We start from the raw sequence: 56,506 nt of genomic DNA, 5'->3' as shown, positions 1-56,506 counted from the left end.
TTAAAACATAAAGAAGTGCAACCCAGTCATCAAATCCCATATCCGTATCAACAATGATGGGGGTCTTACTAAAGCAGGTAGTGCAGAACCAAAACAAGATAAGAAAGTACCACTTACCCTTCATAATTTTTACTATTTAAAAAGAATGAAACATTCTCGCAGGTAACTTTTATCTTGTCATCAAAAGGTTAAAATTATCACCAATGATGAGAATCATAAAAATTAGGATTTCTATTGATAATAGCCCCTGTCTTCGCCGCGGCGAAGACAGGGGGCTCCAATGAAATAGTGGGATAACGATGGTTTTACTTTTATCATTCAATAAAAAAATGTATCTTAGAACACTTATAATTATTGGACATAGACAATGGCAATCACAAAAGATGATCTAGAAAATGTAAAACAACTTGCCTACCTGAATGCTGAGTCGAGCGACAATATCAAACTCGCTGAAGAAGTCAGTGCCATCATGGATTTTGTTGAACAACTTAAACAAGTAGATACAACTGGTATTGCCCCGCTTTTTCATCCTTTTCACTTACATCAGCGTCTTAGAACTGACGAAGTGAGCGAAAAAGATTGTACTGAGCAATTGGCTGAAATTGCCCCATTGTTTGGGGATAATTTGTATTGGGTTCCCAAAGTTATAGACTCAGGACAGTAAAGTTATGCATAAATATTCCTTAAAAGAATTATCTCATGGCTTGCGACGCGGTGAATTCTCAAGTACTGAATTAACTAAACATTTTTTAAGTCGCATTGAACAACACAAATCACTTAATGCATTTATTAGCATCAATGAAAAGGACGCTTTAAATTTTGCAGCCACTGCCGATAAGTTGTTACGCGAAGGCCAGATAACGCCATTAACAGGTATTCCTATGGCGCACAAAGATCTCTTTTGTACGCTCAAACTGCCTACAACCTGCGGCTCAAAAATGTTGGCAAATTTTCAATCACCTTATCAGGCAACTATCGTAAAACGATTTGCAGAGCACGGGGTCGTTGTTGTTGGCAAAACCAACATGGATGAATTCGCGATGGGCTCATCCAACGAAAACAGCTATTTTGGACCAGTCAGAAATCCCTGGGATTCGACCAGGGTTCCCGGAGGCTCTTCCGGAGGTTCTGCTGCTGCAGTAGCAGCAGGACTTGTCCCATTTGCCACAGGCTCAGATACCGGTGGCTCGATTAGACAGCCTGCTGCTTTTTGTGGAATTTCCGGGATCAAACCTACTTATGGTTTAGTATCAAGATTTGGTATGGTAGCTTTTGCATCAAGTCTTGACCAAGCAGGCCCCATGGCTCGTAGTGTTGAAGATCTAGCGCTGATTTTACAAGCAATGGCTGGATTTGATAGCCATGATTCTACTTCTGTTAATCAGGCCATTCCTAACTATTCTCTAACATTATCGGATTCCATCAAAGGATTAAAAATTGGCCTACCCTCTTGTTTTTTTCAAAAGGAAGTCGACGCATCCATACAACAAGCTATCCTTGATGCTGTTAAAATTTATCAACAAGAGGGTGCTGAGATTATCGAGCTTGATTTACCTCTGCAACCCCTTTGGGTTCCTTGCTATTATGTCATAGCATGTGCTGAAGCTTCTTCAAATTTATCACGCTATGATGGCATACGCTTTGGCCATCGTAGTAGTAAGGCAGGGACTTTGCATGAATTAATTGTCAACTCACGCAGTGAAGGTTTTGGAGCCGAAGTGAAGCGACGAATCCTGACAGGAACTCATGTATTATCCTCTGGTTATTTCGATGCTTATTACCTGCAAGCGTTAAAAATTAGACGACTGATTCAAGTGGAAATACAAAGTACATTAAACCAAGTGGATGTTATCTTAGGCCCCACTACTCCTACCTGTGCTTTTAAGCTAGGTGAAAAAGTGGATGATCCCATACAAAACTACTTAGCCGATGTCTTTACAGTAGCAGTCAATTTAGCGGGATTACCTGCGCTTTCCATACCAGTGGGTTTTAATGAAGGTTTGCCTATTGGTATGCAATTAATCGGTAATTATTTTAATGAAGCAAAGCTTCTGAATATAGCTCACCATTATCAACAATGTACAAACTGGCACCAAGCCAGACCAACCTATAAAGGGTAATTTATGGCATGGGATACTGTTATTGGTCTTGAGGTTCATGCACAACTAAAGACAAAATCAAAATTATTTTCTGCAACTGCAACCACGTTTGGCGCAAAACCAAACACGCAAACCAGCTTTATTGATGCTGGTTTACCAGGTGTTTTACCTGTCCTTAATCAAGCAGCAGTCCGCATGGCGATACAGTTTGGATTAGCTATTAATGCTAAGATTAATAACAATTCCTATTTCGAACGTAAAAATTACTTTTATCCAGATTTGCCTAAAGGTTATCAGATAAGCCAATATCAAGCTCCCATAGTTTCTCATGGCTACCTGATGATTGAGCTTGACGAAGGTATCGAAAAAAAGATTCCTATTGTAAGAGCTCATTTGGAAGAAGATGCAGGAAAATCATTGCATGAAGCCCATCATATATATAGTGGTATCGATCTGAATCGCGCTGGAACTCCCTTGCTGGAAATAGTAACAGCCCCTTGTCTTTTTTCTGCCGAAGAAGCAGTAACCTATCTAAAAAAACTACATCAACTCGTTCGCTTTTTAGGAATTTGTGATGGGAATATGCAGGAAGGTTCTTTTCGCTGTGATGTCAATATTTCGCTTAAACCTAAAGGAGTCGAACAGTTAGGAGTAAGAACTGAACTTAAAAATCTAAACTCTTTTCGCTTTATTGAAAAGGCAATTGCCTATGAGCAAGCCAGACATCAAGATTTATTAGAAAGTGGGGAAATTATTCAGCAGGAAACAAGACTATATAACCCTGACACCAATACTACTCATGCCTTAAGAAGTAAAGAAAATGAGAATGATTATCGCTATTTCCCTGATCCTGACCTCTTACCTATTCAAATTGAAGCAAGCTATCTTGAAGACATTAGAGAAACTATGCCTATCTTGCCTGAACAGATCATGCAAGAATGTCAAAAAAACTCTTCTTTAAATCGTGAAGATATCAATTTTATCCTCGCCTCTCCTGCAAGCTATTACTTCTTTATGGCAGTCAAAGGAAGTAGTATCGCGGATGAAAAGACCATTATTAATTGGCTTAAGGGGGTTTATGCAGCAGCTCTTAATGAAGCCAACCTTAGTTTCGATAAGCCTCCTGTATCTGCAAGTTCACTAGCAATGCTACTTGATCATCTTGCGAAACAAACAATATCAAACAAAATAGCAAAAGAAATTTTTAACAAACTCTGGGCAGGTGAGACAGACGTTGACGCAATTATAAAAAAGCAAGGTTATACTCAGCTCACCGATGCTAATTTGTTGGAAGAATTAATTCAAACAATTATTCAGCAGTACCCTGAACAAGTTGCTGATTACCGGGCCGGTAAAGAAAAGTTATTTGCCTTTTTTGTTGGTCAAATCATGAAACAAACTAAAGGGCAAGCAAGTCCTGAGCAAATTACTAATCTATTAAAGAAATACCTTAATCCGTAATTTTCTACCGAAGCTTTTAGCAACCGACAAAACAAACTGGCAACCCTCTATATAGCGGGTTGCCAGTTCCTCTTAGTAGGATTTTACAACTACAGTTGTACCAATATCGATGAAGTTTTGGTTCAACCATCTGGCGGCCCCAGGTAGCACTCTTATGCAACCGTGGCTCGCATTCCAGTTAGGTACTTCATAAGCCGCGTGAATAGAGTATCCGCCGCTGAAATGCATACAATAAGGCATTTTAGCACCACCACCTGTTTCAATAGGGTAAATACTTGAAGTACAATCCTCTCCTTTCTTAGAGTAAACTCTGAAAGTACCTGTTACAGTACGGCATCCTCTGCCAATATCTTCACAGAAGTCCTTTCCCCCTGAAGCGCTACCAGTTTTAATGCGATTACCCTGCGCATCATAAGCAGCCCACGCTGTTGCCTTAGGATCAAAAATAAATACTTTCCTACCAGTCGCTTCTCGCTTTTCTGGGAAATAATTTCGGCCTTTAGAATCCGAGTCAAGGCTCATGGTATAATGTGTATAGCCGGCATCATCAACTACCGCTACTCTATCCGTGGATGAACAAGCGACCGTCAACACACACAATGGTCCAATGATTAATTGTTTTTTCATTGGTTAACCCTCCCTCTTTTTTTTATGTTATCGGGAGGATTTTGGATAAATTTAGCTTTTTTTATAAAATTTTTTAACTGTTTGTTTTATTTATGATCTTTGAGGTTATTTTTAAAACTTTTGCCGAGCTCATCAGGTAACATCGCCATAATCGCTAAAATTAACTGCTCGTCCGAACATTCGAAACATCCCCCCCTTGGAGGCATTGCATTAATCCCTTCTGCTGTATGACGCAACAACTGCATTGCTCCGGCCTTGACCCTCAACTCCCAATCCTCCCTTTGACCAATCCGTGGGGCACCAATTTGAATAAGAGGTTTTACGGCATGACAATTTGCACAAAAATGCTGAACGATCTGTTCTCCCTCATCTTTTGTACCTTTAATAGAGCGAAGAAAATCTTGAGGATGATGACTTGCTGCATATGAAAAGGATGCAATGAGCCCACCAAGAATCCCTCCCAATAATTTATAACTAGAATGCATTATTTCTCCGAAAAGTTGGCCTACAATTTGCTTGTGTCGGATGTTTTAATCAACGAGACTACGCCAATGATACGAGTTATTCTAGTTTTTTCATTCTTTCTTGTAAGTCGTATACTACAAGCTGCGGAATCAGCCCAATCATTAGATTTACTAAAAGAGAAAATAGAAAACTACGTATTGGCCGCGTTGACTACACAACAAAATAGCAAAATTCTCGTTACAGCCGATAAAATTGACTCAAGACTCAAATTAAAAGCATGTCAAGAAGAACATCTTGAAGTCTTTAATCCCTATCAGGTTCCCATATTAAGAGTCAACACGATGGGAATAAGATGTCAAGAAACTAACAATCACTGGACCCTTTATGTACCTATAAAAATTAGTGTACAAAAGCCGGTTATTGTAGCAAAACGCCCTTTAACTAAAGGAGCACAAATTAGCGAAGATGACCTTGAAGTTCAGGAAATAGATATTAGCCAATTAAAACAAGGCTATTTTGATAAGCCAGAGCAAGTTATTAATCAAGTTTGCAAAACCAATATAAATCAGGGAAGTCCTATAGCTCCCTCTCTTTTGCAGACAGCAGCCCTGGTACATAAGGGCGAGCAAGTCGCTATCCAGGCTATGAATGAGACATTCATAGTGAGCATGGACGGTATTGCTCTCAATGATGGTGCTGCAGGAGACATGATTCGAGTAAAGAACCTTTCGTCAAAAAAGATAATTGAAGCTCAAGTTAGCGCAGTGCGACAAGTAAGAGTGCCTCTTTAAAATACTGAAACCGGGTAAATTAAATACATTAAATTATTGCTCCCTTCTCGGAAATATGATATTGGTAGATAGTGACCGAGATACCTAAAGATTTATCAACAGGAGCCGATAACAATCATGAGCGCAATTGAGAGCAATGTTATGGTTAATCCGATTAATGATTCCAATACTTTTAAGGTTCTAGATTCAGAGAGTCGGCTACAACGCACCCAATCTCTTGCTCAAGACTCCCATACAGATGAAGATAGTCAAGTTAATATCAGCAATATTTCCAAGCAATTAGCCCATCTAAAAGAATTTATTCTAAACGCACCAGAAGTTGATAATGAAAGAGTAGAATTTTTTAAAGAGGAACTTGCCAAAGGTCGTTATCAAATTAATAGCAGTCAAATTGCGGTTAATATGTTTCGAGATGTTGAGTTAGTATAAATTTACTTACACTTCTCTATTAATCCAAGCCGACTTATTTGCAAGCACATGCATAAGCATGTGGTATAAGAAACTGCAGAAATTAAGCCAGTTGGCCAAAAATAGTAGAAGATGTAAGGTATTAAAAGGACTTAGTCATGACACAATCACAGCCCGTCGTATTGATTCAAATCTTACAGCAGGAAATAAATTTTATTGAGCAACTTATTAATCGTCTGACGGAAGAAAAACAAGCGTTGCTGACCCGTCAGTTTGAGACCCTGGAATCAATAGCCAACCAAAAACAAGAACTTTCCACACAACTTGAGCAAATAACTAGCCAAAGAGTTGATTTATTAGGCCTCAACAAACAGACAAAACAACCTAAACAAGCCTTAGAGGAATTTCTGGCACAATGTTCCCCCCAAGAGGTGGAACAAATTAATGCCTTAAACAACGAGCTTGCAGAGAAGTTAGTTCTTTGTCGCGAGCTAAATGCAGTCAATGGTCAAGTAATTACCAGCAATATCAATACTCGCCAAGAGATAATCAGTACGATAACTGGACAAGCTCCTGAAAATACTAGCAGCGTTTATACGGCGACCGGTAATATAAAATCATCATCTGATTCAAATCGGCATCAAAAGGCTTAATAAAAAATCAAAAAAAGTATAAATTGTAGATTTTAATTAATATTTGCACACAATTATCACTAGAGGTATACTTCTGCCCAATTTTTATCAGAAGGGTTTGTCAATGCCTCAGAATACGCTTTTCAATTTTATCGATTCGCACGTTGTCTCAAACACCCCACCTATTCCTCTGTACGCGAATTTAGCCTTAGACAGAGATAGAGAAGGACATCGTTATTATCGATTTGAACTGGAGCGCAGTAACCCCGTTATTCTAAAGAGTGAAACCCAAGAATATCGCCTGCTTGATCATCATGTTAGTATTTATGAGACAGAATACAGGGATAATCCCAACTTAAGTCAGTATCACTATACTGCATACTTTAAGAATAGAGAGGGAACTAAGTTTCGTCTGCATGTTTACTTTAATGCTAATGATAAATTGACAATGAAAGCCGCTTTTGCAAGAAAAAACGCCGATACTTTCACTGCGATTAATACAGAAAAATTAGAAGATGAGTTTATAGGACTAGCAATCGCCAATGTTAAGCCAGTGATAACTAATCTTAGAAAAAAACACACAGATATCGTTAAAACTTTGGAAAAACAATATAGCCAGCTTGAGCAAGAAGCTCGTATTTTGTTTTCACAAAGAGACGATAAATTTGATGAGTATATTGAAAAATTAGAAGAAATTTGCACTACCTTAAAGGCTTTAATTCCTTTAGTAAGACATAAAACTTATAAAGAAATTTATAAGTTTATTGCACATACTAAGCACTCTATGGAAGCACAAATGATTGCAGAAACATCGTCCACTACTGTTGAAGCGGATACGAAATCTGAAATTATGGAGGCACCCTCTGCTGATGAAATAGCAAACTCATCAAACGTCCATATATTGACTGCTTTGAGTCGAAAAAAGAGGAGAATACCCCAACACAAAAATGAATCTAGCTCCAAACTTGAGACTCAGGTTCTGCAATTAACAGCCTCTTTTAAAGAGTTAGCGACAAGTGATGAAATAGCTCAAGCAAAAAATATTGAACTCCTCTTAACTAAAATATATGGCTTATCACTATTGTTAGAAGAGAGAACGGACGCTCCTTTCGAAGCGATTCAACAATTAGATAATTTACGACGAGACCTCCACCAATTAGGGGAAAAGCTCCTTCCTACTTTATTATTAGCTAAAAAAGAGTTTGTTTTAGCGGGACAACTCACTTCATTCCACCATCTTCTCACTGACAAATATCTTAATTTAGCACTACAAATGCGTAATGTTGAGTTATTGGATTTTGTCTTAACCTACGGTGATTTTAATCTTAATAGCCAACCAGTCACGGTTAGAGACAAAACCTACCAATCTGCTGCTCATGCTTGTGTTAGCTGTAATAGTAGCAGCAATCCCATGAGTACTTGCTTATCAATTCTTCTTAAACATGGTGCTTCACTTTGTATTGCAGGGGATAATGGCTTGCCGTTAGCATACGAGATTATGTCCGTTGATAATCACCCTCTGAGTAAAGCGCTTATTGAAAATCGCAATAAAACTATTGACTCTGTCACGTTTTTTCAAGAATTGCGCAGTATTCTTAAAAATTATCTCAATCACACCAGCGTAAGTATAGAAGAACGAAGCATTATGACACGGGAGATAAAATATTATAACTCTCGGATAGAAGTTCTACTTGCGCCAAAAATGAATGTTCAAAATGAGGGATTACTTAAAAAGCAAATGGACTATTTTGAAGAAAAACATCTTAGCAGCATTGCCGATAAATTACGCAAAGACCCTGAAATCTGTGCACTCAATTCCCAAATACAAAAAGCAAGTCAACAACTGACGAAGTTAGTGCCTAAAGCGGCTCTTCGAAAAGCGACTCAAAACGTAAGATATACTCTAGAGAGCCTTGATAAAATGCTAATTGAATTAGACGTTAAACTCGATGACTTTGCCGAAGTTAAAGCGGCAGCGCTTAATCATCTTCAGGGCTCGCTTTCTCTGATCAATAAAGAAATTGAATTGTTAGAGGTACAAAAACAATTAAAATCCCACCCTACTTATGGTAGAAAGCCCTCCTCAACACAAAAATCTCTTGCGAAAAGGGAACAAACATTACTCGAAGAAATTAAACAACTGAGTAAAGAATATGACGTTACACAAAAAGTACAACCTCTTCAAGAATTATTAGCCATTGTAAAAAAGCTAGAGCCAGAGTTTAAAGCATTAGAAAAGCTTGCAGAGCAACAAGACTCTATGGCAAAACTATTGGAGCAATTCTCTGCCTTGTTCACTGGATCATCGGAGAAAAGCAAGGATGAGTTAAATGAATTGACAACACCCTCCCATGAACTTGTCGCAGAAGAGTTGAATGACTCAACAACTCCAGATGATGAATTTGCTGATCGACCAAATAGAAACCCTGACACTAACCCCATGTAACTACAAACCCAAGCCTCATTGCAAATTGAGGCTTGGAGTTACCCTTAACGCGCTTGCATACGTAATGCCCCATCAAGACGAATTACCTCACCATTTATCATTGTATTCTCAATAATATGCAACGCTAAAGAAGCAAACTCATCCGGTCGTCCTAAACGCTTCGGAAAAGTAACCGTTGCAGCCAAACTATCTTGTACTTCCTTCGGCATGTTTAATAATAGAGGGGTGGCAATTAAGCCAGGTGCAATAGTATTCACCCTAATGGCATACTGCGCTAACTCACGGGCTGCAGGTAAAGTCATAGCAACCACGCCGCCTTTTGAAGCACTATAAGCCATCTGACCAATCTGCCCTTCGTATGCGGCAATAGAAGCTGTATTAATAATAACCCCTCGTTCCTGTGACTGAGGCTCAAGCTCTGAACGTGCCATAGCTTCGGCAACAACACGCATTACATTAAAAGTACCTACCAAATTAATATCAATAACCTGTTTAAAAGCTTCCAAAGGCATAGCGCCCTCTTTGCCAACCATGCGTTTGGCGGGGGCAATACCAGCACAATTGATACAAACTCTAGGGATACCTATTTCAGCAACTGTTTTTTTGATAGCTTTTTCAACATCTTCAGCAGAACTCACATCACAAGCAACTGCCAATGCGATATTTTCAAGATGAACATTTTCAATTTGCCGATCCCAAATCACAACTCTTGCACCCAAAGTACCTAATAATTGAGCACATGCTTTCCCTATACCGGATGCCCCACCAGTGATAACAACAATTTGATTATCCAAATTCATTGACGCTCCTTAGAATAAACATCGATTTACCAACACTTAAATCCGCCGCACTAGAATTAGCCAAACTCTATTGTAAATAAGCTTTACTTAAGGCCTTAAATTCAGCAGTACCCGCCTGCCCTACCCACTCAAAAAACACCATCTCAGAAGTGATTAATTGAATACCTGCCTGCTTCATTCGCTTTAAGCCATATTTATAGTCGAGTTCAGAACGGCTGCTAACAGCATCAACCACCACAAACACGTCATAACCTGCTTCCTGAAGATCGATTGCTGTTTGTAAAACACAGACATGAGTTTCTATTCCTATCAACACCAGCTGCTTTTTCTTTAAGTTTTCAAGATTTTGCTTAAAGACAGGTTCACGGAAGCATGAAAAATGTACTTTCCCAATGCATTGATAAGGTGCAACCACAGTTTTTAATGGCTCAATAGTTCCTCCTAAACCTTTGGGATATTGCTCACTTACCAATAAGGGCACCTGTAGCTCAGTTGCTAAACGTATCAGCCAGTGGCAACGATTTAGTAATCTTTCTGAGTCTCTTACATGCGGCGCCAATTTCTCCTGAACATCAATCAGTAATAAGCAAGAGCTAACTTTCTCCAATAACATTCCCTTCTCCCTCATAGAAAAATCATCATCTCAACCTAAACAATACTTGCTGTCAAATTTTATTTGACAGTATATGTCATTATCGCTACAATGAAGTAACGTTATATTACATTAATACATTATCATGAAATCACATGCTCAAAAACAACATTCTATTCATCATCTAATGCATGCAATTAGTTTGCTTAAAGATAAGGACGAAGCACTCTCCTTTTTTACCGATCTATGCACACCAGCTGAAATAGAAGCGATGGCTGATCGTTGGGAAGTCGTACCCTTACTACGCAACAATATTCCTTATCGCACTATTCATGAGCAGACTGGCGTGAGCGTAACGACCATTACTCGAGTGGCTCGCTGTTTAACTCTTGGCAGTGGTGGTTATCAATTAATTGCAGATAGATTGGAGCAGTCGTGAAGAAACGATTACGTTTGGCCTTACAGAAAAAAGGCCGTTTAGCACAAGAATCCCTTAGTTTGTTACAACGTTGTGGCTTAAAATTTAGACTCAAAGAAAATGCCTTACTGACCCATGTTGAAAACTTTCCCATTGATTTGCTTTTTGTTCGTGATGATGATATTCCAACCTTAATTTTTGATGATCTTTGTGATGGCGGAATCGTTGGTGAGAATGTGTTATATGAAGCAGCCTTAGCTGCTTTAGATAAAACTTATGACATTGTTTTACCTTTAGGCAGTTGCCGTTGCCGCTTATCCATTGCCATCCCAGAATCGTTTGACTATCAGGGACCTGGAAGTCTAGAAGGTAAACGTATAGCCACCAGTTATCCTTATTTACTCAATCAATATTTAGAAAAAAATAAAATTTGTGCAGAAAGCCTTGTTCTTTCTGGTTCAGTTGAAGTCGCTCCGAGAATGGGGATGGCCGATGTTATTTGTGATTTAGTTTCCAGCGGCCAAACGCTTGAAGACAACAAGCTTATTGAAGTAGACACTGTTTTAGCCAGTCAAGCGACTTTTGTATGCACAAGTGAACCTCTTGAACAGCCCTTTCAAGACTTGCTTATTAAATTGAAAAGGCGAATTCAAGCAGTACAGCAAGCTCAAGAACGTAAATATATCCTTTTTCATGCCCCTAAATATGCACTTGAGCGCATTTGTGAGCGTCTGCCAGGTGCTGAATCCCCCACTATCCTACCCTTGCCTGCCAACCCTGAGAAAGTAGCAGTCCATGTTGTTTCCAGTGAAGGGATATTCTGGAATACCTTAGAGACAATTCAATCGTTAGGCGCTAGTTCTATTTTAGTGTTGCCTATTGAAAAAATGCTGGAGTGAATTTGATGATACCAATTACTACGTGGCAAAACCTTTCTTCTGCAGAAAAAAAACAAGCCTTAGCAAGACCAAAGCCTAATAATTGTTTCAAAAATCAAGTTGAACGCATTATTTCGGTGGTAAAAATTCAAGGGGACTCAGCACTTTATGCATTTACTCGTGAGTTCGATGGAATTGATATAAAGACGCTGCAGGTATCGCCCGAGCTTATCAGAAAAGCTGAAATCAATTATTCCGCTGTGAATGCGCTGACTAATGCTATAAAAACAATTACCGCATACCATCAAAGTATGATTCCTCAAGCAACCTCTACAGTGACCGCAGAAGGAGTTAGCATTGAGCGCATTTATAGACCTATTAATGCGGTGGGCTTATATGTCCCTGGAGGCAATAAAACTCCCTTAGTGTCGTCTTTACTTATGCAAGCCATACCAGCAAAAGTGGCAGGTTGTCCTATTAAAATCTTGTGTACCCCGCCTAATCAAAAAGGAGATATTGATCCGCACCTCTTAGTAGCCGCTCGTCTTTGCGGGATTGAAACGATTTATCAAATAGGTGGTGCACAGGCCATTGCAGCAATGGCCTATGGTACGGAATCAATACCTAGGGTCGATAAAATATTTGGTCCTGGTAATAGCTTTGTTACTGAAGCTAAAACTCTAGTCGCAGCAGATCCTTTGGGTGCCGCAATTGACATGCCTGCAGGCCCATCAGAGGTCATGATTGCAGCTGATGAACAAGCAAATCCTGCCTTTGTTGCTGCCGACTTGTTGGCACAGGCTGAACACGGAATGGACTCTCAAGTCATTTTACTTTGTGAAAGCGAACAATTTGCCAGTCAGGTACAACTGGCTATTTATCAACAGTTCGTCAATTTATCCAGACAAACTATTATTCGTGAAGCACTCCTGCAAAGCAGAGTTTTAGTCTGTCCAAATCCACTGGAGCAAATAAGCATTATTAATGATTACGCACCAGAGCACTTGATCATTAATCGCATTAATGCCACAGAATGGTTACCAAAAATTATTGCTGCAGGAACCATTTTTTTGGGTCAGTGGGCGGCAGAAACTCTTGGTGATTATGCCACGGGTAGTAATCATGTATTGCCAACTAATGGTTATGCAAGAAGTCATAGTGGACTTGGTACTATGGATTTTTTAAAGACTTTTAGCATTCAAAATATCACCGCTCAAGGAATTCGTACTTTAAGCGACACAGCACAAACTTTAGCTTTGCTCGAAGGATTAGATGCTCATGCAAATGCTGTGAAATTACGCATGGACTTTCTGGAAAATCAGAGCAAGGAACCCGCATAAAAATAAAACGAACTATAAAAGGAGGCTTTCATATGTCAGTTTTAGATTTAATTCGTCCGGATTTACAGGATATTACACCTTACGTTCCAACAGGCGATGAGCTTGGTACTCGCTTACACGCGAATGAATTGCCTTGGTCTCCATCCTCTTTAAATGAGGTCGCTTTAAATCATTACCCTAATGCTCGCAATCAGCAAAAATTACAAGAACGCATGGCTCGCTATTTTCAAGTTAACAATGAGGAGATAGTTTTAACTCGCGGAAGCGACGATGGAATTGATTTACTCATGCGTGTTTTTTTGCAGGCCGGCATTGATAGTATTTTACAGTGTCCCCCTACTTTCCCTATGTATAGCTTTTATGCTCGCTTACAACAAGCAGGGACTCTCAATTGCCCTTTAGATAGTAAGAATAATTTTTCCCTATCTACAAAAAAATTAATGGCGACTTGGCAAACAAATTGTAAACTTATCATGCTTTGCCGACCTAATAATCCTACGGGCAACTTACTTGATTTAGCAGAAATTAAACAACTATGTGATCATTTCACCAATAGAGCAGTCGTTGTTGTAGATGAGGCTTATATTGATTTTGCTAAAGTTCCAAGTGCGGTAACTCTTTTGCGATCTTTCGACAACTTAATAGTCCTTCGTACCTTGTCCAAGGCCTGTGGTTTAGCAGGTTTGCGTCTTGGCGCTGTTATCGCTCAACCACAAGTTATTAAAGCATTGCGAAATGCCATGCCACCTTACACTTTATCAAGTGCTGTCATCGCTTTAGCAAAAGATGCCTTAGAAAATAAAGAGTGGTTTGAAAGTAATATTCAGCGAATCTTACACGCACGTGCGGAGTTAGTGAAACAATTTCAACAATGCAATTGGATAGAAACTATTTATCCAAGTCATGCTAACTTCATTTTGGTATCAAGCCCTCATGCTCCAGCACTGACTCAATGGCTTGCTCAGCATGATATTGCTATTCGCTACTTTGCACATCCTCCCTTACAAAACATGATGCGTATTACCGTCGGTGACGAGATGCAGAACAAGCAATTGTTAACCGTTTTAAACTCCTTTAAGCCGTAATAGGACAGAGCCATGCAAAAAGTTTTATTCATTGACAGAGATGGCACGTTGATTGAAGAGCCCGATGATTTTCAGGTGGATGAGCTTGGAAAAATCAAATTATATCAGGATGTCATCCCTAGCCTGCTTTCCCTAAGTAAGGAGGGCTTTCAATTAGTCATGGTTAGCAATCAGGATGGGTTAGGCTCTGAGAGCTTTCCGCAAACTTCTTTTACAAGTTGTCATGAGTTTATTCTTCATCTTTTTGCATCGCAAGGGATTCACTTTAGCAGAATTTTTATTTGCCCACACAAAGCGGTAGATGATTGTGAGTGTCGTAAGCCCAAAACAGGATTGCTAATTGATTTTTTACAGCGCAATCCTATCGATCGAGCTAACTCATGGGTTATTGGCGATAGAGAAACGGATAGAGAGCTAGCTAATAATATCGGCGTTTTTTTTCTCCCAATAGCGAAAAATCATGGTTGGAAAGAAATTGTCCAAACATTACTCTATCGTGAACGCTCAGGAGTGGTTTCTCGCACTACGAAAGAAACTAGTATCGAAGTCACTGTTACTCTGGATAAAGAGGCTCCTACCCAGATAAATACCCCTATTGGTTTCTTCAATCACATGCTTGAACAAGTGGCAAAACACGGTAGATTTAGTTTACAAATTCAAGCAACAGGAGATTTGGAAGTCGATGAGCATCATCTTATAGAAGACACTGCAATTGCAATGGGTGAAGCATTAAAAAAAGCATTGGGGGATAAAAGGGGAATTGCTCGCTACGGATTTACTCTACCCATGGATGAGTCACTAGCAAGTGTCACGCTTGATCTTTGCGGCCGAAATTATTGCGTCTTTAAGGGGCAATTTACGCGAGAGTTCGTTGGCGGCATGGCCACAGAAATGATCCCCCATTTCTTTCACTCTTTTGCAAGCAGCTTAGGAGCCACTATTCACATCAATGTGGAGGGTAAAAATCATCATCATATGATTGAAGCCTGTTTCAAAGCATTGGGGCGTACATTACGGCAAGCCTGCACACAATGTGATAGTGACTTACCATCGACGAAGGGGATTTTATGATTGCAGTAATTGATGTAACTGGAAATAATTTGACCTCATTAGGCAATGCCATTAAACAGTTAGGCCATGAGTTCATCTTAACCCATGACTCAGAAAAGATAAAAAAAGCAAGCCATGTCATTTTACCCGGTGTTGGTGCAGCAACCGCAGCAATGGAAGCGTTAGAGCAATATCAATTAATTGATGTGCTATCTGAGATCTCCCAACCTTTGCTAGGAATTTGTCTGGGTATGCAGTTATTGCTTGAGCATAGTGAAGAAGGTAATGTCGATTGTTTAAATCTAATCCCGGGACACGTAAAACGTTTGTCTCCCAGAGATAATCAACCTATCCCCCACATGGGTTGGAATCAATTAGTTTGGAAAAAAGATTCCCCCCTTGCACAGGGTTTGGCACCAAAGGACTATGTTTATTTTGTCCATAGTTATGCCCTTTTGACTACGGAAAATACCCTTGCCAGCTGCCGATATAGTCAAGAATTTACAGCGATTGTGAATTATCAAAATATTTATGGCATGCAATTCCATCCTGAAAAATCAGCAGAAACCGGTCTTAAATTACTTAATAATTTTTTGCAGTTGGAGGGAGCATGCTAATTATTCCAGCCATTGATTTACAACAAGGTCGATGCGTACGCTTAAGACAAGGGCAATTCGCTCAAGTTTCGATTTATCAAGACTCACCGCTCACACTCGCCAAATTTTACGCTGATAAAGGCGCTTGGCGGTTACATATTGTCGATCTTGATGGTGCTCAAACGGGACGTGTTCAACAGCTAAAACTGATAAAAACATTGGCAAGCTCTGGATTGACTCTACAGTTAGGGGGGGGGATCCGTAGCCTTGATTGCGCAAAAGCTTGCCTTGATGCTGGCATTCACAAACTGGTGATTGGCAGCAGCGCCATAACTAATCCAGATCTGACCTCGCAAATTATTCGTGAGGCTCTGGCTGAAAATATTATTTTAGCTCTCGATGTCAATATTAAAGATGGCATACCTCGTCCAGCTATACACGGTTGGCAAACAGCAACAACAAGTAATTTATGGCAAATTGTGAGTTACTATCAACTACTAGGGATTCGAGAAATTTTATGCACCGATATTGCCCGTGATGGCATGATGAACGGCCCAAATTTCAATTTGTATGAACAGGCGGTGGAACGTTTTCCTCGTATAGCATGGCAAGCTTCAGGTGGTATTCGAAATGAAACCGATTTGCGAAAACTATCTGCAAACGGTCTATCTGCTGCTATTTTAGGCCGCATGCTTTATGAAACAGATTTCGACTTAGCCACCTACGTACGGAGAGAAGCCGATGTTAGCTAAACGTATAATCCCTTGTCTTGACGTTCGTGATAACCAAGTGGTTAAAGGTATTCAATTTCGCAATCATCGTATTATAGGAGAAATCCTTCCTTTGGCTAAAACTTACTCTCAGCAAGGAGCTGATGAATTAGTTTTTTATGATATTACAGCGAGTAGTGATGGACGGACAGTATGTCCGACATGGATTAATCAGGTTGCGGAAAAAGTGAATATTCCTTTTACTGTTGCTGGCGGGATTCGTAATCTTGATAGTGCGAAAGCCATTTTGCATGCGGGTGCTGACAAATTATCAATCAATAGCCCTGCTCTCGAAACGCCAGAATTAATTAATCAACTAAGTTGTCTTTTTGGCAGCCAATGCATTGTTATTGGTATTGACAGTCAGTGGATTGATGATGATTTTTATGTTTATCAATACACCGGTGATGAAAGCAAAAGCAAGAACTCCCTACGTAAAACACGAGATTGGGTTAAAGAGGTACAAGATAGAGGCGCAGGAGAAATTGTCCTTAACTGTATGCAAGCCGATGGAGTGCGTAAGGGCTATGATATCGAACAGTTGCAATTAATTCGCACCATAACGCAGGTTCCACTCATTGCTTCAGGAGGAGCTGGAGAACTTAACGATTTTGTCGAGGTTTTCTGTAAAGCAAAAGTTGATGGTGCATTAGCTGCCAGTGTTTTCCATAACCAAATAATGAGTATTAATGACGTTAAACTTATACTTGCAGAAAACAACATTGAGGTAAGGCTATGAACAATGAAAAACTTAATAACCTCAGCTGGAAAAAAATGAATGGCCTTTTACCTGCGGTTGTGCAAGACAGCAATACTGGGCAAGTTCTAATGCTTGGCTATATGAATGAAGAGGCTTTAGCAATTACCTTGGAATCCAAGCAATTAACCTTTTTTAGTCGCAGCAAACAGCGCTTATGGCGTAAAGGTGAGACATCAGGCAATACAATGACCGTAACTTTTATTGCTACTGATTGTGATGGTGACAGTTTGTTAATTCAAGTAACACCAGCAGGACCTGCTTGTCACTTAGGTTTTACGACCTGTTTCCACCCTCCTATTGAATCAAAATTAAGTTTTTTAGCTAGCTTAATTGAACTTATTCACGAACGGGCCACCGATAAATTAACAGCGAGCTATACAGCGCAATTGCTAGCTATGGGAATCAATCGTTGTGCACAAAAAGTCGGGGAAGAGGCTATTGAAACAGTCATTGCAGCAACCAGTAGACATCAAGACGAACTCATCAGCGAATCCGCCGACTTACTTTTTCATTTACTTGTTTTACTGCAAGCCTGTGAATTAAGTTTTTATGATTTATTAGCATGTTTACAGCAACGACATAAAAAATAATTTTTTCACTAGAGCACTAAATCTGTTAGTGCTCTAAATTAATTAAAAACACTAAACGATTGCCAGTAATACCGCAGTCAAATAGTTTCCTTCAGGAAAAGCAGGGAGGGTTGGATGGCAGCTTGCTGGACCAAAAATGCCAAGAACACGAACATTTTTCCCAACAGCCGCAGCCTGGCTGCTCACCAAGGCAGTAAACTCTTGTGTCGTTAATGCCGAAGAACAATTACAAGTCATCAACAAAGTTCCTGAGCGCATTGTTTTAAAGACTTCCCGATGCAGAAAGCGGTAATAATTCTTTGCCCGTTGCAAATGTTGCTGAGAGGGAACCAATTTTGGTGGGTCCAAAATGATCAAATCATAATCACCTGCACAATTTAGATAATCCCTGGCATCTGCCTCAATAAATTCAATAGTGTCAATGCCATTTAATTCAGCATTACGTTTGGCTTGACGAATTGCTTGAGAGGAACTATCCACAGCTGTAACTTTACTTGCTCCAGCTTTTGCTGCATGAAGTGCGAATCCTCCAGTGTAGCAATAAAGATCCAGAATACGCTTTCCTTTGCCGAGAGGGGCAATACGCTGATGATTTTCACGTTGATCAAGAAACAAACCTGTTTTTTGTGCTTGTGAAAAATCAATTTGATAAATTACGCCCTCTTCCTGCACTTCTGTGCTAGAAGTAATTAATTCTTCAGTTGTTTGCTGCCAACCATCTTGAGCAAGTGGCTTAGTCTGCGCTAGCCAAATAAGCTCACCCGGCAACTGCTCACGAATACAATTAGAGATAACTTCTTTATTGCCCTCAACCCAATAAGCTGAGCTTGCTACAACAGTAATTTCATTAAAACGGTCAATAGTAAGGCCTGACAAGCCATCAGCCTCACTATTAAATAATCGATAAGCATTGGTACTCTTGTTAGGAAGATTCAAGCCTTGACGAACAAGCAATGCTTGCGCCAGTCGATGCTGGACAATTGCATTTATTGACCTGCTATCAAATTTTTCCCATGCTTGAGCCAAAACCCTCACTCTATATAGAGAATGCTCGTTATAAACTCCGACCCCAATAAGTTCGTCTTCGGCGCTAAAAATTTCTACTAATTGGCCAGTAATTAACTTACCACTCGTTTTAGTAATAGCTTTTGGAAAAATCCACGGATGGCCGCGTCTTATCGCGTTTTGTTTCGTTTTATGTAAATAAACGGCTGTGCTCATAAACTATTTCCCAAATGCTAAAAGTCGGCTAATCTACACTACTGTCCTTCGTAGCTGCAAGGTGATTTAAAATGTTTAAGATTTTTACTCGTGTCTTTCTCACGAGCCTCTTCGGTTTGTGTTTTTTTTCTTCTAAAACAGTATGGGCAGGCCCCTGGTTTACTGGTCCCTTGTTAGCTCCGGCAGGCCATACCATTCCCCGAGGTCATTCTAACCTTGAAATTTACGGTTTTAATACTATAAACGAAGGTATTTATACAAAAAATTGGAAATTAATCCATGTTCCTCATAGTGAAAGTCTTGTAGGCCTCCCGATTTTTAGTCATGGCTTAACAGATAAACTTGATGTCCAATATAGTCTTCCCTATGTTTACAACAAAAATCAAGGAGCAAGTGCTCAAGGTATCGGTGATACTTCCGTTACTTTAGGATATCAGCTTTTAGAACAAAAAGACTCAAAGTGGAGACCCGATCTTCGCGTCACATTACAAGAAGTCATTCCCACTGGTCGTTTTGAAACTCTAAACCCATTAAATAATGGTACTGATGCAACAGGGCTAGGTAGTTATCAAACAGGAGTAGCATTCAATTTCCAACATCTAAAACCCATTGGCACTCATTACTTACGCACACGTTTGAGTTTAAACTATCTTAAACCAAGTCGGGTGAGCGTTCGCGGGCTTAGCAGCTTTGGCGGAACAGCTGATACCATGGGAAGTGTTGATCCAGGTAGTCTATTTACAACTGACTTAGCTGCCGAATTTACAGTAACTCAAAATTGGGTTGCTGTGATGGAAGGTTATTATGCCACGCGTGCTGCAACAGGCTTTAATGGTATTATTGGTAACGACGCTACGGGAATGCCTGGTTCTATAGGTCATGGTGATATTGAAGAGATCACCTTAGCGCCAGCCATTGAATATAATTTTTCGCCAAATGTCGGTGTCATCGCCGGCCCCTGGTTTACTGTAAAAGGACGAGAAACAACTGAATTTATTTCATACGTGCTTGCATTAAATGCTTACTGGTAATATGTGGCGTTTTTATTCTGGCTCGCTATTAAAATATCTCTCGACAATTGAAGTATTGCCGAGGGACTATAATCTTAGTGTTGATAAGGACATTGAGGTGTTGACAGGGCTGGTATCTTAACTGTTGTTGACTCTTCACCAATTATTTCTTGAATTACGGGTGGCGCATAACAACGCAGGATATCCTCTTGCATAGCCTTCTTGTTATTAAATACCATCTCACCAATCAAATTGTTGCAAAGCTCTTTACTCAGGTATTCAATCACCATAGTGCCTGTTGCTTCAGACAGAAGTTGCGGCGGCATTTCAGCATAAAAAACAAGCTCATCATCAGTATCTTGATTTGAGTTTTGAAGATAATACTGAAGATATTGCACTTCAATCATACCCTTGCGAGGTCCTTGGGTACCTGTAACAATAGCACGAGCCTTTTTTTTGACAAGAAGTCCAGATAATTCCCACTCCTTTAATATCTCATGCACACTATACAATTGCAGAGCAGTGACTTTTTGGCTGATTCGTCCCAGTAAAGTCTTCTGCTGATGGTGCAAAATGGTCACAATATCTTGAAGAGGTTGGTTAGCTTTTAATTCCCTCAATAACAATGTTGAAAGTTCTTTTCCAAGAACCAGAACATCCTTGTCAATTCTGACTCCCACGATGTTATGTCTGTCAGCTCAGAAACCATTCCACTCAAATGAGATTGCGTATCCTCAAATGATAATTTGCTCCTTGCATTCATGTCAGCCAGCATAAAAAGCGCTGTTGATATATGCAAAAGAGTTTTAAGGTAGTTATAAGCTAACCCCTTAGCCTCAGTAGGTTGGCTTTTAACTTCGTGGTAATTTCCTTCATTCTCTTTTTTCCATAGAGAGAGTTCCCCACGTAACATAATAAGAATGTAAGCTTCCTCTAGATTTTTTCGAGCATATTGAGCATGAATATCGTGAAAACGGTTATTCGCTTTTTCACAAGATTTTCTTAATCGAAGTTCCTGTACAACTTGAGGATTAGACTGAAATAAGCGATATCGCTGAGCAGATGGGGATAAACAAGGAGACTCTTTTTTGCTATTTTCTAAAAAGATAACCCCGTTCCTCACTCTCAAATGTGGTTTGGCTATGAGCTTCGGAACAATTTGTAAGGTGCTTAGAATCTTCTAATTGAGCTATAACTTCACTTTTAGCGAGCATAATTAATCTCCTGGTTACTTTTAAAACTACACTGTAAAATGCTCTAGATCTTTTTGTCAAGATATTAAACAATATGCTTTTCGCATAACATTCAATTCTCCCTATAATTTTCAAGCTTTCTAATCGCCGTGCTTGACGAAACATGCTAGCATCAGCATTTTTATAATAGAGGTCGTCCTATGTGGTTTAACAATGCCCTTATCTATCATTATGAGTTCAAAGAAGCCGTCGATTTAACAAGTGCTTTAGCCGAAGACGCCTTAAAACCCTGCCCCCCTCATGCAAGATTTGTCTATGGTTGGTTACCTGCTTATGCTGATGAGCTTGTCCAGGAAGTCGCAGGTTGCTCTCTCATCTGTTTAGGTAAAGAGGAAAGAATTCTTCCTCGCGGGGTTATTAAACGCTTACTAGCAGAACGTATTCAAGCCTTGGAAACACAACAACAACGAACTGTAAAACGTGCAGAGCGCTCACAGCTTGCTGAGGATCTGGAGTTTGAATTATTACCGAAGTCTTTTTGTGTACAAAAGCAGATGTTCGCTTTACTCGATACGATGAGTAATCGCTTGATTGTAAATGCAGCCAGTAACAATCAAGCTTCCCAGCTTACCTCCTTATTACGAAAATCAATCCCAGGTATTCAGATAGAACCTATTGCTTATCAAGAAAATTTGGCAATGCGTTTTGCTCAATGGATCAGCAATCCCTCCCTGCTCCCTGCTTCGTTTCAGTTAGCCTCTGATTGCCTGCTTTTCTCATTGGACGATGAAAAGAAACGGGTAAATTGTAAAGGTTATGAATTGCCTGCCGAAGAAATTTTAACTTTATTATCACAAGGTTTGGCTGCTGCTGAAATTTCATTGATATGGAATGAGCGTATTCAATTTACTTTAACCCATGATTTAACATTTAAGCGTCTGAAAAGCTTGGATTATTTAATCGATGAATTTGATGAAATTCGCCAATTGGAAGAAGAATATCAACAAAGGGATGCCGCATTAACCTTGCTTCATGGAGAGCTACGTGCCCTAATCGACGACTTACTTGCTGGATTAAACAAACATCCTCAAGAAGAAAAAGCACCACTTATAGAAGCATGTACTGCCTAATGCAAAAAATAGCCGTATTAGCTAATGCCAATACGGCTCATCTTGCTTCCCTTAAAGATTACGTTTTCTATTGAACAATCATACTCGGTGGCTGTTTGTGATAAGTCGCCTGGTAGACGGCCAAAGCATCATCTGCAGCCTTGTTTAATCCCATTGCCTTATTGGCGTGATACATAATGGCCAAAGCTTGTTGTGCACTCGGAGCTTGCGGGTAATTTTTGACTAAAAAGCTGGCACGCTCAGCAGCTGCTACATACATCTTTCGTTCATAATAGTATTTAGATGTATTCAGTTCACGCTGGGCAAACATATTTCTTAAGTAAATCATTCTTTGTAAGGCATTGGCTTTATAAGGGCTCTCAGGGAATTTCTGCACTAAGGTGGCAAAATCCGAATAGGCTTGTGCTTGCGTTCCGGGGTCACGCCATGACTCATCCAAAGGTAATTTATTAGAAAAAGCCCCTCGTGGCTGCTGAAAATTAGCAAGCCCTTTCATGTAATATGCATAATCAACGTTTCTGGAGCGCGGGTACAGATGAATAAAGCGCTCGGCTGTCGCTGCAGCAGAAGCAAAATCATCCTTTTTATAGTAAGCATAAATTAAATCCATTTGTGCTTTTTCAGCATAGTCGCTAAAAGGATACATTGACTCCATTGCCTCAAGGCGTTTAGTAGCACTGTCATATTGCTCTTTCGCTATTGCCTTTTCTGACTCAGTTAATAACTGTTTAGCAGTCATTCCTTGATAAGGATTATAATCGTCATCATCTTTACCCCACCATTTACAAGCAGTTAAAGACAAAAAAAGACTAATAAGAAGCAGCGCTTGAATTCGTTTCATCTAACACACCTATAATTATGAACGCCATTATTAGGGCTTTTACCAATTTACATTAATGCTTTTGCCTTACGGTTAATTATGCCGATTTGATTCGCACATTGAAGATGCAATATCAACAAAAGGTTACATCGTTGTTAATTGAAAACTGCTCTAATCACAAATGGGCACATTATACCCAAGATACTTCAAAATGCTATGTTTTAGTCGACTTGATTTTTTCCTCAGAAATCGAGTAATAGCAAGCCCTATTGCGAGCCTTTAAAACTTCTCAAGAAGAAAAAACGATAGATAAAAAAATAACATTTTGAAGTATCTTGGGTATATATCTCTCTAGTAACTAATAAACTGTAGACATGAATTGATGATTAGAAAAGATGTCTTTTTAATTTAAAAATCATTTGCATTGAAGTCAGTGTTGATATATATTTCTGCCCTATCGGAGAGGTGGCTGAGCGGTCGAAAGCGGCGGTCTTGAAAACCGTTGAAGGGCAACCTTCCCAGGGTTCGAATCCCTGCCTCTCCGCCAAGTCAAGCACTCTATTTCAATAAAACAATCCCACTACAAATTTTAAAAAATTACAGAAACAGAGTATCGCTAGTTTATTCCCGTACTTCACCATGGCTCCATACGGGAGCTAGTATTTAAAAATCAGAGCTAGATTTAACCACCTTATCAATCGCTATCAAGCTTTCTAGTAGAGGCTTGATTTTATCAAGTGGCCAACTATTTGGGCCATCACTCAAGGCCTTATCCGGATCAGGATGCGTTTCCATAAAAATACCAGCAATACCCGCGGCAACTGCAGCCCTCGCCAAGACTGGGACAAACTCTCTTTGCCCGCCAGATACTCCATTATTTCCCCCTGGTAATTGCACTGAATGAGTTGCATCATAGACAACAGGACACCCGGTTTCACGCATGATCTGTAAGGAGCGCATATCAGAAACTAAGTTGTTGTAGCCAAAACTTACCCCTCTTTCACACACCATGATTTGCTCATTGCCACAGGCTTTCGCTTTAGTAACAACATGCTTCATTTCCCAAGGTGCTAAAAATTGTCCTTTTTTAATATTTACAGGCTTATTCATTGCCGCAACTTTCTGGATGAAATTAGTCTGACGGCATAAAAAAGCGGGGGTTTGTAGTACATCAACAACACTTGCAACTTCAAATAAAGGAGTATCTTCATGTACATCAGTTAATACTGGGACACCAACTTGCTCTTTTACTTTTTCTAAAATCATTAATCCTTTTTCAAATCCAGGTCCTCTGTAACTGGTTAAGGATGAGCGATTTGCTTTATCAAAGGAAGACTTATAAATAAAAGGCAGTTTAAGTTGCGCACATAATTCTTTCAAATAGCCCGCCGTTTCTAAAGCAAGAGCTTCACTTTCAATGACACAAGGCCCTGCAATTAAAAATAAGGGCGAGCTAATACCTACTTCAAAACCGCATAATTTCATACATTCTCCTTTTGTTGATGCGCTTTGCGAGCAGCCAATACGAATTGCTCGAAAAGTGGATGCCCATCACGCGGGGTTGAAGTGAATTCTGGGTGAAATTGACAAGCAACGAACCATGGATGATCTTGCAACTCAATCACCTCAACCAGACTACCATCAGCAGAGCGTCCTGAGATGATTAAGCCATGTTGCACTAACGACTCAAGGAATTGGTTATTTACTTCATATCGATGGCGATGTCGTTCGATAATTTGTGGTTTTTTGTAAATCTTATGAGCTAAAGAACTTGTTTCTAAATGACAAAGCTGTGCGCCTAGACGCATAGTGCCACCTAAGTCTGAATTTTCATTCCGCAAATTAATTTTGCCATCTGCCTCCATCCACTCACTAATTAAACCAATAACAGGATACGGAGTAGATTTATCAAACTCAGTCGAATTAGCGCCAGTTAGCCCTGCCACATTGCGAGCAAACTCAATCACAGCAGTTTGCATTCCTAAGCAAATCCCTAAAAATGGAACTTTTTCTTCGCGTGCATGTTGAATCGCTTTAATCTTACCTTCTATACCCCGCTCACCAAATCCACCCGGTATTAGGAGAGCATCTATAGTGGATAGTAACTCTACTCCGTGCTTTTCAATCAGTTCAGCATCAATATAAACAATTTCAACTTTGGTTTGGGTATGAATACCTGCATGGCTTAGCGCCTCATTAATTGATTTATACGCATCATTTAATTCGGTATATTTACCCACCATACCAACTTTAACAGTCATTGTTTGTACCGCTTGTGCATCCGCCACTTTTTGCCATTCACTTAAATCAGCAGGCCTTACATTTAAAGCCATTTTTCTTACAACGATTTCATCCAAACCTTGCTCATGAAGAATCATAGGAATCTGATAGATACTTTTAGCATCTTGCAGAGAAATTACCCCTTCTTTTTCCACATTCGTAAACAAAGCAATCTTAGCTCTATCACTTAAGGAAAGTGGCTTTTCCGAACGGCAAATTAAAATATCAGGCTGTATACCTATAGAGCGTAATTCTTTAACGGAGTGCTGGGTTGGTTTTGTTTTGGTTTCACCAGAAGCTGCAATATACGGAACTAAAGTCAGATGGATAAATAAAGCACGCTGAGCGCCTAATTCTATACGCATTTGACGAATTGCCTCTAAAAATGGCAGAGATTCAATGTCTCCAACAGTCCCCCCAATTTCAATCATAGCAACATCAAATCCATCAGCACCTTGCTTGATTGAACGTTTAATTTCATTAGTGATATGAGGGATAACTTGTACAGTTCCACCAAGGTAATCACCGCGACGTTCTTTTTTGATAACCGTCTCATAGATTTTACCTGAAGTGAAATTATTACGTTTAGTCATTGTAGAGCGCACAAAACGCTCGTAATGCCCTAGATCAAGATCTGTTTCGGCGCCATCGTGAGTTACAAACACTTCCCCATGTTGAAACGGGCTCATAGTACCTGGATCAACATTGATATAAGGATCGAGTTTAATTAAGGTAACGCTTAAACCGCGTGCTTCAAGAATTGCTGCTAGAGAAGCAGAGGCTATACCTTTCCCAAGTGAAGAAACAACCCCGCCAGTGATGAAAATATAATTTGTCATAGATGACCCCGTTTGGAATGCTACACCATCGCTTTTGGTGAACAAATAAAAATCGCATATAAACGGGGTTTTATTGTAACAAAAGACGAACAGAAATAACACATATTTTACATACCATTTTGCGATTATCTGATAAAAAAGCCTTTGCCTGAAAGACTTAGTAGAAGATTAAGCAAATTAATAACATAAACCCCTAGATCCCGCGGGGTCCGTTAATTATGGCTAGATTATCGGATAAGATGCTCAAGTTCAGCGCTGATTTGATGCATTTCAATGGCACAATCAGCTGCATCACGACCTTTATGCCCATGATCACCACCAAGACGATCCCATGCTTGTGCATCATTTTCAGTGGTTAATACCCCAAAAATTACCGGAATATCATAATCCAATGCCACTCGCTGACAACCATTACTGACTTGTTCACAAACATAATCATAATGGCTCGTTTCACCACGTATAACAGCGCCCAAAGCTATAATTGCCTTAACTTGCTTACTCACGGCCAAGCGCTTGGCAATCAAAGAGATTTCTATAGCCCCAGGAACTTCTACAACAATAATATCTTCCGTTCTAATACCACGTTCCTTTAGCCTCTCCAATGCGCCTCGTTGCAGCTCTTGTGTAACAGCTTGATTAAAACGACTAACCACAATGGCTAGTGGGAAAGAATTTACAACTTCACTAGAATTAACAGCAATATGTCTCATAGCTCTACCTAATCGATAGTCAATAAATGACCCAGTTTCTGTTTTTTAGTTTTTAAATAATCTCGATTTTCATGAGTGGGGTGCATCATCAAAGGAATACGCTCGATGACTTTAAAGCCATATTTTTCAATTGCTTCCACTTTTTTAGGGTTATTAGTTAATAACCTAACAGCATCCATCCCCAAATGCTTTAATATTTGAAATGCTACAGCATATTCACGATTATCAGCAGGAAAACCTAACTGTAAGTTTGCTTCTACCGTATCGTAACCTTGCTCTTGTAAGGCATAAGCTTTTAATTTATTCGCCAAACCAATACCACGTCCTTCTTGACGTAAATAAACTAACACTCCTCCCTCCTCAGCAATCATTTTTAATGACTGTCTTAATTGTGCACCACAATCACACTTACAAGAACCAAAAACATCACCGGTAATACATTCAGAGTGAATGCGAACCAAGGGTACTTGATTAGGAATTTTTGGAGATTTCACTAATGCAAAATGTTCTGCATTATCAAGAGCATTTTCAAAAGCAGTCATAGAAAAATCGCCATAATCGTGCAATGGTAGCCTTGTAGTTGCAATTTCCTCTACTAATTTCTCGTGACGAATACGGTAATCAATTAAATCTTTAATAGTTACCATTGGGATATTATGTTCCTTGGAAAAACGTGCCAACTCTTCTCGACGACTCATGGTTCCATCATCATTAATAATTTCACAAATGACGGCAGCAGGTGTAAGTCCGGCAAGGGTAGCTAAATCAACACTTCCTTCTGTTTGTCCCGGTCGCTCTAATACACCACGTGGTTTGGCAGATAATGGAAACACATGTCCTGGAGAAACAATATCATTTGGGCCTGTGGCAGAATCAATAGCAACTTTAATCGTATGAGCGCGATCATTTGCTGAAATTCCTGTGGAAACGCCATTTGCCGCTTCAATTGACACTGTAAATGCAGTTCCATAAGGGGAACGATTATTATTGGCCATTAATGGTAATTGCAATTTATTAATTAATGTTTGAGCCATCGGCAAACATATAAGTCCACGGCCAAAACGAGCCATAAAATTAATAACATCCGCCGTCACATGTTGTGCAGCTATTACCAAATCACCTTCGTTCTCACGATTTTCATCATCCATTAAAATAATCATGCGACCGGCTTTTAATGTTTCAATCGCTTGCTCAATGGTTGCAAAAGGACTTGTCATACTTCAACCTCTTCTTTCAATTGCCCCGCAATCCTGAGCTGGTGTGCTACGATACGAGTCAAATAATCAAATTCCACATTTAGCCTTTGCCCGGGCTTAAATTGTCCCAAGGTAGTTTTTGCCAGAGTATGCGGCACTAGCATTAACTGAATATCTTCTCCAATAATTTTATTGATTGTGAGACTTACCCCCTCAAGCGTGATACTACCTTTTGGCAAAAGGTACATGCTAGCACAAACTGCAAAATCACCTACTGTTATTTCTATATATTCACCGATTGTTTGTATTTTTTTTAGACTACAAGTGGTATCGACATGTCCACTTACATAGTGACCACCAAAACGTGACGAAGCTGACATTGCGCGTTCCAAATTAACAAAATCACCTGTCTGCAATTGATCTAACGTAGTCAATGATAACGTTTCTGGAGATACATCAAACATAAGATGATTATCACACTCAGGAAGTAATGTTAGGCATACTCCGTTTACAGCAATACTTTCACCAGCTTGCAATTGATTAAAAGGAGATTTAATCAGCAGCCTATTAGCAATTTCACCTTTAATATTGGCTATAACCTCACCACACCCCTCAATTAATCCTGTAAACATAAATCCCCCTGCCAATCGAAGCATGCGATTACATTGTCATCTTTCACTTGCCATGAAACGTTCTTCTTTTGGGTAAAGATAGAATCACCATGAAATGCTGGAGTAGTATTATCACCCAAAATATCAGGCACCAGATAAAGATAAGTACGCTGCACTAAATTTTCTCGGTGCAGTGCTGAAAATAAAATTCCACCGGCTTCGACCCATACATCATGAAACCCGAGCCGTCCCAACTCACTTAACACTGCAGTTAAATCCAATAAACCATTTTTAATGGGTACTGCATGATAACTACAATTAGGAAAAGGATTCTCTACCGCACAACTTTCATTGTGAAAAATATGACAATGTTTTGCACCGGTAAAAATCTTGGCTTCTCTTCCCAGTGTTAATTGACTATCCAAAATAGCAAGAGGCTTGCTGTTTACCTTATCCTGAAGCCGAACATTAAGCAGTGGATTATCCCTGGAAATAGTTTTCTCTGTAGTGAGGATAATATCCGTATATAAGCGATTTTGATGAGTAAACTCAGCGCAAGCTGAATTTGATAGGTGGCGTCGCTCGCCATTTACTCCGGCAATTTTACCATCTAAAGATTGAGCCATTTTTGCTGTGACCCAAGGCTTTTTGGTTAATGTCCAATAACGATAGCTTTGATAAAAACGCTCAATTTCTGGTACTGGAAAATACCTAGTCTCAATTCCTGCCCTCTGCAAAAGCTCTGGTGTGTTATTGGCAGCAACGACAGGATTGGGATCAGAGAAACCATATATTACCTGTGTAACCTTATGGCGAATAATTGTTGAGACACAAGGAGGCGTTCTACCCCAGTGATTACAGGGCTCTAAAGTCACATAGAGAATAAGATCGCCTATTCCTTCTGGAACTTGTTCTAATACCAGCTGCTCCGCATGCGGGCTTCCTGCTCCCTGATGCCAGGCACGCGCTATAATTTCGCCGTTGTGTACCACAACAGCACCAACACTTGGATTTGGCGCACAAGTACCCCGTCCGAGCCAGGCTTGTTCGAGGGCAGCCAGCATAAAGTAGTTGTGCATAGTTAAATCAATAATTAAAAATCAGAATATGTTAACAAATTATTCAATTTTTGAGTAGCCCAAGATTGGGATCTACCCCCTCTACCAAGAGATTAAATTGAGACTCTAGCACTTTTATGCAATTACCCTCCCTGCGGATCATATGATTAGCATTCTATGGTATACTATTGAGCAAAACCTGGAGTTACAGTTAACTGCTTTGAAAGAGGCTGGATGTAGTCGTATTTTTCAAGAAAAAATTTCTGGGGCAAAAAGGGTGCGTCCAGAATTACAACGTCTCCTTGATCAATTACGCCCAAATGATGAAGTAGTCGTTTGGAAGCTCGATAGATTAGCTCGCTCTACTCATCACTTACTGGAATTAGTGGAAAAAATAAGAATAACTGAGGCTTCATTTCGCCCGCTTTCTGAGCCTTGGGCTGATACAACTTCTCATGCAGGGAAAATGATTATGACAGTATTTGCAGGCATTGCTGAATTTGAGCGTGATTTGATTCGTGAACGAACCAGTGCAGGCCGGATTGCTGCCATTAAACGTGGAGTTCGCTTTGGTAGACCAGAAAAAATGAACGAAGAGCAGAAGTTTCTTGCTCAGCGTTTATTAGGGGAGGGAAAATCGGTTAGTGAAGTAGCGAAAACGTTTAATGTACATAAAACGACAATCTATCGCTTGTAGCAAAGAGGGTCTTAACATCTAAAAAATTAAGATCAAGTAAGTGCCTAGCTCGCAGAGAAATTCAAATTTTCTTCTTGATATGACATTAGATCGTCTTTAATTGGGCAGCGTTCATCTGTTTTCTTCAGCTCACCTGAGATATTTTTTGCCGATAATATGTTATGGGCTTTAAAAAAGCCATAGGTACTTGCTATACCCACAGCAGCACATCCACTTATGGCAAGCGCCGCAATTCCACCACTTAAAATTGTAGCAGCAACAGTAAGAGCAAAAACTGATGCTGCAAACACCAGTGTTGCAAGAGACATACTCGTATATAAAAATAACCGAGAATATTGATTTGCTATTTCCGGGTTGTCCCTTGCTTCGATATGGAATTTAGCATTAGACATAATACGACCCGGAAGGGTTACAGGACAAAGGAGAAAACTTGGCCAAACAATGCCAAAAATAAGATGGTTCCAACTAACATTTGATAAACTGGGTTTTGGAATACCTGCAAATTCTGTTAAAAACCACTGTGCTGCCACTGCACAGTTTTTACCTAAAATGCTGGCGTCATTCCATGTATCCAACCAATATTTTCTCCACCTCTTTGTAATTTCATCAGAATTAGCTTCAATATCAAAGCTATATGTGGAGCTAGCCTGCTCAATATATTGTTTAGGACCACCTATACTCCATTTATCTATGGGTTCTTCCCATCGATTGACACCATAATATGTATGCGGTTCAGTTGAGGTATTTTCGAGCACAATTTCAATATGGGAGAAAATGCTATGAAAATTTAAAACGTGTACTTTTATCTTGGCCATATTTTACCGATCAAATATAAATCAAATTGATTAATATTGTATCAATTAAATATTAAGTAAAAATTAAGACATTTAGTTCGGTTTTTGTTTACGTATTGATTCGTATTTGAATCTAAGAAAAATCCTTAAGTCGGTTGGTCGCTTCATTACTCCCCGTACCCCTATACTAACCGATTCTTGTGTATTAGTATCAACATTACGTGTCTTTTAACTCTGAGTAGGCTTATGAACCTATTGCGCTATTTTAAACGACAAGTTTTCTCTAGAAGCGCTACCTGTTGGATGGCATGTATTCTCCTTATTCTACAAAGCTTTTCTTTTAATACTTTTGCGCTTTCACCTTACTCAACACGTGAATTGGAAGAACTGGAAAAAGAGTTTATTCAACTGATTAACCAATCGGATAGCATCGAACGCAATCCTTTAGCTAATCAATACATTAACCATTTGGGACGAAAGCTTGCACGGTATGCACATATCCCTACGCCTTATTTCTTCATTGTAAAATCCAATGAAATCAATGCTTTTGCGGGACCAGGTGGCTATATTGGCATTAATACTCAACTGATCCTTGCCACAGCCAATGAGAGTGAGTTGGCTGCTGTCATGGCACATGAAATTGCTCACGTCCGCCTTCATCATCTCTACCAGATGATTCAACATGAAAAACAAATGCGCATCCCTATGCTGGCTTCTTTATTAGCATCAGCGGCTTTGGGAGTAGTCAATCCTACGCTAGGAAGTGGGGCATTAATGGCCACATTAAGTGGCTTTGCTCAGGATAATATTAATTTTACGCGTGCGAATGAAAAAGAAGCAGATCGCATTGGTATTGATATGCTAATTAAAGCTGGTTTTGACCCTCGAGGTATGGCTAATTTTTTCAAAAAAATGCAAGAGAACTCTCGCTATTATTATACAGCCAATATTCCAGCAATCTTAAGAACTCACCCCCTTGATGAAGATCGTATCGCTGAGGCAGAAAATCGTACAACCCGCACCACGGTAAAAAAGGTGCCTGAAACACTTAATTATCGTTTATTTAAAGAATTAGTTCGCGTTGCTGTAGCCAATAATAACAAACAATTAATCGATTATTATCAACATCAATGTCACAACAAAAACAGTGGTGTAGCCTGTCAATACGGTTATGTCTTGGCCTTACTTAGCATTAATCAATATCAACAAGCACAAACACGCTCAGAGTCTTTACTCAGGCAAGATCAAGACAATCTTTTTTATCAAATTGCCATGGCACAAGCTGAAACTGGCAACCGACAATTTGATGCCGCTATAACAAGGCTCAACAATTTACAGGCAAATTATCCTGAAAACTATGCAGCACTCATGGCTTATGCTCAAAGTTTATTATCTGCCGGTAAAGCAGAGAAAGCTGCAAGTGTTTTGTTAAAAGGTTCCAGGCAATTTAAAAGGGACTTACCTCTTTGCGAAACTTTGGCGCAAGCACAAGCAGCCTCTCGCCACAAAGATTATGCCTATTTTACTGAAGCCCAATGTCAGCTACTGCAAGGACGTAAACGGGATGCCATGCGACAACTAAAACAAGCCAAATTATTAGCTAAAAATGACCAATACCTTCAAGCTAGAATTGCAGCGATGATGGAGGAAATAAAATTCTTGACAGAGGATTAGCATCCGCTATTGAATGCCAAACCATCCGCCAGTATCTCCACCAGCCCAACATTCTATATTTTTGCAACTTGAGATTTTTTGTGAACACAATTGCTTAAATTTATCGGCAGCGCTGATATCCTTGTTTACATAGCCCTCTGGCTGGCATACACGGTCAAGGTATTGTCCTCTTACCCTAATTTGTCCCATAACGTAAATGGCTGGAGAGACCGGATACACTCCTTTAAAATGAGAGTAGCAAGCAATATAACAGCCTGGTGCATCTGTATAACTATTATCTGTAGGTAGAGAGGCAGGTACTGCGCCTGGATAAGGATGATTGACTACCCCATAGTTCTCCAGAATATAAACAGGAAATGGAGCGGGTAACAACATATTATTAGGATTCATATTAACTGTTGAAGTTTGCAAGGAATTATCCGATGAAGCATATGAAATCATTGAAAAACACATTAAAAAAAACATGAGAATTTTCATGATTTACTCCATTAAAGAAGTGCCTTTTTAGTATAGACCTTTTTTATACCCCCTTTTCCTTTATGCTCATCACTGTATTATTCCTCACTTTATCCCCAAATTAACTATGTTTTTATGATATCCTGGTAAACTAATAGTTTTTTATAGGGTATTCAGTCGCACTAATATGGCCAATAAAACGGAGTTAATCGTTGAACAAACGCAAAAATGGCTGCACTCTTTTGTGGTTAAATTTAATCTATGCCCTTTTGCGAATAGAGAAATCAAAAGAGGAAGCTTAAGACTAAAAGTCAGTCAAGCCAAAAAAACTCATACGGCACTTAAAGATTACTTTTCCGAGATTAACCTCTTAGATCATCAGCGAGAAATCGAGACCACATTATTAATTTTCCCTTGTTTATTTAATGACTTTTTCGATTACTTGGATTTCGTTGAACTATGTGAAAAAACTTTAGAAGTAAAGGGTTATGTGGGTATCTATCAAATAGCAAGCTTTCATCCCGATTATTGTTTTTCCCATGAAGATTATGACGATGTCTCAAATTACACAAATCGCTCTCCCTATCCTATAATACATTTATTACGTGAGGAAAGCCTAGAGAAAGCAATAAGTGCTTATGACTCAATTGCAGAAATTCCGCAAAAAAACATCAATACCCTACGAAAACTTGGATTAGAAAAAGTTAAACGAATCTTGAGACACTGCACTTTTCCAGAAAGTAAAGCAGCATACTGATAAAAGATTCTTGTCATATGCTGTATCTAATTTAGTTACTTCACTTTGATTTCAGGAGGAGCCTCTACATCAGGAATCATCTTCTCAATTTTAGAAACTTGTTGGGCTGTTTTGGTACCAAAAAAGAAATAGCGCCCACTCGAATGATAATTAGCCGCCAAAGCAAACCCATAAAATATACCAAGACCCGCAATACCCAAGAGAATATTACCAATAACTTGCTTAAAAAGTCCCCACGTCTTACGATGACTTTCTAAAACCCCCTGATGTTTATGAATTGCGTTTATGCTTACATTACTAAAAGATGTAAAACTCGCTTCATTCTTAGGGCTTTCAAGAAAGGTAGCAAATGCCTTATGGAGTTTAGTATGTAAAGCTCTAGCCTCAACCGCCGCATTCTGATACTTCTCGGGAGATTTAGTCGACTTTAATTCTAGCTCACTAACCTTATTCTCTAACCGTGTTAACTCTTTATAAAAATCTTTGAGTTTTTGATTAGTTAATTGACTATCTTTTATTTCAGGTAATTTTTTATCTTTTTCCTCTCTTAATTTTGCTTCTCGTTCCTCTCTTAATTTTGCCTCTCGTTCCTCTCTTAATTTTGCTTCTCGTTCCTCTCTCAATTTTGCTTCTCGTTCCCTCTCTTCTCTCAGTTTTGCGTCCTGGTCTTCTCTAAGCTTGGCTTCCTGTTCCTCTCTCAGTTTTGCTTCTCGTTCCCTCTCTTCTCTTAATTTTACATCTTCGCCTTGAGAAGACTTGCTATCACCACCACTAGGAGATATACCAGTAGTAGTTTTTGGGATAGTTACATGTGTAGACCCACCACTTTCAACAGGAGATAATTTATTATCTTCCTTCGGTTGCATCCCCTGTTCTTGTTTAGGAGAGTGTGCCTCAACCGGCGAAACATCAGTAGTTGTAGATTTAACTTGTTCGGAAGAGCCATGAGTCTCTTCTTTTTTAGGTTGTAATTTTTTTAAAAATTCAGGGACTACTTCTACTAATGTATCCACGGGATCTTTCTTAAGATGGCTTTTAGGAAATGTCGCCTCAACAAAGAAGGTATTTGGATAGGTAGGAGCTTCCAATGCTAATAAATCTTCTCTATTTGTTAAATAATGCTCCTTCTGCTGGGTATATTCTTTAAATAATCCCTCAGTTTTCGGAGTAGACAATAATATGTAATGTCCTGCTTTTGCTCCCAAAGCTAATTCCATCTCTGGCTCTTTGGTATCACAAACAATGACTGTACCATCTTGTTGATTATAAATACCGTATGAACAAAGTTTTGAAAGGACTGAATCAACATCGGCATAAGTTATTTTCACACTGGGATTACTAAGAAATTTACAGTAGTTTTCAAAACCTTTTTGTTCCCAATATTTGCCAATAGTGTCAGACTCTCCCTCAGCCTCTTCTGATAATAAACTCTCATCAAAGAAAGAAGCATTTGCCAAATAGATTGAACTCTCTTCAACCTGCACAAAGAAACTAGCTAAGCTATATTCCTCTGCTGTTAGATCATAACCAAGTTTGCTGGTTTGAGCTTCTTGTAACATTTTTTCAATAGCCCTTGCCTGCTCTGTTTTGACATCTTTTAAAAGATTCAGCACACCTTCGAGTTCTTTTTTAGCTTCGTTAAGCGCTTCTATTGAAGGTGCTAACGTTTTATTACCGAATTTTAGCTTTGCGCGCAACTCATTAAGGTTTGCAATCGATGTCGTCATTTTCTCTTGTGCTTGCCCTAGGGCCAACATCAAAGGTTCATTCACAACATCTGATTCTAGCAGCCCTAAAATGGCATTTTCCAAAGATTTACTGACATCTTCGAGTAAAAATACGGCCCTCCTAGCTGGGGCTTTCCCATCAGCCAATGCTGCCTCTCGATAATCAGCAACCATTTGAACAAAGGAACCTCTACGCAAGTCATGCTCAGAAGAAACTTCACCAGGGAAAGAAAAAATAGCCTCGCGGCTTTCTTTACTTTGAAGTAATTGTTGAACAAACCAACTACGTAATAGCACGCCTAAAATGAGTGTCTTCTCAAATAAATAATCAGGGGTGGCTGAGGTTGTCAGTAGACGTTGTGAGGCTTCCTCTTGCAACAATTGTTTTAATTGACGAACAGCAGGAGCATCTAAGGTATTTTCAGCAAATAACTCTGCAGGAAATGGCTTCCCATTACCTAAAAAATGCAATGCCAAGGAATGAAAAAAGCAATTGTCCATTGCTGCTGAAACATCAACAGCCTCCTTAAATCTCTCTACTCTCTTTGCTTTTTCTTGCCTTAAAAGTTCTTGAGCCTGGGCTACACCTAACATGGCTATCTCGAGAAAAATATTATACTTTAATAATAACAAGCTTTTATTAACTAAGTATTAATTATAAACTGGAATTGCATTTTTTACACTTAGACAAAATGGAACCACGTTTACCTACCCGTTGCCCAAATCTTTTAGGATTTTTTCTGCCTCGAAACTGCTTTCACTTTTTCAGACACTGCTTTTTTTAAATTTTTCTTATCCATACTTTTCTTTAATAATGAAATAAAATCAACCACTGCCTCTTTGTCCTTTACAACATGTGTAGCTCTTTTTTTGCCTGATTTAGCCTCTTTTGCCATTTGTTGATCTAGCCATTTTTGCAGTGTCTCACGATACTCATTGTGATACTTTTCAGGCTTCCACTTATTAGTCATGTCTTTGACTAAGTCAGTAGCCATTTTAATTTCTTTGTCAGATACCTTGTAATTCTTTATGTTATCTTTAGGCACACTTAGCTCTTCTTCTTGACGAATTTCATCACTGTAATGAATCAGATAAAGCAATAGCGCATGTTCATGCGGAAGGATTAAGCTTAAAGACTCTTTGGTACGAATAATAACCTTGGCAACCCCCACCTTATTAGTCTTTTTAAGAACCTCTCTTAAAAGAACGTAGGCTTTTTTATTTTTACTATCGGGAACCAAATAATAAGGCTTTGAAAAATAAAGAGTATCAATCTCTTTTAAATCAACAAACTCTTCAATATCAATTGTTTTAAATAAATCAGGGCTTTCTTTTTCGAAGGCTTTTTCATCCACAATGATATAACTATCCTTGTCATATTCATAACCTTTAACAATATCACTCCAAGCCACTTCTTTACCGGTTTCTTCACTTACTCTCTGGTAACGAACACGAGATTTTGTTTTAGAATCTAAAAGATGAAAATGAATTTCATTGCTTTCTTCTGTAGAAATTAGTGAGACAGGAATGGAAACTAGTCCAAATGAGATTTCACCTTTCCAAATTGATTTGGCCATCTTAAAATCCTTATATGAAAAATTTTGAAATTTTACTCAAATACTTCCCAATAGTTACTGTAATTTTCAGGTAAATTAACTATCAATATTAATTAAATTTTAAACTATTTTATCCCTTTCAAATAAAACAAAATCATTAAAATCCATATAAATTAATTTTAGAACATTCACAGAATACCCAAGAAATAAATCTCATTTTTTACGAAAAATCATAGTATTTTTTCAGCTTTAAAAAAAGAAATATGCGATAAATCTCCCTTTAGACAGTCTTATTTCATTTGGCAATAAATAACTTTTACTAATTTTGATCATAATGGCTAATATTATGTTAATAAACAACCTGTATAGTCTTAAACAAAACCAATTTAACCAATATAAAGCCAAAAAAGACTATGAAATTAATTACCGAATTTGATTTAGAGAACACGCAAGATACAGGAGGAAAGACAGGGAGTATTAGAGTCCAAGAAGAGTCAACAGAGTTATTCTACCAATTAAAACCATCTATTCTTGATAATTCTATTATACGACAACAGAAAGCCGCCAATACTGATAGAGAAAACTTTGGTGAGGTGATTGCCGCATTTATTGGCATTGAAATACTTGGGGAAGACTGCGTTCCGAAGATTTGTCTCGTTTATGATAGCAAGCGCAAACGTGTATTAATAGCTTCGCAATATATGACTGGCGATAAAGTAATAGGCCTGGATGAGTATGTTAAGAATGAACTTGACATCGCTTTAGCTAAAGGAAATAAGCACTATACTTTTATCGCCAGTCAATATTCTCAAATTGATAAAGGGCAAATTGCTCTAGACGGCGTAAAGATAAGAAAGTTAAAGAAAAGCTTGGCAGAAGCGATCGCATTCTCTGCAATTTCAGGAGATCACGATATTAATCCGGGTAACATGCTTGTCATTACAAGGTACGGCACATCCTGGATTGCAAGAATTGATTTTGGTCATGCCTTCAATGACTTATTAAACGCATCTAAATTCAACGGGGGTCAATTAGAAGATAAAGCTAACCCGGTTTTGGATTTTTTTAACCGCCCAAAAATCGCAGGTGTTGGGGGAGCCATATCTAAACTACATCGAGATTATCCCGGAATTATTCTTTCTCAAGAAATGGTAGATGCTCTAAGAAAAATGGCATTTGACTATGAGAAAAACGTAAGTAGAGGAATTAAAGCTGCTAAGAAAGAGTTTAATTGTCTTTTGCAGACTTTGAGGACAGAAGAAGATGAGGAGAATATTGAGCATGTAAAACGATCTTTACTTGCTATTTATGAAAATATTGGTGGGGAAAAATTAGACGAAACTGCGAAAATTGAGCAAGTTTTCAATGCTGTTTTTTCAAAATATGAGGAATTTGTAAAAAAGAATTGCGAAAATGCCATCCTGGTTTCTAATGTCTTACAGTTGCAGGTATATATTGATGATGCATTAAAAAATAATAAAATCTTACCTCCTGATTTTTTCACTCTTTTAAAGGAGAAGAAATTCCCTATGAAAGACGGTAAGATACAATGGGTAAGAACAGATGACACTCCTCCATTTACTGGTAAATTAGATGCTTACATTGTTCACCGCGTAATTCAATTAAGCCAAGAAAATGGACAAAAAAATGCGAGTCAATTATTTTTTAATTACAAGACTTTAAATACCTCTTTACATCAAGAAGAAAAAAATTATTTATTTTCAGATAGCGACTCTTACAGTGCCAAAAACATTAAATTTTTTGCTCCAGTAAAATCAAGCAAAATACATGAAGAGATTAAAATAAATAGCAAACTATTAATAAGTGAACTCGACTCTTATATTAAGCAACGTGTCTTACGTGCTGATAAGTTAAGTCTATTCGCAACTCATAAGAAAGAAGATAAGATTAATGCTGTCCATACATTTATTAATGCACTTGATGGTTATTATTATGAAGGATCCTTACGTGAACATTTAACAGCACTAACAGATGGAAAAGTAGCCGACATAGTCAGTAAATTTTTACCCAATGTTCCGGGCTCAAAAGCAGAGAAAGTTAAACTTATCATCGATCATCTTGAAACCCGGAAGATATGGAGCTCCTACGGCGAAGAGTTTAGATAGTATTTGTTTAAATTAAATAAAATTTGTTAAAGCGGCTTGAGAAATTATCAGACCTTTAAATTTTGATGATCTTAAGCAGTTGACTTAAAAAGCTAATGAGCATATTATGGTTTCATTGGAAATTTTTTTTACTACTTATGGGGAATATTAAGGATGTCCGATAGCAACTACCAATTTTCCATAATTTTTCTTCTTGATAATCTCCTCCGCTAAGGCGGAGCATTCATCTTTAAATTTCAAATCACTTTTATAGCCTTCCAGGAAGCAGTTTCCGGTAGGTTTCTTTAACGAATTCTTGAAGTGCCTAATTATGAATAAATCAATAACACGTATAGCAGCATGGGGATTATGGATTATTGCCTCTTTGTTTTATGCCTATCAGTATATTTTGAGAGTAATGCCCAACATCATGCTGGATAATTTTATTCAGCAATTCCATATAGATACTGCAGTTTTTGGACAATTTTCCGGGGTTTACTACATTGGTTATTCGTTGATGCATTTACCAATTGGCATCATGCTCGATCGTTTTGGCCCTAAGAAAGTAATGACGGGTTGCATCTTGCTAACAGTAATAGGTCTATTACCTATTCTTTTTGCTGAACATTGGGTTTACCCGATGATTGGGAGAGCATTAATAGGTATGGGCTCCTCAGCTGCTATTCTTGGAACATTTAAAATAATTCGTATGGGATTTAGAGAAGAGCATTTCACTCGAATGCTTAGTTTTTCAGTAACTATTGGTCTTATAGGGGCAATTTATGGCGGCGGACCTGTAAGTTACCTGTGTGCAACATTAGGTTATAAAGTAGTCGTGGAGATTTTTACTCTTTTCGGTGTTTTTTTGGCCATTCTCACTTATTTTATTGTTCCAGAAATTGAGAAGTCAAATCATAAAACTTCCATATTAGCAGATATTAAGCAAGTCGTTACTAATCGACACATTATTGCTTTATGTCTATTGGCTGGATTAATGGTAGGTCCTTTGGAAGGGTTTGCTGATGTCTGGGGTTCCGCATTTATAAGACAAGTCTATGGATATAACCGCGCACTTGCCAGTTATTTGCCTTCCATGATTTTTATTGGGATGTGTTTTGGAGCTCCCGCCTTAAGCTATATTGCTGAAAAAAGCCGTAATTATCTAGGCGTAATAATCGGATCAGGCTTGTTGATGATGATTGTCTTTCTTGCATTAATTTCGCAGCACATGAATAGTCAAAGCATGATCTTAGGTTTTATCCTGGTGGGTGTATGCTCAGCTTATCAAATCCTGGCTATCTATAAGGCTTCAACTTATGTTCCCGAACAGGTTGCTGGTATTACAACGGCTGTTGCGAATATGATTATTATGAGCTTTGGCTATGCCTTCCATACATCCATTGGCGTAATAATTAATAGCTTTGGTGGCATTAAGGTCTCTGAAGCATTTATTTATGGTTTAGGTATTATTCCAGTCACCTTGGGCATAGCTGTTATTGGATTTGTTGTTCTCTTCTATCAAGAGCGCTTGAGGGTGATACCAGCTTGAAAACTTCATATTGGGGATAATTTTATCCCCAATATGAAGTTTATTTAGGAATATTAAGCGACATCGACTCGCTTATCTGAGTCACAAAATCGTCTATTGCTACTAATTCTTTCGATGGTTTAAATAAGCTATAAGCAGCCAAACCACCACTTAATAGACCAAGGGCACTACTTGTCGCAACAACAGTACTAGCCGCAGTTCCTCCTGCCATCAAACCAGTAAAAAATGCGCCAGGACCTGACCATATTCCAGCAGCAAAACCAATACCAAAACCAATTAAACCTGCAATCACTGTCACAGTCGCCACTGATGCTAAAATCAGAACACTCTTGAGAACATTTGGATGTTTGCCTTCCAAAATCAAATGGCTTTGATCAATGAAAGTTTTAACTGCTGCCGCTTTTTCTTCAGCAAGCAATGGTTGCTCCAGAGCAGTTTTTAATGCCTTGAGTTCTTTATCTATAGCAATGTATTTGTCAAAAGGTAAGAGAGCTATCCGCTGACGCAGGGCAGTGTACGCCTCTTGCCATTGTGAAGGCTGAAAGGAAACTTGGGCAATTTCTCGTTCCCTAGTAATCCGTTGTATGAGTGCTTTTAAATATTCGGGAAAACCTTCTATATTATAATTTTCTTTGCTTGAGGTGACAAAAACATCTGTGATAGAAATATCTTCTGTTTGAAACTCATCTATTATAGCTTTAATTTTTTCTTCAGCAGCTTCACTATTTTTTTCTGGGTTGTCAGAGCAAATATCCGCTTTTGTCCCAACCAAAACCACCGGCACATCTGGGTTTGTAAAATCTCGAAATCTCTGAATTTCACTTCTTATTTGCCAATAATTAAGTTCCTCATCGGATGATAAGTCAATGCAGTAAATTGCAGCCTCAGCCTGTCGATAATAAAAACCACGAACGTTTTCATACTGCTCGTCGCCAGACAAATCCCATATATCTAATTCGTTATCTATTTTTGCAAATTTAGCAGCAACAGTTGGAGGTATTTCTTCGGAAAAAGAGTTTTTCAGCATTCTATTTAGAAGCTGAGTTTTTCCAGCCCCTTTTTTTCCTAAAATCACTACTTTCATTCTGCCTGTCCAACTAAAATAAACGTACAAATTATAACCTTGTTACATTAAAATACTCTTAAGTAAACTCGATAACCCTAGGAAAGAATTGAATACAGGACTTAACACATGAATACACTATTTCATTTGGCATTTCCGGTACATGATTTTGCTTTGACAAAATTTTTTTACCATGATCAGTTAGGTTTTAAAATAGGTAGAGAGTCCGAGCATGCTCTCATTTTTGACTTTGGGTCTAATCAAATTGTCGCACATAAGATTGAAGCGCCCCTTCCCTTACAACAAGGCATTTATCCCAGACATTTTGGCTTAATTTTCCTTGAAAAACATGAGTTTGACGCATTTATACAACGAGTTAAAACGCAAAAAATTGCTTTTGAAATCCCGCCTAAAACTCGATTCGCCAATACCTGCATTGAGCACTATTCCTTTTTCTTAAAGGATCCAAGTAATAATTTGCTTGAATTTAAATACTATACAAATCCTGCAGGTATTTTTGGTGAATTAAATTTCAAACAAGTTGGAGAAGCTGGTACGAATTCTTAATAAATCCTAAATTTGACAATTCTCTTGCACAAAACTAAGCTTTTATTGTGCGGTGCAACATAAAGGAGAAATGACATGCCTCAAGATTACCTGGAGAATTGGAAAGATGCTTTTAATCAATTACAAAAACCATTTCGAGAAATGATGGAACTTAATGTGAAAACTTTTCAAAAGGTATCTTATCTAAAACCCGATGAACTTTCACACATTAAAAAACCAGAGGATATTTTGGAAAAGAATATCCATATATTCATTCAAAATGGTCATAAGGCACTTGATTATATGCAACAGGCCTTTGATATTTTTGAAAAACAGTTATTGACTGTGGCTAGAAATAGTCATGAAAAGCATCAGCACTAGGTCTCTTTCGAAATTTCCATTTAAATGGGTTAACTAATCGAGTTAACCCATATAAAACTGTGGATTTGATTAGTTCGTATTTACCAACAACAAGAATTACGATCCATTTTATCCTATCGACTTGCTATAAGTTCGTTATAATTGGGAAAAGGATTAGTGGAGTCTCAAGTATGGATAAACAACCTAATGAACATTATGATTTTGAAATATCAGAAGAAGGACTATCTTATGATATTCTTGACGTGTCATTCAACCCTACCACGCAAAATTTCATTAAGAAAAACGGAATTAAGCCTGGCATGCGAGTACTTGATATTGGCAGTGGTTCAGGGGTTATGACTCATTTTCTTGCTCAACAAGTCGGTGAAGACGGACATATCTTATCTATTGATATCAGTCCCGAGCAACTCAACCGAGCGCAGCGTTACTGTGAGCACCATAATGATAAAAATGTAAGTTTTAAAGTTCTCTCAGCTTATGATCTTGATAAGCTTCAAGACATTTTTGATTTGATTTACTGTCGTTTTGTACTACATCATCTACACAGTCCAAAATTAGCCATTAACCTCTTTTACAATTGTTTACAAAAGGGAGGAGTTTACATGGCTGAGGAAGGTATTATAAGTGCGGCATTTTCCTACCCCACTTCCAAAGCCTGGCAATATAATCGCCAACAAATGCCTAAACCAGAGGAAGAAAAAAATGGCATTGGCCGAGATGGGGATTTTGGTATGAAACTTATTTATTGGATGAAAAAGACAGGCTTTGACATTAAAGACGCAAGCTTAGTACAACCGTTGTTGCTTACCTCTCAAAGTAAACACATGCTACTGGATGGTCATTATGCTTTTAAAAAAACAGCCATTGCTCAAGGACTAAGTGAAGCTGAATGGGAACAACAAACACAGGAATTAAAGCGACTTGCGAAAGATGAGTTTTCTGTTGTTGGATTTTATCAATCTTGCCAAGTGTGGGGTACTAAATAAATAGAAGTTACTCATGACAGTGCTATGACTATGAGTAAATTAGGGATTTAATAAACGATTATTTTAACTTGCAAGAAACTGGTCCATTATCTAACTGGATCTGGTTACCACCAAAATCTGTCATAAATTGTCCTTTATACACAGGACTATTTTTGTTGGCTTGTGCAGAGATCATAATGCGCGGACGTGATTTATCCTCATGATCCATAGCCACTAGAAGTAGATTGCCTTCCCTCATGCTAAAAATTGTTGTATCGACCGGGTAAGCAAAGCTAATACTAGGTAGCTCCCCCATTTTTTGAGGAGCAACGAATGAAAGATTATCTTTTAATCCTTGCATTGTACAAACAACCGTCCTCTGAGCATAAGCAAATGTCACTTGTGTCAGAGAAAAAACAACAGCAAACCAAATTTTCATAAGAAGAATCCTTCTTCTTGTTTACAAGTCGATTTAGCCTACTGATTAGCATACTTAAATGCAAGTTTAGTCAGCTCCCTATTTGCAATTTGCAATATTTTTTTGTTATTTGAACTGCATTTGTCTACTTTTAGTATAAAAAATTCAAATTGAGCTATATTTATCTTATATGGAAACAATAAAAATATAATCAAGGAGATACCATGAAGAAAAAGCTGCTATTGATTTTAGCAGTCACTTCGACTTGTTTCTCTCTGTCTTTACCAAACTATTTGCATGAAAAGGAATTACTTGATCAAGATAAAAAAAATGTCGTTGATTTATTTCGCTCTGTGGTAAGTAACCAATATCAATACCCCGGAATGACAATGACCCCATTAAGTGATGTAAGGGGTATGCTCTATAAAGAAGCCCCTACACTCAATGCTGGAGCCATCAATAAGGTATTAACCAGTTTAAAATGTGTAGAAGAATATAATGTCGAACACAATAGTATTTTAACCATCATTGATTATTCAAAGCCCTCGAGTGAAAAACGATTATGGGTATTTGATTTAAATCAAAAGAAATTACTTTTCCACACCTACGTCTCCCATGGCATTCGTTCAGGAAGCTTATTAACCAATTATTTTTCCAATAAGCACGACAGCAAAGCCAGCAGTCTCGGTGTTTACAGAACAGAAAATACTTATTATGGACGTGATGGTTTATCATTAGTATTAAATGGCCTGGATCAGGGATTTAATGATAATGCAACCAGTCGTTCAGTCGTAATGCACGGCGGATGGTATGTTGAAGAAGATTTCATCAAAAAATATGGCAGAGCTGGACGAAGCTGGGGATGCCCTGCGCTCCCACTGCAACTGACAAAGCCTATTATCAATACCATAAAAGACAGATCATTGTTTGTAATCTATTACCCTAACGAAAGTTGGTTTGCAAAATCAAAATTCCTCAATTGTCATCGGTTTTCACCAATACAAGCAAATGTAAAACAAGAGGAAATTATTCCCGCGGAAAACGATTTTCGCGAAGAAATTCTTTTTGCAGACATAAATAATAACCACTTCCGTGAAGAAAGTGACCTTGTTGTCGTCATGACGGCAGAGAATTATGAGCGTGTATTTCATACCAAACCGCCAGTCAATCGCATGCTTAGACGTCAAATCAATAGCGTTGAGTACATTGCCTTAAGTGAGCCTGAACTTAGAAGTATTACCATTCGTGGTAATCATGGCCTTAATGATAGAACAATTTGGGATGAAATCTATTTTGTTAGACCTGATGTTCAGCTACAACGAGGTTACTACATTACCCAAATGAAAATTGTTCCTCTGGGAAAAATAAAGGATGTTAAGCTCAGCGACTCTCCAGACAACTTGCAAAACAAAAATTATACGGTTGAATTCGAGACAAGAGCACCTGTCAACTTGAAAGCAACCAATCAATTTATACGTTGGCTGGGATTATAAACAATAAAGAACATACTTTAGACATTTATGGTATAATTGCTGCAATTTGCTCATTTGAGTTGATACCGTATTCAATAAAAGTGATCTAATCACATAAATCCCTCTGCAAGCAAGCTATGGGCACCACAAGGAAAATTATGACTTTTTCAGCTTTAGGGCTAATTGAACCTTTAATCGACGCTATTAGCGAATTAGGTTACTCCGAACCTACCATCATTCAAAGGAAAGCCATTCCTGTTATTCTAAATGGCAATGACTTACTCGCTTCTGCCCAGACTGGGACGGGAAAAACTGCGAGTTTTGTCTTACCAGTTTTACAACAATTGAGCCAAAAGCCTCGGGCTAAAAGTAATCATACCAGGGTACTAATTCTTACGCCTACTCGCGAATTGGCTGCTCAAGTTCATGAAAATATCGTTGAATACAGCAGATATTTGCCACTCCGCTCTACAGTCGTTTATGGCGGGGTAAAAATTAACCCTCAGATGATGCGCTTACGTGCTGGCGTTGAAATCTTAGTTGCAACTCCCGGACGATTACTAGATTTGCATCAACAACGAGCTATCCGACTTGAAGAAGTAGATACTTTTATATTGGATGAAGCTGATCGCATGTTAGATATGGGATTTATTCATGACATTAAAAGGATTATTAAATTATTGCCTCCAAGAAGACAAAATTTATTATTCTCTGCCACCTTTTCTGAGGAAATTCGTCTTTTGGCGAAAGGGTTACTACATCAACCGATGGAAATTGATGTAGCCCCCAGAAATACCTCTGTAGCGGTGATAAAGCAAACTATTCACCCAGTTGATAAAAGTCGTAAAGCAGCACTTCTTAGTCATTTGATTCATAAGAATAAATGGGGACAAACGTTAGTATTTTCTCGCACTAAACACGGAGCTAATAAACTTGTGAAACAACTGGCTGAATCGCAGATTCATTCAGCTGCTATTCATGGTAACAAATCGCAAGCACAGCGCACGAAGGCTCTTGCAGATTTTAAATCGGGTAAAGTTCAAATCTTGGTAGCAACCGATATAGCAGCAAGAGGAATAGATATTGAGAAACTCCCTTGTGTTGTAAACTTTGATTTACCTCAGGTTGCAGAAGATTATGTTCACCGCATAGGGCGAACTGGACGTGCCGGCGAGACAGGAGTCGCTGTATCGCTTGTGAGTGCCGATGAAATAACTCAGTTAAAAGCCATCGAAAAATTAATCAGTAAAAAATTACAGCGCATTGAAATTGATGACTTCGAACCAGTACACGGCTTACCTGCGTCAACCTCAGCTATGCCCCCTAAAAATAAAACAATGCTACAAAAGAAAAAATCCAGCTTCATTCCGGCCCAGAAAACAAAGAAAAAATTTAATAGCCGCTCCAAACAATAATCGCATCTTGTCATCCCAATATTGGGATGACACATCAAGCTAAATGATATTTTCAACCACAACTTATTGCTCAACACTACTGACAAAAACTGTCAGCATTCTCCTTTAAGCTTAAGAAAACCAGGAATGAACCTTCTATCTATTTAAGGAGAAACAATGTTTTATGCAAAAAAAGAGATAGCACAACATGCTGATTTTTTTATCTCGGTGCTGTCATGAGTCGAAATTGGTTAGCTGTTGCATCAGCAGAGCACGTTCGTCAAGGCCGCCAAGCAGGATTTATGCAGGTTTGCCATGGCAAAGAATCACCACTGCGTCGCATTAAATATGGTGACCACGTCGTCTATTACTCTCCCACTTTGAATTTCGGTGGAAAGGAAAAATGTCAATTATTCACCGCAATAGGGACTGTTTTATCTGGTGAGCCATATCAGGTTGAGATGAGCAGTGGTTTTCATCCTTATCGACGAAATGTAGCCTGGGCCTCTTCCATTGAAACCCCAATACTTCCTCTTCTTGATTGTTTAGAGTTTACGAAAAATAAGAAAAACTGGGGGTATCAATTTCGCTATGGCTTAATTTCCATTAGCGAACGAGACATGACAATTATTTCCAAGGCTATGCAAGCCAACTTTGATGACAACGATAACGCTGAAAATCATAACTTAATTTTTTCCATGGAGACTATATGAGTTTTTTAGAACCCCAATTAATTCAAATACAAAGCTTTACAGTTGTAGGGCTGAATGAGCGCACTAAAAATGAGAATGAATTTAATCCTGACACTGCTAAATTGCCGTGCTTATGGGAGCGTTTCCATACTCAACATATAGCCAACCACTCTACTCCATCGATCTTTGGTGTTTACTCGAACTATGACTCAGACGCTACTGGATTTTATACAGTTACTGCAGGCGTAGAAATGGACAACAACATCATTTTGCCTAATTTAAGTTCAGTTACAGTTCAATCGGGTAATTATCTTCGCTTTGAAAATCAAGGCCCCATGCCTCAAGCAATTATTGAAACCTGGCAACAAATATGGCTCTACTTTTCTTCTCAGCCACAGTTTACACGTACTTATGACACTGATTTTGAAATTTATGATGGCCCAGAAAAGTGTGCTGTTCATATAGGTATAAAATAAGAAATTTAAAATTTAGAGCTCTATCATTCTCGCAAAAGCTTAGATAAATAATTTTAATTTCACCTAAATAGGGTGAAATTAAAATTATAAAAGCCTATCGATTATTGAGAGGGAGGTTTAGAATCGTTCAAATCCAGATTCAAATCCAAAATGCTTGGTATTAGCGATGATTTTGCGAACAACGTATGTTGGCTACAAAATTGATGATATCCAACCGAACTTTGAAGTTTTTTTTGAAAGTTTTTTAGGTCCCCTAAATTTATTTTTACTCCCAAATCAAGCAAATCCTGAAACTCTTTATCGGAGGGGCTAGAGTATAATCCACCTAGGTCAGTCCAAAGTTCCTTTGAAACTAAGGGCTTTAAATTATCCCAAATTGCAGCCAGATCGGACTTTAGCAAAGCAAATAACTGCATTGTCGCATGAAACTCATCTGCTGTTTTTGGTTGAGTAAATTTAGCAAGATACTCATTGGCAACTTGCCTAACAATTTGATTTCTTCTCTCCTCAACAGAAAAGCTTAATGCCTGTTCCAAACCAATAAAAGCTTGTTGGCTTTCTTGATAAACAAAAATTTCACCTGTTTCAATTTTGTAAAACCATCCATGAATCGACAACTCTTTAGAAGCAATTTTTGTTGTAATCAGTGGGTAAGTTTTCAAATGCTCAATTTGGAGAAGGATATTCTGCTTAATAACATCTTCTATTTTAATATCCTCTTCCTTTTCTCTCAATTTCTCAAGTACTGCAGATGAATGTTGAAGCCATGAGGTAAGTTTTGGTAATTCCTTTTTATTTTGCCTTAGTAAACCTTTCATTGCGCCACAATCTGAATGTCCGCAGATAATAATATGCTGCACATTAAAATCCTTACTGTTTAAGGCAAATTCGATTGTGGCAGCCTCACTTGAGCCAGTATTCATTGTTTCGGGTGGGATAATATTACCTGGGTTACGCACTACAAGCATATCGCCAGGCCCAGAGTTTGTGAGCAAATTTGGGACGACTCGTGAGTCTATGCAAGTAATAAATAGGATATCTGGGTGCTGTCCCTTACTTAACATCTCAAAGATACCATGCATTTCTTTAAATTTTTCTTGGTGAAATTTGCGAACCCCAAGCATGAGCCTTATCAACATCTTGATTCCTTCTTATTAATTTCCAGGCAGAAAAATACCTTATTATTGCAAATTCATCAAGCAACATTACAAATATGTTAAGACATGGTGGTTCTTCATCATTATCGCCCCTTGAGTCCAACCTGCTCTCAATTAAATTAAGATTTATACTTATATAAAATCGTTAGGTTTAGAGAATAGCAATGAATTATGTGGCTCACTTCAACCAAGACTCCGATCGATATTTATTGTTTAGGCCTAGCTATCCGGATGCCTTATACCTTTATCTTGCAGAACTTGTTGAAGACGGGTGTGTATGGGACTGTGCTACTGGCAATGGTCAAGCTGCTTTTGCATTAGCTAATTATTTTTCAACAGTTGTTGCCACTGACATCAATTCCGAACCGTTAAAATTAGCGCCCAGCCATCCCAATATCCAATATATTTGTTGTGCTGCTGAAAACACACCTTTGCAAGACCATTCAATTGATTTAATTACTATTGCACAAGCACTGCATTGGTTTAACTTTGAGTTGTTTTACCGTGAGGTCAAGCGTGTTGCAAAGCCCACAGCTTATATTGCTGCCTGGTGTTACACTTTGGGAAAGTTTCATTCACCAATTGATGAAGTAATAGAAGAACTTTATTACAACATTTTAGGCAATAAATATTGGCCCAAAGAACGGCATTTTATTGATGATGCTTATACGACTATTCCATTTCCATTTAAAAAAGAATCAACTCCTTCATTTTTAATAACAAAAGAAATAAATTTAAAACAATTAGTTGGCTATCTAAAAACATGGTCGGCTGTTAAAGAGTATCAACTATTCAATCAAAAGGATCCCATACAATTAATTATTAGTAAGCTTCAAAACTTATGGGGTCATCCAAATTTAAAATATTCTATAAACTGGCCACTGTATTTAATTGCTGGAAAAGTAAGCAAGGATTAAGCTCGTCTGAAATTAAATAGCTCGAACCAAGCCGAAAGATCTTATCTAGTTAAGCAATATGTTATTATGGTAATAAAATTTTTTCGGCAGTGTTTTATGGATACCTCGAAATCAATTTACATACGAGAACTTTGTGCAGTAGATGAGGCAAATTTTCTCGCTATTATGCTGAAAAGCAAGCCTTTTCATTTCCCCTTCGTAACTGCCCCGCAAACTACTGAAGAATTTAAGACTTATCTTCATAAATCGCAGCAAGACGATCAAAAATGCTATTTAGCCCTTGATAAGTCTGAGCACATTATTGGCGTATTTAATATAAGTGGCATTGTACGCGGGGTATTCCAAAGTGCTTACCTTGGCTACTATGCTTCTGTTGATTTTGCTGATCAGGGGCTAATGAGCAAAGCCTTCAAACTGGTTTTAAAAAAATACTTCCTGGAATTAAAGCTTCATCGCATTGAAGCTAATATCCAACCAACGAATAAAAGCTCCATACGCTTGGCAATGCAAAATGGTTTTTTTAAAGAAGGATTCTCACCAAGATATCTAAAAATCAATGGTGTTTGGTGCGATCACCTGCGTTTTGCATTAACTTATGAGGATTGGTTAGCTAGACAAACAGCCTCTGCAATATAGAAAGAAATGCTGAGCCACCCAATGAGACTAGATCATTTAATAAAAAAATCGTGAGTCAAGACTGTTTTTTTATTTTTTATTTAGTTACGATAACCATCAATAATCTATCTCGCCACCTTTCCACAACCTGTGGATATTTTTTTTAGGCACATTGCTATTATTCTTGTTGTTTCTTCTACTCTCGATAAAAAATTTAAATAAAATAAAGGGTTATAGTATCTTTTTGCTGATTAATAGAAAAAACAATTATCCACAGAAAATGTGGATAATATTGTGAATACATGTCTTAAGTGATTGTTCTAAATCAAATTGAAGTATTGATTACCGATTTTACATCTAAGTATTCAATCAAGTTGAATCAAGGCTCTTCATAGCCAAGAAATCGGATAATCTGCCATTTTTTATCCGGATTTTTCTTAAATATATCAATACCCTCTTCCCTGGAAGTTTTACTTTGTCCTGAAACATCAGTCACTTTCAAAGTCCACACCAAGCGAACCACCGCAAGATCATTTGCGAGAAGAATTTCCCTTATATTAAAGGAATAATGATAACGCTTCTTCTTATTGTTTAAAGAGCGACGCAACTGCTTACAAATATTTTTATAATTTTGCTCAGGGAATCCACGATAGTTGTAACGAAGATTAGGTGAAAAAAGATTACAGATATTCTGGGTATTGCGGGTATTGAAATCAGTTGTCCATTCTGACAGCGCATTACGAATTTCAGTTTGTTGTTGGTTGGAGCGTTCCGCATATGCCGCTCCAATTAGCAAAATCATGCTGCCTAATAAGCTTCTTGCCAAACGCATTTTTATACGTCCTCCCTGTTGTACTTTTCGTTCTCTGTGCTAATTTTAAAATAAACACAAAAGGAACATCCTACCATGAACAGACTTATGTCCTGTATACCCTTGGTATTGTTTTTTCTCTCAGCTCAAGCGGCAGAACCATCTTTAGGACAAATCGAGACACAGCAGAATGATCAGGAACTTTGCGTACAACAACGCGTGAAGAATTGTATTGATGTATGCGAAAAATCAGATGATGATAACTGCAAACAAATATGTGAACAAAATGCTAAAAATGAGTGCCGTCAGGCCGGTGAATAAAATTAAGTGCTAATTACAAAGCGTTGAACAAAGCAAGGGTTGATTGACTAACGCTGATGAAGAAACAACCGGCTTATCACTAAATAGCCGATAAATATCATGTGTGACTCGTTTACTATTCTCTGCCTGAGTATTTTTTTGGTAAGTGTCATTTAATCTGTAAGCAATATAAGAAACAGCTAAAAGACAAGCAATAGGCCAAGAAATTGCAGTAGCTGTGATAATCAAAGCAGTGGCTCCGGCATTAAATGCCAGGGATTTCCAAAAAAAGATATTCGCTTGACTACATTCTCTATTTAATTCTTGCAGTAATTGTCGATGATGCTCGTCGTCTACTATTTTACTATTGGCGATTTCACGTTGAACAGCGATATTTGCTTGTTTATATTTTTTATATTCTTCTGAAGTGTTATACAATGCATTACTGAACATGCTCATCGCAGCTAAGCAGGCAAATGCCAATGGCCCGGAAACTAATAAAGTAGCCCCAAAGGTAATTACAAACAAATTTGCTGCCACGATATTAATCTTATAATAAGCACATTGCGCTTCCCACTCGTCATTCAATATATCAAGTTGTCGATTAATGACTGCCAGCTCGAAAAGAGAATTTAATGTATTTTTTTGTAAAGTTAACTGCTGAACAATATTGTTGTACTGATTCAACTCATATGACCAATGTACAATAAATAATGCAAGATCAAACGCTAAAAAAATCAAATTTAGCTGCGCTACAACCCATGCAGAGATGTGAAAAAATTCATTATAATTGCTTAACAGATTTACGGTTCCCCAAGCAATGTCATTTGCCATCAAAAAAATACGCTTTTCAATCTCCTGCAATAATATTTTTTTACTCGATAACTCCTCACTCATTGCTGCGTGGATAACATGTTTAATTATGGTCAGCAAATTAATCATAATACGGACAGCATAGAGAGTAAAACTTAGCACTCGCAAAATCGGCTGTGGCTTCTCTAACAATTTCATGAAATCATGGGGCCTGTAGTGGTGTCCCATTTTCTCATTAATTTCCTCAATAATCTCAAGGAACCCGCTGTCTTGAAGACAAATAATAATTGAGTTTGCGAGAGTACGGCTGTAATTCCAATAAGTCCGATTAGTAATTAATTTAGAAACATATTGCCGCACTTGAGCTGAACTAGTTAATGAAGCAGCATACTCCATAATATTATTTTCTATTCTATCTAATAACAAAGAAGATTCAGCACTTGAATCCACCTTCTCTTCTGAGGATATTTCTGCAATAAATTTTTCTATCTCTTTTTTCTTTTTCTGTAAATCTTGTAGGTTTGCTTGGACATAATCACATTGATAATATCGAATTAATAAATCACACAAGCTCTGGGTATATAAAATAATTTCATTATCTTTTTTTAAATAATGTTTATTCGAGATATACAGCTGATATAAAGATGAAAACTCAGCGTTCAGCTGATTTAAATTAAAATCACTTTCTTTAAAAGAAAATTCATCTAATTTATTAGGTGACTTATTAAAAAAACTATGTTTTATGAGATTAATTTTCGACATATGCTTATGATTTATTTATCGCCCTCCTTCTGGCACTTATTTTACAACATGCACATGTTAAAACCAAATTATTCTAATTTAGAACTATTAAATATTATCACTAGTCCGTATTAACGCAGTATGACAAGAGCTTTCTATGGCTCTAAAATTTACTTTATACTTCACCAAAACGGACTAAGCTAAAATTATTTGTATGAGAAGCCATGTGAGTGATGATATCCACCTGAGTCATGTTCGTGATGGTGGTCTGCAGGCATTAGATTATTATGGCCATGGTGGGGCATTTGGCTACCATGACTATGATGATGAACATGAGCCGTAGTACCAGGATGACCATGTGTAACTACCTGAGGCGGGATATTATTGCCAGGTCCAAAAATAGTGCCAGGATAGCTGTAATTACTTGGGTGACCAGATTTTTTGTTGTGATACATATTTTTACCCCTGTTATTGATCCAGATTTATACTATACGATAATCCTCCCTCTTATTGAAATATCTCATTTATTTAGATCTTAAGCCTTTTCAAAAAAAAAATTCTTTTCATCTTATTTGTTTTATTTTTGAGCAAAATTAAAAATAAAATTCTATACTTATCATTGGTATGAAAAAATACTAATGAAACAAGGAGAATGTCATGCGAATACATTCTATGTGCTTCTCAAAATTATTAGGCCCAATAGCAATCGGAGGCCTTTTATCTGTAGGAATATTTTATTCATCCACTACTACTGCCGCTCAGGGATGTGGGTTTGGTTATCACATGACTGCGTATGGTAGATGCGTACCTAATAATCCAGGACCAGGTGCAGTTCCCGTAGCTGGCCGTCCAGACTGTTGGATTAATTATAAAGGACAATTCCGCTGCTGGAGATAATTACATTCGATATCCATTAAGGTTTGTTATGAAATAGGTAATATATTTTTTAATTACTTTAATTTAAGCAAACATGCTTAAGCCCCTTAAAGATGCATGGAGAAATGATATGGCAAAAACAACATACACGACAGGTTCCGCCCAGAAAGGGGAAATTAAAGTAAAATCAATAGAAAATGATACACCACCAAGAACAACGGAAAAACTGAGGGAGATAGTAAAAAATAACCCCCATCGACTTACGTTAGGATGGGAAAATCTTGGTGACCAAGGAACAAAACAGCTAGCCACTGAATTAAGTAATAATCTTACGCTTGAAGAACTTTTTTTTACAATCAAACAATATCACTAGTGAGGCATTAAGGGTACTTGTGGATGCCCTTAAAACTAACTCCAATCTTACTTCCCTTAATTTAGCTCATAACAATATTCCTGATACAGATATCATAATTCTTCTAGAATTAATTAATAATAATCCTCGACTTAAAAAAATAGACCTAACTGGCAATAAAATAACTGAAAACGGTATTAAAATACTTCAGGAAGCATGCGCGGATCGCCTACCAAAAATTGTGATTGAAATAGCTGGTAAAAATGTCATGGCTCATTCTTCTGAAGAATTAAAAACGCAAGATGGAAATCCTAAGTTAGATAAAGACAAAGTAACTACGAATCTTGATCTTGGAAGAGAAGCAATACACTATGCAAAAAAATATATCAAGGGCTCTGCAACAATGGAGTTTTTTATCACTCCGATGAGAGCAAGAACTTTGTCTACTATCGAGAGTTTAACCGATTTATATTGTGTTCCTAACAGATCTGATTTCCGCGCTATGAAACGTCATGTAAAAGGCTCAAAATTATTTAGCGCCGGTAAATGTGGTGAATACTCTTTCCTAATACTGAACTATTTGAGGAAAAATAATATTGATGCCGAGTATTTTAGTATTAAAAATGGCGATCATGCATTTATCGTTATGGGAAGAGAGCCTAATAGTGATCCGAATGATCCCTCTACTTGGGGAAAAAATGCTGTTGTATGTGATGGTCTTAGTGGTGAATGTTATAGAGCTTTAGACGAAAATTTGAAATCTAAAATGCAATGCTGGGTAAGGAGCCAAACACAACCTCCCCCATTACCAGAATTTATAACAATGACTAGTATCAGTGATAAAGCGGATATGAAAATGTAGGAAAAATTAGGGAAAGAAACGTTAGATAAGCTGAATATCATAAGTGAATGCTTAAAAACACATCTCAATAACGATAAGCTGAAAAATATAACACAATCAGCTGAATCTTATATTCAAAATATAACCACAAAATCTTTATCTAATAATGACGTTGAAAGAGCCTTACATAAATTTATTCGTCATGCTTTACGATTGATTGAAACAGATTGTAAATTTGAAAGTAATAACAATAAAGAAAATAAAATTAATGATTTGATTGATAACCTAGTAGAATATGCGAAGACTAATTATTCTAGCTCAGATTTAAAAGCACTAGAGGAAAGCGTTACAAAGAATCCAAATGGAAGACATTCTGAGGAAATAAAACAGCGAATTGAGGCTGACCTATCCAATCGGCCCTGTATTTAAGGTAGTGTTTAAATAATGAAGCCTGCTCAGATAAATTTTCAGACCAAGCTTCAGCG

General features: G+C 38.1%; 61 protein-coding genes and 1 tRNA gene (1 of these 62 only partly in view). 37 read left to right on the top strand and 25 right to left on the bottom strand.

Translation table 11 applies throughout. The annotated features are described in order from the left end of the window. Positions 1-124, bottom strand: partial view of a nucleoside hydrolase gene (locus Lbru_RS02190; RefSeq protein WP_083500795.1) — the 5' end (the start) only. Its footprint begins 1,091 nt before the window's first position; 124 of the gene's 1,215 nt are visible here — the first part of the coding sequence; the start codon lies at positions 122-124; the stop codon falls past the left edge of the window. A gap of 243 nt (positions 125-367) precedes the next feature. Here Lbru_RS02190 and gatC point away from each other — a divergent pair, with 243 nt between their 5' ends. Genes gatC through gatB form a run of 3 tightly spaced genes read left to right on the top strand, consistent with a single transcriptional unit; the run spans position 368 to position 3,560 of the window. After that, positions 368-664: an Asp-tRNA(Asn)/Glu-tRNA(Gln) amidotransferase subunit GatC gene (gatC, locus tag Lbru_RS02185; protein ID WP_058440546.1), complete on the top strand. Its 297-nt coding sequence runs from the start codon at positions 368-370 to the stop codon at positions 662-664. Positions 665-668: 4 nt separating this feature from the next. After that, positions 669-2,120: an Asp-tRNA(Asn)/Glu-tRNA(Gln) amidotransferase subunit GatA gene (gene gatA / locus Lbru_RS02180; RefSeq protein WP_058440545.1), complete on the top strand. Its 1,452-nt coding sequence runs from the start codon at positions 669-671 to the stop codon at positions 2,118-2,120. Between the two features lie 3 nt (positions 2,121-2,123). After that, a complete protein-coding gene (gatB, locus tag Lbru_RS02175) occupies positions 2,124-3,560 on the top strand; it encodes an Asp-tRNA(Asn)/Glu-tRNA(Gln) amidotransferase subunit GatB (protein ID WP_058440544.1) in 1,437 nt (478 codons plus the stop codon). A gap of 72 nt (positions 3,561-3,632) precedes the next feature. On the opposite strand, the gene Lbru_RS02170 is transcribed toward gatB, so the two are convergent. Continuing rightward, positions 3,633-4,187, bottom strand: a complete 555-nt coding sequence (locus tag Lbru_RS02170; protein WP_058440543.1) for a L,D-transpeptidase — start codon at positions 4,185-4,187, stop codon at positions 3,633-3,635. 86 nt (positions 4,188-4,273) lie between these two features. Further along, positions 4,274-4,672 carry a c-type cytochrome gene (locus Lbru_RS02165; protein ID WP_058440542.1) on the bottom strand — a complete coding sequence of 133 codons (399 nt, stop codon included), beginning with the start codon at positions 4,670-4,672 and terminating at the stop codon, positions 4,274-4,276. 66 nt (positions 4,673-4,738) lie between these two features. Between Lbru_RS02165 and flgA the strand changes: the two genes are divergently transcribed. From flgA to Lbru_RS02145, 4 genes are all read left to right on the top strand, one after another. Further along, positions 4,739-5,443, top strand: coding sequence for a flagellar basal body P-ring formation chaperone FlgA (gene flgA, locus Lbru_RS02160; protein ID WP_058440854.1), 705 nt, complete (start codon positions 4,739-4,741; stop codon positions 5,441-5,443). Positions 5,444-5,560: 117 nt separating this feature from the next. After that, complete coding sequence (flgM, locus tag Lbru_RS02155; protein WP_058440541.1) at positions 5,561-5,872, top strand: flagellar biosynthesis anti-sigma factor FlgM; 312 nt, start codon at positions 5,561-5,563, stop codon at positions 5,870-5,872. A gap of 137 nt (positions 5,873-6,009) precedes the next feature. Continuing rightward, positions 6,010-6,504: a flagella synthesis protein FlgN gene (locus tag Lbru_RS02150; RefSeq protein WP_065235410.1), complete on the top strand. Its 495-nt coding sequence runs from the start codon at positions 6,010-6,012 to the stop codon at positions 6,502-6,504. 103 nt (positions 6,505-6,607) lie between these two features. Then, a complete protein-coding gene (locus tag Lbru_RS02145) occupies positions 6,608-8,929 on the top strand; it encodes a hypothetical protein (RefSeq protein WP_058440540.1) in 2,322 nt (773 codons plus the stop codon). A gap of 44 nt (positions 8,930-8,973) precedes the next feature. Here the strand turns inward: Lbru_RS02145 and Lbru_RS02140 are convergent, their stop codons facing one another. Together Lbru_RS02140 and Lbru_RS02135 are read right to left on the bottom strand one after the other, a co-directional pair. Beyond that, complete coding sequence (locus Lbru_RS02140; protein ID WP_058440539.1) at positions 8,974-9,729, bottom strand: SDR family NAD(P)-dependent oxidoreductase; 756 nt, start codon at positions 9,727-9,729, stop codon at positions 8,974-8,976. 67 nt (positions 9,730-9,796) lie between these two features. Next, positions 9,797-10,342 carry a hydrolase gene (locus Lbru_RS02135; protein ID WP_058440538.1) on the bottom strand — a complete coding sequence of 182 codons (546 nt, stop codon included), beginning with the start codon at positions 10,340-10,342 and terminating at the stop codon, positions 9,797-9,799. A gap of 124 nt (positions 10,343-10,466) precedes the next feature. Between Lbru_RS02135 and Lbru_RS02130 the strand changes: the two genes are divergently transcribed. Genes Lbru_RS02130 through hisIE form a run of 9 tightly spaced genes read left to right on the top strand, consistent with a single transcriptional unit; the run spans position 10,467 to position 17,808 of the window. Then, positions 10,467-10,760, top strand: coding sequence for a YerC/YecD family TrpR-related protein (locus tag Lbru_RS02130; protein WP_058440537.1), 294 nt, complete (start codon positions 10,467-10,469; stop codon positions 10,758-10,760). Further along, positions 10,757-11,638 (top strand): ATP phosphoribosyltransferase, encoded by an 882-nt coding sequence (hisG, locus tag Lbru_RS02125; RefSeq protein WP_058440536.1) that lies wholly within the window; start codon positions 10,757-10,759, stop codon positions 11,636-11,638. Before Lbru_RS02130 ends, hisG begins: the two co-directional genes overlap by 4 nt. Positions 11,639-11,643: 5 nt before the next feature. Further along, entirely contained in the window at positions 11,644-12,957 is a 1,314-nt protein-coding gene (gene hisD / locus Lbru_RS02120) for a histidinol dehydrogenase (protein WP_058440535.1), read from the top strand. Positions 12,958-12,989: 32 nt separating this feature from the next. Next, positions 12,990-14,042, top strand: coding sequence for a histidinol-phosphate transaminase (gene hisC / locus Lbru_RS02115; RefSeq protein WP_058440534.1), 1,053 nt, complete (start codon positions 12,990-12,992; stop codon positions 14,040-14,042). A 12-nt stretch (positions 14,043-14,054) separates the two neighbouring features. Next, positions 14,055-15,113 carry a bifunctional histidinol-phosphatase/imidazoleglycerol-phosphate dehydratase HisB gene (hisB, locus tag Lbru_RS02110; protein ID WP_058440533.1) on the top strand — a complete coding sequence of 353 codons (1,059 nt, stop codon included), beginning with the start codon at positions 14,055-14,057 and terminating at the stop codon, positions 15,111-15,113. Next, positions 15,110-15,709 (top strand): imidazole glycerol phosphate synthase subunit HisH, encoded by a 600-nt coding sequence (gene hisH / locus Lbru_RS02105; RefSeq protein WP_058440532.1) that lies wholly within the window; start codon positions 15,110-15,112, stop codon positions 15,707-15,709. Before hisB ends, hisH begins: the two co-directional genes overlap by 4 nt. Further along, complete coding sequence (locus Lbru_RS02100; protein ID WP_058440531.1) at positions 15,703-16,440, top strand: 1-(5-phosphoribosyl)-5-[(5-phosphoribosylamino)methylideneamino]imidazole-4-carboxamide isomerase; 738 nt, start codon at positions 15,703-15,705, stop codon at positions 16,438-16,440. Before hisH ends, Lbru_RS02100 begins: the two co-directional genes overlap by 7 nt. Then, entirely contained in the window at positions 16,430-17,197 is a 768-nt protein-coding gene (gene hisF, locus Lbru_RS02095) for an imidazole glycerol phosphate synthase subunit HisF (protein WP_058440530.1), read from the top strand. Before Lbru_RS02100 ends, hisF begins: the two co-directional genes overlap by 11 nt. Beyond that, positions 17,194-17,808: a bifunctional phosphoribosyl-AMP cyclohydrolase/phosphoribosyl-ATP diphosphatase HisIE gene (gene hisIE / locus Lbru_RS02090; protein WP_058440529.1), complete on the top strand. Its 615-nt coding sequence runs from the start codon at positions 17,194-17,196 to the stop codon at positions 17,806-17,808. The genes hisF and hisIE overlap by 4 nt, the downstream gene beginning before the upstream one ends. 51 nt (positions 17,809-17,859) lie before the next feature. Here hisIE and Lbru_RS02085 read toward each other — a convergent pair whose 3' ends face one another. After that, the gene (locus Lbru_RS02085) at positions 17,860-19,029 is read right to left on the bottom strand and encodes a class I SAM-dependent rRNA methyltransferase (protein ID WP_058440528.1); all 1,170 of its coding nucleotides are present in this window, start codon (positions 19,027-19,029) and stop codon (positions 17,860-17,862) included. Between the two features lie 71 nt (positions 19,030-19,100). On the opposite strand from Lbru_RS02085, the gene Lbru_RS02080 reads away from it, so the two are divergent. Next, a complete protein-coding gene (locus Lbru_RS02080) occupies positions 19,101-20,060 on the top strand; it encodes a transporter (RefSeq protein WP_058440527.1) in 960 nt (319 codons plus the stop codon). A gap of 74 nt (positions 20,061-20,134) precedes the next feature. Here Lbru_RS02080 and Lbru_RS02075 read toward each other — a convergent pair whose 3' ends face one another. Both Lbru_RS02075 and Lbru_RS17045 read right to left on the bottom strand, forming a co-directional pair. Beyond that, the gene (locus Lbru_RS02075) at positions 20,135-20,719 is read right to left on the bottom strand and encodes a hypothetical protein (protein ID WP_157061477.1); all 585 of its coding nucleotides are present in this window, start codon (positions 20,717-20,719) and stop codon (positions 20,135-20,137) included. Beyond that, complete coding sequence (locus Lbru_RS17045; protein ID WP_131793567.1) at positions 20,656-21,162, bottom strand: hypothetical protein; 507 nt, start codon at positions 21,160-21,162, stop codon at positions 20,656-20,658. The genes Lbru_RS02075 and Lbru_RS17045 overlap by 64 nt, the downstream gene beginning before the upstream one ends. A gap of 270 nt (positions 21,163-21,432) precedes the next feature. Here Lbru_RS17045 and Lbru_RS02065 point away from each other — a divergent pair, with 270 nt between their 5' ends. Then, positions 21,433-22,362 carry a recombination-associated protein RdgC gene (locus tag Lbru_RS02065; protein WP_058440524.1) on the top strand — a complete coding sequence of 310 codons (930 nt, stop codon included), beginning with the start codon at positions 21,433-21,435 and terminating at the stop codon, positions 22,360-22,362. Positions 22,363-22,429: 67 nt separating this feature from the next. On the opposite strand, the gene Lbru_RS02060 is transcribed toward Lbru_RS02065, so the two are convergent. After that, on the bottom strand, positions 22,430-23,203 hold the full coding sequence (locus tag Lbru_RS02060; protein WP_058440523.1) for an outer membrane protein assembly factor BamD: 774 nt from the start codon (positions 23,201-23,203) through the stop codon (positions 22,430-22,432). Positions 23,204-23,641: 438 nt separating this feature from the next. Between Lbru_RS02060 and Lbru_RS02055 the strand changes: the two genes are divergently transcribed. Further along, positions 23,642-23,729 (top strand) — tRNA-Ser (locus Lbru_RS02055). Between the two features lie 116 nt (positions 23,730-23,845). On the opposite strand, the gene kdsA is transcribed toward Lbru_RS02055, so the two are convergent. From kdsA to ribD, 6 genes are all read right to left on the bottom strand, one after another. Then, positions 23,846-24,667 carry a 3-deoxy-8-phosphooctulonate synthase gene (kdsA, locus tag Lbru_RS02050; RefSeq protein ID WP_058440522.1) on the bottom strand — a complete coding sequence of 274 codons (822 nt, stop codon included), beginning with the start codon at positions 24,665-24,667 and terminating at the stop codon, positions 23,846-23,848. Further along, positions 24,664-26,301: a CTP synthase gene (locus Lbru_RS02045; protein WP_058440521.1), complete on the bottom strand. Its 1,638-nt coding sequence runs from the start codon at positions 26,299-26,301 to the stop codon at positions 24,664-24,666. The genes kdsA and Lbru_RS02045 overlap by 4 nt, the downstream gene beginning before the upstream one ends. Before the next feature lie 227 nt (positions 26,302-26,528). Next, positions 26,529-27,011, bottom strand: coding sequence for a 6,7-dimethyl-8-ribityllumazine synthase (ribH, locus tag Lbru_RS02040; protein WP_058440520.1), 483 nt, complete (start codon positions 27,009-27,011; stop codon positions 26,529-26,531). An 8-nt stretch (positions 27,012-27,019) separates the two neighbouring features. Beyond that, positions 27,020-28,228, bottom strand: coding sequence for a bifunctional 3,4-dihydroxy-2-butanone-4-phosphate synthase/GTP cyclohydrolase II (locus tag Lbru_RS02035; protein ID WP_058440519.1), 1,209 nt, complete (start codon positions 28,226-28,228; stop codon positions 27,020-27,022). Then, positions 28,225-28,839: a riboflavin synthase gene (locus Lbru_RS02030; RefSeq protein ID WP_058440518.1), complete on the bottom strand. Its 615-nt coding sequence runs from the start codon at positions 28,837-28,839 to the stop codon at positions 28,225-28,227. Before Lbru_RS02030 ends, Lbru_RS02035 begins: the two co-directional genes overlap by 4 nt. Next, the gene (ribD, locus tag Lbru_RS02025) at positions 28,824-29,897 is read right to left on the bottom strand and encodes a bifunctional diaminohydroxyphosphoribosylaminopyrimidine deaminase/5-amino-6-(5-phosphoribosylamino)uracil reductase RibD (protein ID WP_058440517.1); all 1,074 of its coding nucleotides are present in this window, start codon (positions 29,895-29,897) and stop codon (positions 28,824-28,826) included. Before ribD ends, Lbru_RS02030 begins: the two co-directional genes overlap by 16 nt. 142 nt (positions 29,898-30,039) lie before the next feature. Between ribD and Lbru_RS02020 the strand changes: the two genes are divergently transcribed. Beyond that, on the top strand, positions 30,040-30,573 hold the full coding sequence (locus tag Lbru_RS02020) for a recombinase family protein (RefSeq protein ID WP_058440516.1): 534 nt from the start codon (positions 30,040-30,042) through the stop codon (positions 30,571-30,573). 44 nt (positions 30,574-30,617) lie between these two features. On the opposite strand, the gene Lbru_RS02015 is transcribed toward Lbru_RS02020, so the two are convergent. Beyond that, entirely contained in the window at positions 30,618-31,388 is a 771-nt protein-coding gene (locus Lbru_RS02015) for a hypothetical protein (RefSeq protein WP_058440515.1), read from the bottom strand. A gap of 282 nt (positions 31,389-31,670) precedes the next feature. On the opposite strand from Lbru_RS02015, the gene Lbru_RS02010 reads away from it, so the two are divergent. Then, on the top strand, positions 31,671-33,041 hold the full coding sequence (locus tag Lbru_RS02010) for a M48 family metalloprotease (protein WP_058440852.1): 1,371 nt from the start codon (positions 31,671-31,673) through the stop codon (positions 33,039-33,041). Between the two features lie 6 nt (positions 33,042-33,047). Here the strand turns inward: Lbru_RS02010 and Lbru_RS02005 are convergent, their stop codons facing one another. After that, positions 33,048-33,482, bottom strand: coding sequence for a hypothetical protein (locus Lbru_RS02005; protein ID WP_420795299.1), 435 nt, complete (start codon positions 33,480-33,482; stop codon positions 33,048-33,050). Between the two features lie 202 nt (positions 33,483-33,684). Between Lbru_RS02005 and Lbru_RS02000 the strand changes: the two genes are divergently transcribed. Next, positions 33,685-34,254: a DUF1415 domain-containing protein gene (locus Lbru_RS02000; protein ID WP_058440514.1), complete on the top strand. Its 570-nt coding sequence runs from the start codon at positions 33,685-33,687 to the stop codon at positions 34,252-34,254. A gap of 35 nt (positions 34,255-34,289) precedes the next feature. On the opposite strand, the gene Lbru_RS01995 is transcribed toward Lbru_RS02000, so the two are convergent. Both Lbru_RS01995 and ku read right to left on the bottom strand, forming a co-directional pair. Continuing rightward, positions 34,290-36,575 (bottom strand): hypothetical protein, encoded by a 2,286-nt coding sequence (locus tag Lbru_RS01995; protein WP_058440513.1) that lies wholly within the window; start codon positions 36,573-36,575, stop codon positions 34,290-34,292. A 134-nt stretch (positions 36,576-36,709) separates the two neighbouring features. Then, complete coding sequence (ku, locus tag Lbru_RS01990) at positions 36,710-37,558, bottom strand: non-homologous end joining protein Ku (protein ID WP_058440512.1); 849 nt, start codon at positions 37,556-37,558, stop codon at positions 36,710-36,712. Between the two features lie 392 nt (positions 37,559-37,950). Between ku and Lbru_RS01985 the strand changes: the two genes are divergently transcribed. Continuing rightward, positions 37,951-39,663: a hypothetical protein gene (locus Lbru_RS01985; RefSeq protein WP_058440511.1), complete on the top strand. Its 1,713-nt coding sequence runs from the start codon at positions 37,951-37,953 to the stop codon at positions 39,661-39,663. A gap of 310 nt (positions 39,664-39,973) precedes the next feature. Beyond that, positions 39,974-41,191, top strand: coding sequence for an MFS transporter (locus tag Lbru_RS01980; RefSeq protein ID WP_058440510.1), 1,218 nt, complete (start codon positions 39,974-39,976; stop codon positions 41,189-41,191). 40 nt (positions 41,192-41,231) lie between these two features. Here the strand turns inward: Lbru_RS01980 and Lbru_RS01975 are convergent, their stop codons facing one another. Beyond that, positions 41,232-42,305 carry a Rab family GTPase gene (locus Lbru_RS01975; protein WP_274519595.1) on the bottom strand — a complete coding sequence of 358 codons (1,074 nt, stop codon included), beginning with the start codon at positions 42,303-42,305 and terminating at the stop codon, positions 41,232-41,234. A gap of 78 nt (positions 42,306-42,383) precedes the next feature. Here Lbru_RS01975 and Lbru_RS01970 point away from each other — a divergent pair, with 78 nt between their 5' ends. The 3 genes from Lbru_RS01970 to Lbru_RS01960 all read left to right on the top strand — a co-directional run bounded on the left by Lbru_RS01970 (position 42,384) and on the right by Lbru_RS01960 (position 44,167). After that, entirely contained in the window at positions 42,384-42,821 is a 438-nt protein-coding gene (locus tag Lbru_RS01970; protein WP_058440508.1) for a VOC family protein, read from the top strand. A 75-nt stretch (positions 42,822-42,896) separates the two neighbouring features. Continuing rightward, positions 42,897-43,181 carry a hypothetical protein gene (locus tag Lbru_RS01965; RefSeq protein ID WP_058440507.1) on the top strand — a complete coding sequence of 95 codons (285 nt, stop codon included), beginning with the start codon at positions 42,897-42,899 and terminating at the stop codon, positions 43,179-43,181. Between the two features lie 170 nt (positions 43,182-43,351). Further along, positions 43,352-44,167, top strand: a complete 816-nt coding sequence (locus Lbru_RS01960) for a class I SAM-dependent methyltransferase (protein ID WP_058440506.1) — start codon at positions 43,352-43,354, stop codon at positions 44,165-44,167. A gap of 58 nt (positions 44,168-44,225) precedes the next feature. Here the strand turns inward: Lbru_RS01960 and Lbru_RS01955 are convergent, their stop codons facing one another. Then, complete coding sequence (locus Lbru_RS01955) at positions 44,226-44,585, bottom strand: hypothetical protein (protein ID WP_058440505.1); 360 nt, start codon at positions 44,583-44,585, stop codon at positions 44,226-44,228. Positions 44,586-44,788: 203 nt separating this feature from the next. On the opposite strand from Lbru_RS01955, the gene Lbru_RS01950 reads away from it, so the two are divergent. From Lbru_RS01950 to Lbru_RS17415, 4 genes are all read left to right on the top strand, one after another. Then, positions 44,789-46,057, top strand: coding sequence for a murein L,D-transpeptidase catalytic domain family protein (locus Lbru_RS01950; protein WP_058440504.1), 1,269 nt, complete (start codon positions 44,789-44,791; stop codon positions 46,055-46,057). A gap of 137 nt (positions 46,058-46,194) precedes the next feature. Further along, positions 46,195-47,451, top strand: a complete 1,257-nt coding sequence (locus Lbru_RS01945; RefSeq protein WP_058440503.1) for a DEAD/DEAH box helicase — start codon at positions 46,195-46,197, stop codon at positions 47,449-47,451. A 215-nt stretch (positions 47,452-47,666) separates the two neighbouring features. Then, positions 47,667-48,143: an EVE domain-containing protein gene (locus Lbru_RS17420; RefSeq protein ID WP_058440502.1), complete on the top strand. Its 477-nt coding sequence runs from the start codon at positions 47,667-47,669 to the stop codon at positions 48,141-48,143. Beyond that, a complete protein-coding gene (locus Lbru_RS17415; protein WP_058440501.1) occupies positions 48,140-48,598 on the top strand; it encodes a GyrI-like domain-containing protein in 459 nt (152 codons plus the stop codon). The genes Lbru_RS17420 and Lbru_RS17415 overlap by 4 nt, the downstream gene beginning before the upstream one ends. A 101-nt stretch (positions 48,599-48,699) precedes the next feature. On the opposite strand, the gene Lbru_RS01930 is transcribed toward Lbru_RS17415, so the two are convergent. Beyond that, positions 48,700-49,737, bottom strand: coding sequence for a carbonic anhydrase (locus Lbru_RS01930; protein WP_058440500.1), 1,038 nt, complete (start codon positions 49,735-49,737; stop codon positions 48,700-48,702). Positions 49,738-49,919: 182 nt separating this feature from the next. Between Lbru_RS01930 and Lbru_RS01925 the strand changes: the two genes are divergently transcribed. Continuing rightward, on the top strand, positions 49,920-50,672 hold the full coding sequence (locus Lbru_RS01925; RefSeq protein WP_058440499.1) for a class I SAM-dependent methyltransferase: 753 nt from the start codon (positions 49,920-49,922) through the stop codon (positions 50,670-50,672). A gap of 96 nt (positions 50,673-50,768) precedes the next feature. Next, on the top strand, positions 50,769-51,308 hold the full coding sequence (locus Lbru_RS01920; RefSeq protein ID WP_058440498.1) for a GNAT family N-acetyltransferase: 540 nt from the start codon (positions 50,769-50,771) through the stop codon (positions 51,306-51,308). A gap of 358 nt (positions 51,309-51,666) precedes the next feature. Here the strand turns inward: Lbru_RS01920 and Lbru_RS01915 are convergent, their stop codons facing one another. Then, on the bottom strand, positions 51,667-52,119 hold the full coding sequence (locus Lbru_RS01915) for a YybH family protein (protein WP_058440497.1): 453 nt from the start codon (positions 52,117-52,119) through the stop codon (positions 51,667-51,669). 75 nt (positions 52,120-52,194) lie between these two features. Between Lbru_RS01915 and Lbru_RS01910 the strand changes: the two genes are divergently transcribed. After that, positions 52,195-52,419 (top strand): hypothetical protein, encoded by a 225-nt coding sequence (locus Lbru_RS01910; protein WP_058440496.1) that lies wholly within the window; start codon positions 52,195-52,197, stop codon positions 52,417-52,419. Between the two features lie 9 nt (positions 52,420-52,428). Here the strand turns inward: Lbru_RS01910 and Lbru_RS01905 are convergent, their stop codons facing one another. Beyond that, on the bottom strand, positions 52,429-53,973 hold the full coding sequence (locus Lbru_RS01905) for a hypothetical protein (RefSeq protein ID WP_058440495.1): 1,545 nt from the start codon (positions 53,971-53,973) through the stop codon (positions 52,429-52,431). Positions 53,974-54,158: 185 nt separating this feature from the next. Beyond that, positions 54,159-54,407 (bottom strand): hypothetical protein, encoded by a 249-nt coding sequence (locus Lbru_RS17040; protein ID WP_131793569.1) that lies wholly within the window; start codon positions 54,405-54,407, stop codon positions 54,159-54,161. A 202-nt stretch (positions 54,408-54,609) separates the two neighbouring features. Here Lbru_RS17040 and Lbru_RS01900 point away from each other — a divergent pair, with 202 nt between their 5' ends. The 3 genes from Lbru_RS01900 to Lbru_RS01890 all read left to right on the top strand — a co-directional run bounded on the left by Lbru_RS01900 (position 54,610) and on the right by Lbru_RS01890 (position 56,042). Next, positions 54,610-54,849, top strand: a complete 240-nt coding sequence (locus Lbru_RS01900; RefSeq protein WP_058440494.1) for a GCG_CRPN prefix-to-repeats domain-containing protein — start codon at positions 54,610-54,612, stop codon at positions 54,847-54,849. Positions 54,850-54,958: 109 nt separating this feature from the next. Beyond that, positions 54,959-55,201: a hypothetical protein gene (locus tag Lbru_RS01895; RefSeq protein ID WP_131793570.1), complete on the top strand. Its 243-nt coding sequence runs from the start codon at positions 54,959-54,961 to the stop codon at positions 55,199-55,201. Between the two features lie 19 nt (positions 55,202-55,220). Then, complete coding sequence (locus tag Lbru_RS01890) at positions 55,221-56,042, top strand: leucine-rich repeat domain-containing protein (RefSeq protein ID WP_058440492.1); 822 nt, start codon at positions 55,221-55,223, stop codon at positions 56,040-56,042. Positions 56,043-56,506 lie beyond the last annotated feature (464 nt).

Source organism: Legionella brunensis (genome assembly GCF_001467025.1).
Taxonomy (GTDB): Bacteria; Pseudomonadota; Gammaproteobacteria; order Legionellales; family Legionellaceae; genus Tatlockia; species Tatlockia brunensis.
The sequence above is the reverse complement of the archived record's forward strand: the minus strand, read 5'-3'. Positions and strand labels throughout refer to the sequence as shown.

Excerpts from the sequence above, each read along its gene's own strand:
- gatC (WP_058440546.1), top strand. The coding sequence starts at position 368 with ATGGCAATCACAAAAGATGATCTAGAAAATGTAAAACAACTTGCCTAC.
- gatA (WP_058440545.1), top strand. The coding sequence starts at position 669 with ATGCATAAATATTCCTTAAAAGAATTATCTCATGGCTTGCGACGCGGT.
- gatB (WP_058440544.1), top strand. The coding sequence starts at position 2,124 with ATGGCATGGGATACTGTTATTGGTCTTGAGGTTCATGCACAACTAAAG.
- Lbru_RS02170 (WP_058440543.1), bottom strand. The coding sequence starts at position 4,187 with ATGAAAAAACAATTAATCATTGGACCATTGTGTGTGTTGACGGTCGCT.
- Lbru_RS02165 (WP_058440542.1), bottom strand. The coding sequence starts at position 4,672 with ATGCATTCTAGTTATAAATTATTGGGAGGGATTCTTGGTGGGCTCATT.
- flgA (WP_058440854.1), top strand. The coding sequence starts at position 4,739 with ATGATACGAGTTATTCTAGTTTTTTCATTCTTTCTTGTAAGTCGTATA.
- flgM (WP_058440541.1), top strand. The coding sequence starts at position 5,561 with ATGAGCGCAATTGAGAGCAATGTTATGGTTAATCCGATTAATGATTCC.
- Lbru_RS02150 (WP_065235410.1), top strand. The coding sequence starts at position 6,010 with ATGACACAATCACAGCCCGTCGTATTGATTCAAATCTTACAGCAGGAA.
- Lbru_RS02145 (WP_058440540.1), top strand. The coding sequence starts at position 6,608 with ATGCCTCAGAATACGCTTTTCAATTTTATCGATTCGCACGTTGTCTCA.
- Lbru_RS02140 (WP_058440539.1), bottom strand. The coding sequence starts at position 9,729 with ATGAATTTGGATAATCAAATTGTTGTTATCACTGGTGGGGCATCCGGT.
- Lbru_RS02135 (WP_058440538.1), bottom strand. The coding sequence starts at position 10,342 with ATGTTATTGGAGAAAGTTAGCTCTTGCTTATTACTGATTGATGTTCAG.
- Lbru_RS02130 (WP_058440537.1), top strand. The coding sequence starts at position 10,467 with ATGAAATCACATGCTCAAAAACAACATTCTATTCATCATCTAATGCAT.
- hisD (WP_058440535.1), top strand. The coding sequence starts at position 11,644 with ATGATACCAATTACTACGTGGCAAAACCTTTCTTCTGCAGAAAAAAAA.
- hisC (WP_058440534.1), top strand. The coding sequence starts at position 12,990 with ATGTCAGTTTTAGATTTAATTCGTCCGGATTTACAGGATATTACACCT.
- hisB (WP_058440533.1), top strand. The coding sequence starts at position 14,055 with ATGCAAAAAGTTTTATTCATTGACAGAGATGGCACGTTGATTGAAGAG.
- hisH (WP_058440532.1), top strand. The coding sequence starts at position 15,110 with ATGATTGCAGTAATTGATGTAACTGGAAATAATTTGACCTCATTAGGC.
- Lbru_RS02100 (WP_058440531.1), top strand. The coding sequence starts at position 15,703 with ATGCTAATTATTCCAGCCATTGATTTACAACAAGGTCGATGCGTACGC.
- hisF (WP_058440530.1), top strand. The coding sequence starts at position 16,430 with ATGTTAGCTAAACGTATAATCCCTTGTCTTGACGTTCGTGATAACCAA.
- hisIE (WP_058440529.1), top strand. The coding sequence starts at position 17,194 with ATGAACAATGAAAAACTTAATAACCTCAGCTGGAAAAAAATGAATGGC.
- Lbru_RS02085 (WP_058440528.1), bottom strand. The coding sequence starts at position 19,029 with ATGAGCACAGCCGTTTATTTACATAAAACGAAACAAAACGCGATAAGA.
- Lbru_RS02080 (WP_058440527.1), top strand. The coding sequence starts at position 19,101 with ATGTTTAAGATTTTTACTCGTGTCTTTCTCACGAGCCTCTTCGGTTTG.
- Lbru_RS02065 (WP_058440524.1), top strand. The coding sequence starts at position 21,433 with ATGTGGTTTAACAATGCCCTTATCTATCATTATGAGTTCAAAGAAGCC.
- Lbru_RS02060 (WP_058440523.1), bottom strand. The coding sequence starts at position 23,203 with ATGAAACGAATTCAAGCGCTGCTTCTTATTAGTCTTTTTTTGTCTTTA.
- kdsA (WP_058440522.1), bottom strand. The coding sequence starts at position 24,667 with ATGAAATTATGCGGTTTTGAAGTAGGTATTAGCTCGCCCTTATTTTTA.
- Lbru_RS02045 (WP_058440521.1), bottom strand. The coding sequence starts at position 26,301 with ATGACAAATTATATTTTCATCACTGGCGGGGTTGTTTCTTCACTTGGG.
- ribH (WP_058440520.1), bottom strand. The coding sequence starts at position 27,011 with ATGAGACATATTGCTGTTAATTCTAGTGAAGTTGTAAATTCTTTCCCA.
- Lbru_RS02035 (WP_058440519.1), bottom strand. The coding sequence starts at position 28,228 with ATGACAAGTCCTTTTGCAACCATTGAGCAAGCGATTGAAACATTAAAA.
- Lbru_RS02030 (WP_058440518.1), bottom strand. The coding sequence starts at position 28,839 with ATGTTTACAGGATTAATTGAGGGGTGTGGTGAGGTTATAGCCAATATT.
- ribD (WP_058440517.1), bottom strand. The coding sequence starts at position 29,897 with ATGCACAACTACTTTATGCTGGCTGCCCTCGAACAAGCCTGGCTCGGA.
- Lbru_RS02020 (WP_058440516.1), top strand. The coding sequence starts at position 30,040 with ATGATTAGCATTCTATGGTATACTATTGAGCAAAACCTGGAGTTACAG.
- Lbru_RS02015 (WP_058440515.1), bottom strand. The coding sequence starts at position 31,388 with ATGGCCAAGATAAAAGTACACGTTTTAAATTTTCATAGCATTTTCTCC.
- Lbru_RS02010 (WP_058440852.1), top strand. The coding sequence starts at position 31,671 with ATGGCATGTATTCTCCTTATTCTACAAAGCTTTTCTTTTAATACTTTT.
- Lbru_RS02005 (WP_420795299.1), bottom strand. The coding sequence starts at position 33,482 with ATGATTTCATATGCTTCATCGGATAATTCCTTGCAAACTTCAACAGTT.
- Lbru_RS02000 (WP_058440514.1), top strand. The coding sequence starts at position 33,685 with ATGGCCAATAAAACGGAGTTAATCGTTGAACAAACGCAAAAATGGCTG.
- Lbru_RS01995 (WP_058440513.1), bottom strand. The coding sequence starts at position 36,575 with ATGTTAGGTGTAGCCCAGGCTCAAGAACTTTTAAGGCAAGAAAAAGCA.
- ku (WP_058440512.1), bottom strand. The coding sequence starts at position 37,558 with ATGGCCAAATCAATTTGGAAAGGTGAAATCTCATTTGGACTAGTTTCC.
- Lbru_RS01985 (WP_058440511.1), top strand. The coding sequence starts at position 37,951 with ATGAAATTAATTACCGAATTTGATTTAGAGAACACGCAAGATACAGGA.
- Lbru_RS01980 (WP_058440510.1), top strand. The coding sequence starts at position 39,974 with ATGAATAAATCAATAACACGTATAGCAGCATGGGGATTATGGATTATT.
- Lbru_RS01970 (WP_058440508.1), top strand. The coding sequence starts at position 42,384 with ATGAATACACTATTTCATTTGGCATTTCCGGTACATGATTTTGCTTTG.
- Lbru_RS01965 (WP_058440507.1), top strand. The coding sequence starts at position 42,897 with ATGCCTCAAGATTACCTGGAGAATTGGAAAGATGCTTTTAATCAATTA.
- Lbru_RS01960 (WP_058440506.1), top strand. The coding sequence starts at position 43,352 with ATGGATAAACAACCTAATGAACATTATGATTTTGAAATATCAGAAGAA.
- Lbru_RS01955 (WP_058440505.1), bottom strand. The coding sequence starts at position 44,585 with ATGAAAATTTGGTTTGCTGTTGTTTTTTCTCTGACACAAGTGACATTT.
- Lbru_RS01950 (WP_058440504.1), top strand. The coding sequence starts at position 44,789 with ATGAAGAAAAAGCTGCTATTGATTTTAGCAGTCACTTCGACTTGTTTC.
- Lbru_RS01945 (WP_058440503.1), top strand. The coding sequence starts at position 46,195 with ATGACTTTTTCAGCTTTAGGGCTAATTGAACCTTTAATCGACGCTATT.
- Lbru_RS17420 (WP_058440502.1), top strand. The coding sequence starts at position 47,667 with ATGAGTCGAAATTGGTTAGCTGTTGCATCAGCAGAGCACGTTCGTCAA.
- Lbru_RS17415 (WP_058440501.1), top strand. The coding sequence starts at position 48,140 with ATGAGTTTTTTAGAACCCCAATTAATTCAAATACAAAGCTTTACAGTT.
- Lbru_RS01930 (WP_058440500.1), bottom strand. The coding sequence starts at position 49,737 with ATGTTGATAAGGCTCATGCTTGGGGTTCGCAAATTTCACCAAGAAAAA.
- Lbru_RS01925 (WP_058440499.1), top strand. The coding sequence starts at position 49,920 with ATGAATTATGTGGCTCACTTCAACCAAGACTCCGATCGATATTTATTG.
- Lbru_RS01920 (WP_058440498.1), top strand. The coding sequence starts at position 50,769 with ATGGATACCTCGAAATCAATTTACATACGAGAACTTTGTGCAGTAGAT.
- Lbru_RS01915 (WP_058440497.1), bottom strand. The coding sequence starts at position 52,119 with ATGCGTTTGGCAAGAAGCTTATTAGGCAGCATGATTTTGCTAATTGGA.
- Lbru_RS01910 (WP_058440496.1), top strand. The coding sequence starts at position 52,195 with ATGAACAGACTTATGTCCTGTATACCCTTGGTATTGTTTTTTCTCTCA.
- Lbru_RS01905 (WP_058440495.1), bottom strand. The coding sequence starts at position 53,973 with ATGTCGAAAATTAATCTCATAAAACATAGTTTTTTTAATAAGTCACCT.
- Lbru_RS17040 (WP_131793569.1), bottom strand. The coding sequence starts at position 54,407 with ATGTATCACAACAAAAAATCTGGTCACCCAAGTAATTACAGCTATCCT.
- Lbru_RS01900 (WP_058440494.1), top strand. The coding sequence starts at position 54,610 with ATGCGAATACATTCTATGTGCTTCTCAAAATTATTAGGCCCAATAGCA.
- Lbru_RS01895 (WP_131793570.1), top strand. The coding sequence starts at position 54,959 with ATGGCAAAAACAACATACACGACAGGTTCCGCCCAGAAAGGGGAAATT.